Origin of the sequence: Streptomyces sp. NBC_00028 (assembly GCF_045041065.1) — a bacterium.
Classification (GTDB): domain Bacteria; phylum Actinomycetota; class Actinomycetes; order Streptomycetales; family Streptomycetaceae; genus Streptomyces.
On sequence record NZ_CP108293.1, the window covers coordinates 3,615,733 to 3,673,403 of the forward strand.

45 protein-coding genes, 2 tRNA genes and 1 pseudogene (2 of these 48 only partly in view) are annotated in these 57,671 nt (G+C 71.2%); 15 read left to right on the plus strand and 33 right to left on the minus strand.

Annotation, left to right across the window (positions count from 1 at the left end; translation table 11 throughout):
• The 6 genes from hisN to OG885_RS15865 form a co-directional block, all read left to right on the plus strand.
• Positions 1 to 635: the 3' portion of a histidinol-phosphatase gene (gene hisN / locus OG885_RS15840; RefSeq protein WP_405731423.1), read on the plus strand. It extends 166 nt beyond the left edge of the window; 635 of the gene's 801 nt are visible here — the last part of the coding sequence; its start codon lies beyond the left edge, outside the window; its stop codon occupies positions 633 to 635.
• Positions 636 to 807: 172 nt separating this feature from the next.
• On the plus strand, positions 808 to 1,206 hold the full coding sequence (locus tag OG885_RS15845) for a cyclic nucleotide-binding/CBS domain-containing protein (RefSeq protein ID WP_405731425.1): 399 nt from the start codon (positions 808 to 810) through the stop codon (positions 1,204 to 1,206).
• Between the two features lie 127 nt (positions 1,207 to 1,333).
• Positions 1,334 to 1,750, plus strand: a complete 417-nt coding sequence (locus OG885_RS15850; protein ID WP_405731427.1) for a Fur family transcriptional regulator — start codon at positions 1,334 to 1,336, stop codon at positions 1,748 to 1,750.
• A 135-nt stretch (positions 1,751 to 1,885) separates the two neighbouring features.
• Positions 1,886 to 2,653: an ABC transporter ATP-binding protein gene (locus tag OG885_RS15855; RefSeq protein WP_405731429.1), complete on the plus strand. Its 768-nt coding sequence runs from the start codon at positions 1,886 to 1,888 to the stop codon at positions 2,651 to 2,653.
• The gene (locus tag OG885_RS15860) at positions 2,650 to 3,510 is read left to right on the plus strand and encodes an ABC transporter permease (protein ID WP_405731431.1); all 861 of its coding nucleotides are present in this window, start codon (positions 2,650 to 2,652) and stop codon (positions 3,508 to 3,510) included. The genes OG885_RS15855 and OG885_RS15860 overlap by 4 nt, the downstream gene beginning before the upstream one ends.
• Complete coding sequence (locus OG885_RS15865) at positions 3,507 to 4,649, plus strand: ABC transporter substrate-binding protein (protein WP_405731433.1); 1,143 nt, start codon at positions 3,507 to 3,509, stop codon at positions 4,647 to 4,649. Before OG885_RS15860 ends, OG885_RS15865 begins: the two co-directional genes overlap by 4 nt.
• 58 nt (positions 4,650 to 4,707) lie before the next feature.
• Here the strand turns inward: OG885_RS15865 and OG885_RS15870 are convergent.
• The 4 genes from OG885_RS15870 to OG885_RS15885 form a co-directional block, all read right to left on the minus strand.
• Positions 4,708 to 4,781, minus strand: a tRNA-Met gene (locus OG885_RS15870).
• Between the two features lie 218 nt (positions 4,782 to 4,999).
• A complete protein-coding gene (locus OG885_RS15875; protein WP_405731435.1) occupies positions 5,000 to 6,820 on the minus strand; it encodes a sel1 repeat family protein in 1,821 nt (606 codons plus the stop codon).
• 218 nt (positions 6,821 to 7,038) lie between these two features.
• Positions 7,039 to 7,112: transfer RNA gene (locus OG885_RS15880), tRNA-Met, on the minus strand.
• Positions 7,113 to 7,167: 55 nt separating this feature from the next.
• Entirely contained in the window at positions 7,168 to 10,131 is a 2,964-nt protein-coding gene (locus OG885_RS15885; protein WP_405742748.1) for a UPF0182 family protein, read from the minus strand.
• A 163-nt stretch (positions 10,132 to 10,294) separates the two neighbouring features.
• On the opposite strand from OG885_RS15885, the gene OG885_RS15890 reads away from it, so the two are divergent.
• Positions 10,295 to 10,837 (plus strand): PPA1309 family protein, encoded by a 543-nt coding sequence (locus OG885_RS15890; RefSeq protein ID WP_405731437.1) that lies wholly within the window; start codon positions 10,295 to 10,297, stop codon positions 10,835 to 10,837.
• Between the two features lie 75 nt (positions 10,838 to 10,912).
• Here OG885_RS15890 and OG885_RS15895 read toward each other — a convergent pair whose 3' ends face one another.
• The 4 genes from OG885_RS15895 to OG885_RS15910 all read right to left on the minus strand — a co-directional run bounded on the left by OG885_RS15895 (position 10,913) and on the right by OG885_RS15910 (position 14,149).
• Positions 10,913 to 12,010, minus strand: coding sequence for a PDZ domain-containing protein (locus OG885_RS15895; RefSeq protein ID WP_405731439.1), 1,098 nt, complete (start codon positions 12,008 to 12,010; stop codon positions 10,913 to 10,915).
• 53 nt (positions 12,011 to 12,063) lie between these two features.
• On the minus strand, positions 12,064 to 12,273 hold the full coding sequence (locus OG885_RS15900; protein WP_405743202.1) for a hypothetical protein: 210 nt from the start codon (positions 12,271 to 12,273) through the stop codon (positions 12,064 to 12,066).
• Between the two features lie 72 nt (positions 12,274 to 12,345).
• Entirely contained in the window at positions 12,346 to 12,807 is a 462-nt protein-coding gene (locus OG885_RS15905; RefSeq protein ID WP_405731441.1) for a molybdenum cofactor biosynthesis protein MoaE, read from the minus strand.
• A 229-nt stretch (positions 12,808 to 13,036) separates the two neighbouring features.
• A complete protein-coding gene (locus OG885_RS15910) occupies positions 13,037 to 14,149 on the minus strand; it encodes an SDR family oxidoreductase (RefSeq protein ID WP_399948482.1) in 1,113 nt (370 codons plus the stop codon).
• Between the two features lie 190 nt (positions 14,150 to 14,339).
• Here OG885_RS15910 and OG885_RS15915 point away from each other — a divergent pair, with 190 nt between their 5' ends.
• Together OG885_RS15915 and OG885_RS15920 are read left to right on the plus strand one after the other, a co-directional pair.
• Complete coding sequence (locus OG885_RS15915) at positions 14,340 to 15,770, plus strand: zinc-dependent metalloprotease (RefSeq protein WP_405731443.1); 1,431 nt, start codon at positions 14,340 to 14,342, stop codon at positions 15,768 to 15,770.
• Entirely contained in the window at positions 15,767 to 16,282 is a 516-nt protein-coding gene (locus OG885_RS15920) for an NUDIX hydrolase (protein WP_405731445.1), read from the plus strand. The genes OG885_RS15915 and OG885_RS15920 overlap by 4 nt, the downstream gene beginning before the upstream one ends.
• A gap of 52 nt (positions 16,283 to 16,334) precedes the next feature.
• Here the strand turns inward: OG885_RS15920 and OG885_RS15925 are convergent, their stop codons facing one another.
• From OG885_RS15925 to OG885_RS15940, 4 genes are all read right to left on the minus strand, one after another.
• Positions 16,335 to 17,090 (minus strand): AIM24 family protein, encoded by a 756-nt coding sequence (locus tag OG885_RS15925; RefSeq protein ID WP_399948488.1) that lies wholly within the window; start codon positions 17,088 to 17,090, stop codon positions 16,335 to 16,337.
• A gap of 18 nt (positions 17,091 to 17,108) precedes the next feature.
• Positions 17,109 to 17,789 carry an AIM24 family protein gene (locus OG885_RS15930; protein ID WP_274243173.1) on the minus strand — a complete coding sequence of 227 codons (681 nt, stop codon included), beginning with the start codon at positions 17,787 to 17,789 and terminating at the stop codon, positions 17,109 to 17,111.
• An 11-nt stretch (positions 17,790 to 17,800) separates the two neighbouring features.
• Complete coding sequence (locus OG885_RS15935) at positions 17,801 to 19,507, minus strand: TerD family protein (RefSeq protein WP_405731449.1); 1,707 nt, start codon at positions 19,505 to 19,507, stop codon at positions 17,801 to 17,803.
• A 127-nt stretch (positions 19,508 to 19,634) separates the two neighbouring features.
• Positions 19,635 to 20,231: a M48 family metallopeptidase gene (locus OG885_RS15940; RefSeq protein ID WP_405731452.1), complete on the minus strand. Its 597-nt coding sequence runs from the start codon at positions 20,229 to 20,231 to the stop codon at positions 19,635 to 19,637.
• A gap of 337 nt (positions 20,232 to 20,568) precedes the next feature.
• Here OG885_RS15940 and OG885_RS15945 point away from each other — a divergent pair.
• Together OG885_RS15945 and OG885_RS15950 are read left to right on the plus strand one after the other, a co-directional pair.
• Positions 20,569 to 21,781, plus strand: a pseudogene (locus OG885_RS15945) (TOMM precursor leader peptide-binding protein).
• Complete coding sequence (locus tag OG885_RS15950) at positions 21,774 to 23,141, plus strand: ABC1 kinase family protein (protein ID WP_405731455.1); 1,368 nt, start codon at positions 21,774 to 21,776, stop codon at positions 23,139 to 23,141. Before OG885_RS15945 ends, OG885_RS15950 begins: the two are co-directional and overlap by 8 nt.
• Positions 23,142 to 23,186: 45 nt before the next feature.
• Here OG885_RS15950 and OG885_RS15955 read toward each other — a convergent pair whose 3' ends face one another.
• The 5 genes from OG885_RS15955 to OG885_RS15975 all read right to left on the minus strand — a co-directional run bounded on the left by OG885_RS15955 (position 23,187) and on the right by OG885_RS15975 (position 27,081).
• Positions 23,187 to 23,396 carry a hypothetical protein gene (locus OG885_RS15955; protein ID WP_405731458.1) on the minus strand — a complete coding sequence of 70 codons (210 nt, stop codon included), beginning with the start codon at positions 23,394 to 23,396 and terminating at the stop codon, positions 23,187 to 23,189.
• A 134-nt stretch (positions 23,397 to 23,530) separates the two neighbouring features.
• Positions 23,531 to 23,857 carry a hypothetical protein gene (locus OG885_RS15960; protein ID WP_399948500.1) on the minus strand — a complete coding sequence of 109 codons (327 nt, stop codon included), beginning with the start codon at positions 23,855 to 23,857 and terminating at the stop codon, positions 23,531 to 23,533.
• Entirely contained in the window at positions 23,854 to 24,222 is a 369-nt protein-coding gene (locus OG885_RS15965) for a WhiB family transcriptional regulator (protein WP_399948501.1), read from the minus strand. Before OG885_RS15965 ends, OG885_RS15960 begins: the two co-directional genes overlap by 4 nt.
• Before the next feature lie 173 nt (positions 24,223 to 24,395).
• Entirely contained in the window at positions 24,396 to 24,680 is a 285-nt protein-coding gene (locus tag OG885_RS15970) for a hypothetical protein (RefSeq protein ID WP_079311785.1), read from the minus strand.
• A 199-nt stretch (positions 24,681 to 24,879) separates the two neighbouring features.
• A complete protein-coding gene (locus OG885_RS15975) occupies positions 24,880 to 27,081 on the minus strand; it encodes an ATP-dependent DNA helicase UvrD2 (RefSeq protein ID WP_405731461.1) in 2,202 nt (733 codons plus the stop codon).
• A gap of 184 nt (positions 27,082 to 27,265) precedes the next feature.
• Between OG885_RS15975 and OG885_RS15980 the strand changes: the two genes are divergently transcribed.
• Complete coding sequence (locus OG885_RS15980; protein ID WP_307026129.1) at positions 27,266 to 27,508, plus strand: mycoredoxin; 243 nt, start codon at positions 27,266 to 27,268, stop codon at positions 27,506 to 27,508.
• A 57-nt stretch (positions 27,509 to 27,565) separates the two neighbouring features.
• On the opposite strand, the gene nudC is transcribed toward OG885_RS15980, so the two are convergent.
• The 5 genes from nudC to OG885_RS16005 all read right to left on the minus strand — a co-directional run bounded on the left by nudC (position 27,566) and on the right by OG885_RS16005 (position 37,636).
• Positions 27,566 to 28,507: an NAD(+) diphosphatase gene (gene nudC, locus OG885_RS15985; RefSeq protein ID WP_399948505.1), complete on the minus strand. Its 942-nt coding sequence runs from the start codon at positions 28,505 to 28,507 to the stop codon at positions 27,566 to 27,568.
• Between the two features lie 66 nt (positions 28,508 to 28,573).
• On the minus strand, positions 28,574 to 29,977 hold the full coding sequence (locus OG885_RS15990; RefSeq protein WP_405731465.1) for a dipeptidase: 1,404 nt from the start codon (positions 29,975 to 29,977) through the stop codon (positions 28,574 to 28,576).
• Positions 29,978 to 29,987: 10 nt separating this feature from the next.
• On the minus strand, positions 29,988 to 33,524 hold the full coding sequence (locus OG885_RS15995; protein ID WP_405731468.1) for an ATP-dependent DNA helicase: 3,537 nt from the start codon (positions 33,522 to 33,524) through the stop codon (positions 29,988 to 29,990).
• 105 nt (positions 33,525 to 33,629) lie between these two features.
• On the minus strand, positions 33,630 to 36,956 hold the full coding sequence (locus OG885_RS16000; protein WP_405731471.1) for an ATP-dependent helicase: 3,327 nt from the start codon (positions 36,954 to 36,956) through the stop codon (positions 33,630 to 33,632).
• A 302-nt stretch (positions 36,957 to 37,258) separates the two neighbouring features.
• Positions 37,259 to 37,636, minus strand: a complete 378-nt coding sequence (locus OG885_RS16005; protein WP_405731475.1) for an MGMT family protein — start codon at positions 37,634 to 37,636, stop codon at positions 37,259 to 37,261.
• 186 nt (positions 37,637 to 37,822) lie between these two features.
• Here OG885_RS16005 and OG885_RS16010 point away from each other — a divergent pair, with 186 nt between their 5' ends.
• The 3 genes from OG885_RS16010 (at position 37,823) to OG885_RS16020 (ending at position 43,868) form a co-directional block, all read left to right on the plus strand.
• Positions 37,823 to 40,537, plus strand: coding sequence for a lysylphosphatidylglycerol synthase domain-containing protein (locus OG885_RS16010; protein ID WP_405731478.1), 2,715 nt, complete (start codon positions 37,823 to 37,825; stop codon positions 40,535 to 40,537).
• A 93-nt stretch (positions 40,538 to 40,630) separates the two neighbouring features.
• On the plus strand, positions 40,631 to 42,175 hold the full coding sequence (locus tag OG885_RS16015) for an alpha/beta hydrolase (protein WP_405731481.1): 1,545 nt from the start codon (positions 40,631 to 40,633) through the stop codon (positions 42,173 to 42,175).
• Positions 42,176 to 42,305: 130 nt separating this feature from the next.
• Positions 42,306 to 43,868 carry an alpha/beta hydrolase gene (locus OG885_RS16020; RefSeq protein WP_405731484.1) on the plus strand — a complete coding sequence of 521 codons (1,563 nt, stop codon included), beginning with the start codon at positions 42,306 to 42,308 and terminating at the stop codon, positions 43,866 to 43,868.
• A gap of 62 nt (positions 43,869 to 43,930) precedes the next feature.
• On the opposite strand, the gene moeZ is transcribed toward OG885_RS16020, so the two are convergent.
• The 11 genes from moeZ to OG885_RS16075 all read right to left on the minus strand — a co-directional run.
• Positions 43,931 to 45,109 carry an adenylyltransferase/sulfurtransferase MoeZ gene (moeZ, locus tag OG885_RS16025; RefSeq protein WP_399948545.1) on the minus strand — a complete coding sequence of 393 codons (1,179 nt, stop codon included), beginning with the start codon at positions 45,107 to 45,109 and terminating at the stop codon, positions 43,931 to 43,933.
• Positions 45,110 to 45,172: 63 nt separating this feature from the next.
• Positions 45,173 to 45,928 carry a spherulation-specific family 4 protein gene (locus OG885_RS16030; RefSeq protein ID WP_405731487.1) on the minus strand — a complete coding sequence of 252 codons (756 nt, stop codon included), beginning with the start codon at positions 45,926 to 45,928 and terminating at the stop codon, positions 45,173 to 45,175.
• Positions 45,916 to 46,878: an NAD-dependent epimerase/dehydratase family protein gene (locus OG885_RS16035; RefSeq protein ID WP_405731490.1), complete on the minus strand. Its 963-nt coding sequence runs from the start codon at positions 46,876 to 46,878 to the stop codon at positions 45,916 to 45,918. The genes OG885_RS16030 and OG885_RS16035 overlap by 13 nt, the downstream gene beginning before the upstream one ends.
• A 417-nt stretch (positions 46,879 to 47,295) precedes the next feature.
• Entirely contained in the window at positions 47,296 to 48,645 is a 1,350-nt protein-coding gene (locus tag OG885_RS16040) for a hypothetical protein (RefSeq protein WP_405731493.1), read from the minus strand.
• Positions 48,642 to 50,336 (minus strand): DUF3492 domain-containing protein, encoded by a 1,695-nt coding sequence (locus tag OG885_RS16045; RefSeq protein WP_405731496.1) that lies wholly within the window; start codon positions 50,334 to 50,336, stop codon positions 48,642 to 48,644. Before OG885_RS16045 ends, OG885_RS16040 begins: the two co-directional genes overlap by 4 nt.
• Before the next feature lie 190 nt (positions 50,337 to 50,526).
• A complete protein-coding gene (locus OG885_RS16050) occupies positions 50,527 to 52,149 on the minus strand; it encodes a dipeptide ABC transporter ATP-binding protein (RefSeq protein WP_405731499.1) in 1,623 nt (540 codons plus the stop codon).
• On the minus strand, positions 52,146 to 53,135 hold the full coding sequence (locus tag OG885_RS16055; protein ID WP_405731502.1) for an ABC transporter permease: 990 nt from the start codon (positions 53,133 to 53,135) through the stop codon (positions 52,146 to 52,148). Before OG885_RS16055 ends, OG885_RS16050 begins: the two co-directional genes overlap by 4 nt.
• On the minus strand, positions 53,132 to 54,118 hold the full coding sequence (locus tag OG885_RS16060; RefSeq protein WP_399948558.1) for an ABC transporter permease: 987 nt from the start codon (positions 54,116 to 54,118) through the stop codon (positions 53,132 to 53,134). Before OG885_RS16060 ends, OG885_RS16055 begins: the two co-directional genes overlap by 4 nt.
• Positions 54,119 to 54,122: 4 nt before the next feature.
• Positions 54,123 to 55,841 (minus strand): ABC transporter substrate-binding protein, encoded by a 1,719-nt coding sequence (locus OG885_RS16065; RefSeq protein ID WP_405731505.1) that lies wholly within the window; start codon positions 55,839 to 55,841, stop codon positions 54,123 to 54,125.
• 173 nt (positions 55,842 to 56,014) lie between these two features.
• Positions 56,015 to 56,107: an Ms4533A family Cys-rich leader peptide gene (locus tag OG885_RS16070; protein ID WP_329334993.1), complete on the minus strand. Its 93-nt coding sequence runs from the start codon at positions 56,105 to 56,107 to the stop codon at positions 56,015 to 56,017.
• 57 nt (positions 56,108 to 56,164) lie between these two features.
• On the minus strand, positions 56,165 to 57,671 hold the 3' portion of the coding sequence (locus tag OG885_RS16075; RefSeq protein WP_405731510.1) for a DUF3152 domain-containing protein. Its footprint extends 185 nt past the window's final position; only the last 1,507 of its 1,692 coding nucleotides appear in the window; its start codon lies beyond the right edge, outside the window; its stop codon occupies positions 56,165 to 56,167.

A 57,671-nucleotide genomic window follows, 5' to 3' on the forward strand; every position in this document is an offset into this window, starting at 1 on the left:
AGCTCCAGCGCGCCCGCCCGCGCGACGCGGTCCTGGGCGAGGAGTACGGCCTCCAGGGCACCGGCCCCCGCCGCTGGGTCGTCGACCCGATCGACGGCACCAAGAACTACGTCCGCGGCGTCCCCGTCTGGGCCACCCTCATCTCCCTGATGGAGGCGGGCGAAGGCGGCTACCAGCCCGTCGTCGGCGTGGTCTCCGCCCCCGCCCTGGGCCGCCGCTGGTGGGCCGCGAAGGGCCACGGCGCCTTCACGGGCCGCAGCCTCTCCTCGGCCTCCCGACTGCGCGTCTCCCAGGTCTCCAAGCTCTCCGACGCCTCCTTCTCCTACTCCTCCCTCTCCGGCTGGGAGGACCAGGGCCGCCTGGGCGGCTTCCTCGACCTGACCCGCGAGGTGTGGCGCACGCGCGCGTACGGCGACTTCTGGCCCTACATGCTGGTCGCCGAGGGCGCGGTCGACATCTGCGCCGAACCGGAGCTCTCGCTCTGGGACATGGCCGCCAACTCGATCATCGTCACCGAGGCCGGCGGCAGCTTCACCGGCCTCGACGGCCGCCCCGGCCCGCACAGCGGCAACGCGGCCGCCTCGAACGGGCTCCTCCACGACGAGCTGCTGGGGTATCTGAACGAGCGGTACTGATCGTTCCCCACCTCTTCACCGAAAAGCGCAGATGAGCGCGTGCGCCCTCAATTGGCCGCACGCGCCCCCTTGTTGACCCTCGCTTTACCTGCGACTCTGGGGAGACCCTCATTTGTGAACTTGTGAATCGCTGAACTAAGTCAGCGATTCCTCAGGAGGTGACTCCGCACCCATGCTCGTTCGCGACGCCATGAGCACCGTCGTCCTCACCATCGGCCCGACCCACACCCTCCGCCAGGCAGCCGCCCTGATGTCCGCCCGTCACGTCGGCGCGGCCGTGGTCCTCGACCCCGACGGCACCGGCATCGGCATCCTCACCGAACGCGACATCCTCAACGCCGTGGGCCTGGGCCAGAACCCGGACAGCGAACCCAGCCACGCCCACACCACCACCGACGTCGTCTTCGCGGCGCCGTCCTGGACCCTGGAGGAGGCGGCGCGGACGATGGCCCACGGCGGCTTCCGCCACCTCATCGTCCTGGACCGGGGCGAGCCCATCGGGATCGTCTCGGTGCGCGACATCATCCGCTGCTGGGCGCCCGCGCGACAGCAGATGACCCTCTCCCACTGAAACCCACCGAACCCATCGAACCCATCGAACCCGGCGAGCCCATCGCACCCATCGCGCCCGCCAATTTAGACAAAGTCCAAAGTCAAACTCATTCGCGACCTGGTCCCCTTCTGTTAGGCTGGCGCCTATGAGTGACCTTCTGGAACGACTTCGCGGACGTGGATGGCGGATGACCGCGCAGCGGCGCGTCGTGGCCGAGGTCCTCGACGGCGATCACGTCCACCTGACGGCCGACGAGGTCCACTCACGGGCTGTCGCGAAGCTGCCCGAGATCTCCCGCGCCACCGTCTACAACACGCTGGGCGAGCTGGTCTCGCTCGGCGAGGTCCTCGAGGTCGCCACCGACAAGCGCGCCAAGCGGTACGACCCCAACGCGCACCGTCCGCACCACCACCTGGTCTGCGCCCAGTGCGGCGCGATCAAGGACGTCCACCCCGGCGGCAACCCGCTGGCGGACCTCCCCGACTCCGAGCGCTTCGGCTTCAAGGTCTCGGACGTCGAGGTGACGTACCGCGGCATCTGCCCGAACTGCGCGGCGGCGTAAGCGAGCACGCACAAAGCCCCGGCGCCCTCCGCGGTACCGGGGCTTCGTGCTGCCCACAGGCTTCCCGGATCTGACGGACCGTCATATGGTCTACGGCACCCACCAGTCCGTTCCGCACCTCCGCGAGGAGACCCCGTGGGAGAGCCGTATCCGAAACTCCACGCACATGACCTGACCCGAACCTTCGGCCGGGGCCCGGGCGCGGTGGCCGCCCTCGGCCCGCTGGACCTCTCCATGACCGCCGGCGAGTTCGTCTGTGTCGTCGGCCCGTCGGGCTGCGGCAAGTCCACCCTGCTGCGCATCACGGCAGGCCTGCTGCGCCCGAGCACGGGCCGCCTGGAGATCCGCACCACCAGCCGCCACCCTGCCGCCATGATCTTCCAGGACTACGGCATCTACGACTGGAAGACGGTCCGCGCCAACGTCCGCTTCGGCCTCGACATCCAGCGTGTCCCGCGCGGCGAGGCGAACGCCCGCGTCGACTCCTGGCTGGCCCGGCTGGGCCTGGCCGACTTCGCCGACGCCTACCCGGCCGCGCTGTCGGGCGGCATGCGCCAGCGCGTGGCGATCGCCAGGGCGCTCGCGGTGGAGCCCGAACTCCTCCTGATGGACGAGCCGTTCGCCGCGCTGGACGCCCAGCTCCGCGTGATCCTCCAGGACGAGCTGCTGGAGCTGACCCAAGCGCTGCGCACGACCACCCTCTTCATCACGCACAGCCTGGAGGAGGCGATCGTCCTCGGCGACCGGGTGCTGGTGATGTCCGCCCGCCCGGGCCGCGTCATCGCCGAGCACCGCCCGCCGTTCCCCCGCCCCCGCACCGGCGACATCCGCGACACCCCCGAATTCACGTCCCTGAAGAGCGAGTTGTGGGACCTGCTGCGCAAGGAGGCGATACCGGCATGACGACGCTCGCGCCCGACCGGGAGTCGGTGCTGGTCCGCGCCCCGGGCCCGCGGGAACTGCATCCCGTACGAACCCACCGCCGCCGAAGGGCCGTTGAACTGTCCCTCGCGGTCGCCGTCCCCCTGCTCCTGATCCTCCTGTGGCAACTGGCCGCCACCCGGTCCTGGATCGACGCCCGCGTCTACCCGGCACCGTCCACGATCTTCGCGGACGGCTGGGACCGGGCGGCGGTGGGCGACCTGTGGCCGGACGTGTGGGCCACTGTGAAACGCGTCCTCGCCGGCTACGCGCTGGGCACGGCGGCGGGCTGTCTGCTGGGCCTCCTGATGGGTTCCCTCTCCCTGCTCCGAGCAGCCCTGGAACCGCTCCTGGACGCCCTGTACGTGGTCCCGAAACTCGCCCTGCTCCCGATCTTCCTGAACATGTTCGGCCTGGGCGAGGGCCCTCAGGTGGCCCTGGTGGCGACGACCGTCTTCTTCTTCGTCTGGATCTCGACGATGTCCGCGGTCATGGCGATCCCCTCCGGCCACCGCGACGCCGGCCAGGTCTTCGGCGCCTCTCCCTGGCAGATGTTCCGCCATGTCCTGCTCCCCGCCTCCCTCCCCGCCGTCCTGGTCGGGGCGCGGATCGCGGCGGGCGTGGCGGTCCTGGTGATCGTCGCCTCGGAGCAGATCGCCGCGACGAACGGCCTCGGCCATCTGATCTTCGACTCACGTGCCCTGTTCCAGAACGACGTGATGTTCGTCGGCATCGTGTGCGTGGCCGTGCTCGGCGTCGTCTTCTCCGAACTGGTGCGGGTGGTGGGCCGGTTGCTCACGCCGTGGGCACCGCGGGACCGGGGCCGGGGGCAGTCATGAGGAAGCACGTCTGCGCGCTGGCCGCCGCGACGGCCGTACTCCTGACGGCATCGGCCTGTGGCGGATCGCCGTACGACTCGGACACCCGGCCCGGGACCAGGGCGGGCCACCGCACGATCAGCCCGGTGGAGGGCTGCGGCGACACGGCCCTGACGGACCCCGCCGACCTCTCCCCGACCCGGGAACCGGCCCGCTGCCAGCAGGGCGCCCCGCCCGCGCGGCCCCTCACCGAGCGACGCAAGCTGACGATCGCGACGGGCACGCTGAGTGCGGAGTATGTAGCACCCCTCCAAGTAGCCCTGGACAAGGGCGAGTTCAAGAAAGAGGGGCTGGACGTCACCCTGAAGGTCCTCCCCACCCCCGACGCGCTGCCCCTCCTCGCCAAGGGTGACGTCGACGCAGTCTGGGCGGCGCCCGAGGCGGCCGTGATGAACGGCATCCGGGGCGGCTTCGACATCCGGTGGGTCGCCGGGAACTTCTCACCCGACCCGGAGTCGAAGAGCGGCCTGTGGGTGCGGCTGAAGGACGGCGAGACGGCGAACGACGTGTCCATGGCCGGCCGCAAGCTCGGCACCATGATCGGCAAGGGCTCCGTCATCGCGTACCCCATGGAGAAGGCCCTGGAGCGGCACGGTGGCGCCCTCGACAAGATCACCTACCAGCAGCTCGGCTCCGCCGACGTCCTCACCGCCCTTCAGAACGGCGGCGTCGACTCCGCCTGGCTCCTCGACCCGGTGTGGCGCAAGGTCGACGGCGAGCCGGGCTACGCCTTCCTGGGCGGCCAGCCCGCGGGTGAGCCCCTGGGCGGCATGCTGTACGGCCGCAGCCTGCTCCAGGACGACGTGGACGCGGGCGTGGCCTTGCTGCGGGCGTACATCCGCACGGTGAACTCGTACTTCGCCACGGACTATAAACACGACGAGACCTTCGTCACCTATCTGGCGAAGCTCCTGAAGACCGACAAGGCGATCCTGGCCGCCACCCCGCCCCTCCGCATGGACTGGGAGATCCGCAAGGGCACGACGGACCGCCTCCAGGCGGCGTACAAGGCGCAGGGCGTGACGGAAGGGGCGGCCCTGCCCGAGACCAGGACGGTGGACCGCTCCTTCTACGAGGAGGCCGTGGGCCAGGCCCCCTGAACCCACCGGAACACACCGAGGGCCGGAACCCTTTCGGATTCCGGCCCTCGGCCTTCAGTAGCGGGGACAGGATTTGAACCTGCGACCTCTGGGTTATGAGCCCAGCGAGCTACCGAGCTGCTCCACCCCGCGTCGATGAACTGAACACTACGTCAAGGACAAGAGCAGAGGCAAATCAATACCCGCACGCCCCATTCCTACCCGGCTGCGGGCAGTCGTGCCGCTGGGGCGGCACGGGTGGGCGCTGGGGGTCCCCCCTCTGGGGGAGGCACCCCGCCAGCGCGGGCAGCGAAACCCCGACCACCCCAGCCCCCACCCAGCCGCACCCGGCAAACGGCCCCACCCCACCGTCACGCCGACAGCTCCTCCCGCAGCGCGTCCCGCAACCGCGTCGCCCGCTCCGAAACCTCCGCCGGTCCCAGCGACACCGCCCGGTCCGCCCAGCGCTGCCCCTCCGCCAGCTCCCCCCGACGCGCGTAGACCAGGGCCAACCGCAACGCCGCCCGCCCGTGCCCCGCGTCAGCGGCCCGTGTCCACCACACGGCGGCCTCCGGCTCACTCCCCTCGCGCGCCAGCAGCAGCCCCAGGTTGAAGGCGCCGTTCCGCGACCCCGCCTCCGCCGCCTCCCGGTACCACCGAGCCGCCTCCACGACGTCGCCGCGAGCCGCCGCGAGCATGCCCACCCGCACCTGCGCCCGCCGATGCCCCTGAGAGGCAGCGCGCTCGTACCACTCCTCGCACTCGGTCTTGGACAGGTGCACGGACTCGCCGAGCTCGTGCGCGGGCGCGGGCGGCCGTCTGGCGTCCAGCACGGTGGCCAGGCGGTACGCCGCCTCCGCGCTGCCGCCTCCCGCGGCGCATCGCAGATGCCGCTCGGCCTCCGGCTCGTCGCCGTCCCGCAGCCGGGCGATGCCGACCTGGAGCGCGGCCTCGGTGTGCCCGGCGGCGGCGGCCCGCTCGTACCAGCGCAGCGCGACGACGTCGTCCTCGGCGGTGCCCCGTCCGGCGAAGAGGATCCCGAGGTTGAACGCGGCGTCCACGCTCCCGGCCTCGGCCGCCTTGGAGAACCACGGCTCGGCCCCGGTCGCGTCCCCGACCTGGAGCAGCAGGATCGCCAGCGCGTTCGCCGCCTCGCGGTGCCCGGCGTACGCGGCCCGCCGGTACCACTGCTCGGCCTGGGCGGTCCGCCCCTGCTCGGCGCAGAGCAGCCCGAGGTTGTACGCGCCGTTCACGTCACCGGCGTCCATCGCGGCCCGGTACCAGCGCTCCGCGGTCTGGGTCTCGCCCCGCTCGGCGTGCAGCGCGCCCAGCGCGTTGGCGGCGTTGCCGTCACCGTCCTGCGCGGCCCGCAGCCACCACACGGCGGCGCTCTCGGTGTCCCCGGCGTCACGCAGCAGGAACCCGAGCGCACAGGCGGCCCGGGCCTCGCCGTCCTTGGCGGAGGTCAGGTACCAGCGCCCGGCCTCCTTGAGCTCGCCGCGCTTCTCCAGGATCGCGCCGAGGTGCAGCGCGGCCCGCTGGTGTCCGCGCGCGGCGGCCTGCCGGTACCAGTTCTCGGCCTCCGCCGATGAGACACCGTTGTCAGCCCCGTCGTCGTCCGCGCTCGACGCCTGTCGATCAAGGGCGCGCGCGAGGCGGTACGCCGCCTCGCGGTGCCCGCGTTCGGCCGCGGCGCGCATCCACTGGCCGGCCCCGGCGTCCCCGCGGTGCTCCAGCAGGTCGGCGAGGGCGTACGCGCCGAGCGCGTGGCCCTGCTCGGCGGACTGCTGGAGCCAGTACTGGGCGGCGGGCTCGTCGCCCCGCTCGCGGTGATGGCGGCCGAGGGCGTGCGCGGCGGCGGCGGAGCCGGCGACGGCGGCGATCCGCCACCATCCGGCCGCCTCGTCGGCGTAACCACGCTGGTGGAGAAGGACACCCAGGTTGTTGGCCGCGGCCCGGTCGCCCGCGGCCGTGGCGGCACGCAACTGGGGCTCGGCTCCGTCGAGATCACCGCGGCGCAGCAGCATGGCCCCGAGGACGCTCATCGCCTCGACGTCGCCGGCTTCCGCGGCGAGGCGCCGACGCACTTCCTCGGCAGCTTCCTCGGCGCCCTCCACCGCCCCGTCGCGATCGGAGGGCTGCGCAAATCGCCCTGTCTCGTACAGAGTTGCCTTGTCCCCCATAACATCCATCGTCGCACCACCTGCAACCTGGGTACACCTGGTATACCGCAGCCAGTGAGGTCACTTCAGCGTTTTGTCGACATGCCCACAGAGAGACAAGTCAAACACAGTTCCCCCAACTCCCCACGGCGGCACGTCCATCCCTCCTTGCGGCACACGCGTTCGTAGACCGTTCGCACATCACGAAGGCCCGGATCCTTGATCAGGATCCGGGCCTTCGTTTTCAGTAGCGGGGACAGGATTTGAACCTGCGACCTCTGGGTTATGAGCCCAGCGAGCTACCGAGCTGCTCCACCCCGCGCCGTTGTGAAGCAACCGTATCACGGCGCGGGGACGGTCATTCGATCAACAGCTGATCAGCCGCTGGGACTACTGCTCGGGCTGGCGCTCGGTTTGGAACTCGGCTTGGAACTCGGGCTGGCGCTGGGGCTCGCGCCGGGCTTCGGCGTGGTCTTGTCCTGCTTGGACTGCGCCTCCTCGGCCCGCTGGAGCGCGTCCTCCAGGTCCTTCTGCGCCACGCCGTACGCCTCCCAGTCGCCCTTCTTCAGGGCTTCCTGGCCGTCCTCGAAGGCCTTCTGGGCGTCGTCCAGCGCCTGTTGGACCGTCGGGTTGTCGGACGTCGGTGGCTTCGTCGTGGTGTCCCCGCCGTCGTCCTCCGGTGGCGTGGTGGTGTCGCCCTCCGCGCCGAAGACCTTGTTGAGGGCCTCGCCGAGGGTGTCCTCGAAGGCGGTGTTGCCTCCGTAGGTCACCAACACCTTCCGCAACAGCGGGTACTTCAGTCCACCACCGCGTACGTAGACCGGCTCCACGTAGAGCAGTCCCCCGTCGAGCGGCACCGTCAGCAGGTTGCCGTACTCCACCTTGGAATCGCCTCTGTTGAGGAGGCTGATGGTCTCGGCGATCTCCTGTTCGGAGTTGAACTGGCTCTGTACCTGTTTGGGACCTTGAACGGTGGTGTTCGTCGGCAGTTTCAGGATTCTGATCTTGCCGTACCCACCGGTGCCCGCCTCGGCGTCGACCGACATGAACGCGCTGAGGTTGTCCCGGCCGTTGGGCGTGAACGTCGTCGTCAGCGAGAACGCCTGCGACGACTGGTCGGGCATCTTCATGCTCAGGTAGTACGGCGGCACCGCGTCGCCCGAGGTGTTGGTCGGGTCGTCCGGCACCTGCCACACCTCGGAGCCGGACAGGAACGTCGTGGCGTCCTTCACGTGGTAGCGGCTGAGCAGCTCGCGCTGGACCTTGAACAGGTCCTGCGGGTACCGGAGATGGTCCATGAGCGACTGCGAGATCTCGCTCTTGTCCTTCACGGTGCCCGGGAACGCCTTCATCCAGGTCTTGAGGACCGGGTCCTGGGTGTCCCACTGGTAGAGCTTGACCTGACCGGTGTACGCGTCGACGGTCGCCTTCACCGAGTTGCGGATGTAGTTGACCTGGTTCTGCTGGGCCACCACCGCGCGCGAGTTGTTCGTCGCGGTCAGCGAGTCGGCCGTGGTGTCACCGAGGGTCGTACGGGACGAGTACGGGTAGCCGTTCGTCGTCGTGTACGCGTCGACGATCCACTGGATCTTGCCGTCCACGACCGCCGGGTAGGCGTCACCGTCGATGGTCAGCCAGGGCGCCACCGCCTCGACGCGCTCCTTGGGCGTGCGGTTGTACAGAATCCGCGAACCCTCGCCGATCGCACCGGAGTAGAGGATCTGCGGCTCGCTGAACGCCACCGCGTACGCGGCCCGGTTGATCGGGTTGGAGAGGTTGACCCCGCTGTCGCCGGTGTAGCTGAAGGTCTTCTCGCCGTTGTCGTCGGAGTAGTCGATCTCCTTCTGGGGACCGCCGACGATCGAGTACTCGGTGGTCTTCTCGCCGTAGTAGACCCGCTGCTGGTACGTGCCGAGGTCGCCCTGTGAGGGCAGGTCGGACTCGGTGAAGACCGGGCGGCCCTCGGAGTCGGCGGCGGTGCCCTTGGCGGCGACCACGCCGTAGCCATGGGTGTAGCGGAAGTGGTCGTTGATCCAGTTGTTCTTCGGAATGCCGTTGAGGTTCAGCTCACGCAGACCGATGACCGTGTCCTGGTCCTTGCCGTCCTTGCTGTAGCGGTCGACGTCCAGGTTGGTCGGGAACGCGTAGTAGTTCCGCATCTGCTGAAGCTGCTGGAACGTCGGCGAGACGATGTTCGGGTCCATCACGCGGATGCTGGCCGTGCTGTCGACGTCGTCGCGCAGCTTGGTCTTGTCCGAGGTGGTGGACGTGCCGTCGTACTCGGTGACCTGGGCGTCGTCGATGCCGTACGCCTCACGCGTCGCCTTGAGGTTCTTCTCGACGTACGGCGCTTCCTTGGCCTGCTCGTTCGGCTGGACCTGGAACTTCTGGACGATCGCCGGGTACAGACCGCCGATGAGGATCGCGGAGAGCACCATCAGGCCGAACCCGATGACCGGCAGCTGCCAGGTGCGCCGCCACAGGGTGGCGAAGAACAGCAGGGCGCAGATGACGGCGATGCAGAACAGGATCGTCTTGGCCGGCAGATACGCGTTCGCGTCGACGTACCTGAGGCCGGTCCAGTTGTCGGTCGCCTTGAAGTCGCTGGACTTGACCGCGAGGCCGTACCGGTCGAGCCAGTACGCCACCGCCTTCAGGGCGACGAAGATGCCGAGCAGCACCGACAGATGCCCGGTCGCGGCGGCCGTGGCGCGCGCGCCCGGGGAGGTGATCCGCAGACCGCCGTACAGGTAGTGGGTCAGCGCGGCGGCGATCACGGACAGGATCGCGGCGGCGAAGCCGAAGCCGAGCAGGAACCGGTACCAGGGCAGGTCGAAGGTGTAGAAGGAGATGTCGAGCTTGAACTGCGGGTCCTTCTGGTGGAAGGACACGCCGTTGACCCACATCAGCCAGGTCCGCCACTGGCTCGACGCCGAGGCACCCGCGATGAGACCGACCAGCGCGGTGATCCCGAGCAGCAGCCACTTCTTGTACGGCGCGATGCCCATGCGGTAGCGGTCGAGGTTCTGCTGCTCCATCGACATCGCGCTCAGCGGCGGCCGCAGCCGGTGCGCCAGCCAGATGTTGAAGCCGACCGCCAGGGCCATCAGCAGGCCGAAGACGAAGAACAGCCCGATCTTGGTCCACAGGGTGGTCGTGAACACGGACGAGTACTTCACCGACCGATACCAGAGCCAGTCGGTCCAGAACCCGGCGAACATGGTGAACGCCATGCCGAGTACGGCAAGGACGCCCAGCGTCATGAGCAGGGTCCGGACACGCCGGGACGGGCGGCCCACTCTCATCCGCGGCCCCGTGGGGCCTCCGCCGCGGTCCGGCATCTGGAAAGCCAAGGTGCGCACCTCGAAGTTCGCTGTTGGTCCGTCAGGCCCGCGCTTTCACGGGCCGTCCGTGGGCCACGTGATCGTAGGCCCTCACCTATGCAACTTACTCACGCTTTACTCGGTTCCCGATTCCGGCCATGAACGAGGCAGGATTGTGACCATGTCCAACACCCCCATGGCGGCGAGCCCCCTGACCCGGGCCGTACTCGAGATCGACGAGTACGTCTCCGGCCTCGGCTGGGATCAGCCCGCTCGCCTTTTCGCCCTCGTAGACACCGCGCGACTGCGGGTCCAGGAACCCGCCCTCGCGGCCCAGCTCGGCCTGGAGGAGGGCCAGGAGTCCGCCGCGCTCACCCCGATCGAGCAGGAGGAGATCCCGGCGGGCAAGCCGCTGGACGAGTTCCTCGGCACGATCGCCTGGCCCGACGCCGTCGCCGGCTGCGCCCTGACGGTGGAGCGCCTCATGCTGCCCCCGTCCGCCGAGGCCCAGGTCCCGGAGGGCCTGAGCGACAAGAAGCTCGCCCAGTGGGTCGCCAAGCACCCCGACCGCCAGGAGGTCCGCATGACCGTCGCGGTCCTGCGCGACGGCACCCGCGACTCGGCCGTACGCCTGCGCGAGAAGGACTCCCCGACGGAGGTCCTCACGGGCGGCGCCCTGGTACCGGGCCTGGCGGAGGCCCTGGCGGCGACGTTCGAGGACTGATTGCCTCGTGTACGTAAACGGGGGCGCCCTCGGTCTTGAGGGCGCCCCCGTTCATGTACGCGTGTGCCGGTCCGGTCAGCCCTTGGTCGTGCACTTCGGCAGGTCGGATGTCTTGCCGGAGCGGATGTCCTTGAGGGCGCCGAGGGCGTCCTCGATGGTGTGCACCTTGACCAGGGTGAGCCCGCCGGGGGTGTCCTTGGCGGCGGAGGCGCAGTTCTCGGCGGGCGTCAGGAAGTACTGCGCCCCCTTGTCACGAGCGCCGACGGTCTTCATCTCGATGCCGCCGATGGGGCCGACCTTGCCGTCGTCGTCGATGGTGCCGGTGCCGGCGACGAACGAGCCGCCGGTGAGGCTGCCCGGGGTGAGCTTGTCGTAGATGCCGAGGGAGAACATCAGACCGGCGCTCGGGCCACCGACGTCGGCGAGCTTGATGTCGATGGTGAACGGGAAGGTGTGGTCGGTCCCGGCGGTGATGCCGACGATGGCGCGCTTCTCGAGCTCGTCGTCGGACTCCTTGGTCGTGATGGTCACGTCCTCGGTCCCGGTCGCCGTCTTGTTCTCCTTCTCCGCGGCGGCCTGCTCCTTGGCGGGCACAATCGTGAAGGTGACCTTCTCACCGGGCTTGTGCTTGGTGACCAGCTCGGCGACGTCGGTGGGCTCCTTGACGGCGGTTCCGTCGACGGCCTTGATGACGTCACCGGCGTGCAGGACGCCCTCGGACGGGGAGTCCTTGGCGACCGTGGAGACGATCACGAAGGACTTCACCGGGATGTCCAGCTCCTTCAGGGCGGCGACCTTGGCGCTCTCCTGGGACTGGCTGAACTCCTCGGCGTTCTCCTGGGTGGACTGCTCCTCGGTCTTGCCGTCGGGGTAGAGCGTGTCGTGCGGCACGACCTTGTTGTCGTGCGCGAGCCAGCCGTACACCGCCTCGACCAGGTTCATCTTGTAGTCGGCGCTGGTGACCCGGACGGTGGTCATGTTGAGGTGGCCGCTCGTGGCGTACGTCTTGCGGCCCGAGATCTGCAGCACCGGCTCGCCGTCGTGCTCGCCCAGGGTGTTCACCGTCGGCCCCGGGGACATCTCCGAGTACGGGACGGGGATGAAGACTCCCGCGCAGAGAAGCGCGATCAGCATCAGGGTGGAGGCGAGCATCGTCGCGGTGCGGCGTGGCATGGAACGACAGTACGGGACGCGCCTGTCAGCGTCCCGTCAGGGCTGCTTCTCCATCAGGGCTGCTTCTCCATCGCCTTGCGGAACCGGGCGTAACCGTCCAGCTCGGGCCCGTCGCTCCGCGCGCTGCGCGTCCGGTTGGCCCAGCTTCCCCACACACCGGCACCGATCGCAGCCACAAGCGGAATCAGCAACCAGGCGAGCGCCGCCATGCCGACCTCCCAACCGATGAGCAACCGCAACTGACTGATCAGCAGATTAACCATCCGCACTGACAACGCTCATGTGCGGGGTGCGGTTACGCAACTGGAGGGAGGAGCAGGTGGTATGGCCGGGGGTCAGCAGGCGCCGACCCACTCCTCGGTCCCGTCGGAGAACTTCTGGTGCTTCCAGATCGGCACTTCGTGCTTGAGGTCGTCGATCAGCTTCCGGCACGCCTCGAAGGCCTCACCCCGGTGCGGACAGGAGACGGCGACGACGACGGCGAGGTCCCCGACGGCCAGATCCCCGACGCGATGCACGGCGGCCAGCGCCCGCACCGGGTACTCCGCGACGACCTTCTCCGCGATGCGCCGCATCTCGGCCTCGGCACTGGGATGGCACGAGTAGCCGAGTGCGTCGACGTCCGCTCCCCCGTCGTGATTCCGCACGGTCCCCACGAACAGCGCGGTTCCCCCGGCCGCCTCGTCCCCGACGGCCGTGAAGACCTCGTCCAGCGAGAGGGGCGTCTCACGAATGGCGATGAGCTTGATCGGCTCGTCGGCAGTCCGCTCACCGGGATGGTCGTAGGTGGTTCCCATGACCCCATCGTGCCTCACGCACGGGAACACGGGGAATAGCGCTATCGCCCGGCACGCGTGTGTGCGCGTTTGGAGCCTTCTACAGGAGCCGCGACTTGCTCAGCTGGGGGCTGTCGTGCCGCTGGGGCGGCACGGGTGGGCGCTGGGGGTCCCCCCTCTGGGGGAGGCACCCCGCCGGCGCGGGCGAGCGAAACCCACCCCCGCCCAGCCCTCGCCCCGGGCATCTCGCTCAGATCCGCCGACGAGCCTTTCGAGCCCTCCGCACCACCGCAGCCGCGCCCAGCAACGCCACCGTCGCCCCAGCCGCACCCGCGGCCGTCGCGTCCTTGCGCCCCAGCCTCCGCCCGGCCACCGTGTGCCGCCCGGAGACCTCCTCCAGCAGCTCCGCGAGAACCTCCTCGTTGGTCCACTGCGGCCGCCACCCTGCGTCGTGCAGCCGGCTGCCGCTCACCACCCAGGGGTACATCGTGTAGGCGAGGTCCCCGGCGGGAGACGGCGTCAGCCCGATGCGGTGCAGCCGGGCCGCCGCCCCCAGCGCGACCGCCGACGGCAGCTCCATCCGCCGGATCCCGCTGAGCTCCTCGACCTCCTCCTGCTCCAGCCATCCGTCGCAGCCGACGGCGAGCTCGCCCTCGACCTTCTCCAGGACGGCGTACTCCAGAGCGCTGCACAGGTCCTCGACATGGCAGAACTGCCAGGCGGGCCGCGACCCGGCGACGACAAGGAGTCGAGGCGACTCGAAGTACCTGGTCAGCGCGGTGTCGGTGCCACCCACGAGCACGGCCGGCCGCACCACGGTGACATTGAGCCCAGGATGCGCCCGAGGTGCCCGGCGCGCGAGCCGCTCGACCTCCAGCAGGTCCCCGACGCCGGTCGCCTCCGCGGTCGCCCGCAGCTCCGCGTCCTCGGACAGCGGCAGCGCGTTGTCCTCCAGCGCCCCGTAGACCATGGCGGACGTGCACAGCACGACCCGGTGCACCCCGGCCGCGGCGGCGGCGGTCAGCACGGTCTGCGTACCCCGCACGTTGTACGCCGTCCGGGCGGCCGCGTCCGTCTCCAGATCGAGGTCCAGGGCCAGATGCACCACGACGTCCGCGCCGCGCAGCTTCTCCGCGATCGCCGGGTCCCGTACGTCGAGGATGTGCCACTGCGCCGCCGCGCACTCGCCGCGCCGCTCGTCGATGGCGATGACCTGCTTGATCTCCTCCGAGGCGGCGAGCCGCTCGGTGAGCAGCGCGCCGACTCCGGCGGCGGCACCGGTCACGGCGACGACGGGCCCGCGCAGGCCGGGACCGGTTGACTGGTTTCGCGCTGCGCGAACCTGCGGATCAGGGGAACTCACCGGGCGTCTCCAGCGGTTGTCTTCAGTACGAGCGCTAGTGACGCGTACGTACCAGGTGGCATCCATCCTGCCGCAGGCCGCGAGTCGGCGGAGCACCGAGGCCCGAACCGCCCGCGGTGTTTACGCTGGGTGGTGTTATCGGGCAGTCGCGCCGCCGGGACACCGGTGGCCTTACCAGCCGAGGAATCCCGTGAGTGACACCCCATTCGGATTCGGCCTTCCGCCGGAGGAGCCGGACGACGGCGACGAGGGCAAGAAGAAGGACCAGCAGAGCGGTGGTGGTCAGGGCCCGGCCAACCCGTTCGGTTTCGGCGGCCTGCCCGGCGCGGGCGGCTTCGGCTCCCCCGGCGCCGACAATCCGTTCGCGGCCATGTTCGGTTCCCTGAACCCCAACGACCTGGGCGCCGCGTTCCAGCAGCTGGGCCAGATGCTCTCGTACGAGGGCGGTCCGGTGAACTGGGACATGGCCAAGCAGATCGCCCGCCAGACAGTCTCCCAGGGCACTTCTGACGGCACCAAGGACGCGAGCGTCGGTCCCGCCGACCGCACCGCGGTCGAGGAGGCCGTCCGCCTGGCCGACCTCTGGCTGGACGACGCGACGTCCCTGCCGTCCAGCGCGGGCTCCGCCGTGGCCTGGTCCCGCGCGGAGTGGGTCGAGGCGACCCTGCCCGCGTGGAAGGAGCTCGTGGACCCGGTCGCCGAGCGCGTCGGCACCGCCATGGGCGACGTCCTGCCGGAGGAGATGCAGGCCATGGCCGGCCCGCTGATCGGCATGATGCGCTCGATGGGCGGCGCGATGTTCGGCACGCAGATCGGGCAGGCCGTCGGCGTGCTCGCGGGCGAGGTCGTCGGCTCCACCGACATCGGCCTGCCGCTCGGCCCGGCCGGCCGGGCGGCGCTGCTGCCGATCAACATCGAGGCCTTCGGCAAGGACCTCGGCGTGCCCAAGGAGGAGGTGCGGCTGTATCTCGCCCTGCGCGAGGCCGCCCACCAGCGCCTGTTCACGCATGTGCCGTGGCTGCGCTCGCACCTGTTCGGCGCGGTCGACGGCTACGCGCGCGGGATCAAGGTCGACACCGCCAAGCTGGAGGACGTGGTCGGCCAGTTCGACCCGCAGAACCCCGAGCAGCTCCAGGACGCGCTCCAGCAGGGCATGTTCCAGCCGGAGGACACGCCTGAGCAGAAGGCGGCCCTGGCCCGTCTGGAGACGGCTCTGGCGCTCGTCGAGGGCTGGGTCGACGCGGTGGTCCACGCGGCCGCCAAGCCCCGGCTGTCGTCCGCGGACGCGCTGCGCGAGACCCTGCGCCGCCGCCGTGCCTCGGGTGGCCCGGCCGAGCAGACCTTCGCCACGCTGATCGGTCTGGAGCTGCGCCCGCGCCGCCTGCGCGACGCCTCCCGGCTGTGGGCCTCGCTCACGGACGCGCGCGGTGTCGACGGCCGGGACGGCCTGTGGGCCCACCCGGACATGCTGCCGACCGCGTCCGACCTGGACGACCCGGACGGCTTCGTGCACCGCGAGCAGCTGGACTTCTCCGAGCTGGACAAGATGCTCGGCGAGGCGGCGGAGAAGCCCGACCTGCGCAAGAAGGACGAGGACGAAAAGGGCGACGACTCCGAGTGAGCCTGTTCGACGACGCGGTCCTCGTACTGAAGAGCTACGAGGACCAGGAAGAGCTGCGCCAGACCTACCTCGACCATCTGGCGAGCCACCCGGACGGCATGTGGAAGGCCTGCGGCGACGGGCACATCACGGCGAGCGCACTGGTGATCGACCCGTCACGCGGGCGCGTGCTGCTCACCCTTCACAAGAAGTTGCGGATGTGGCTCCAGATGGGCGGCCATTGCGAGCCGGCGGACGCCACGCTGGAGGCGGCGGCGCTGCGCGAGGGCACCGAGGAGTCGGGTATCGACGGCCTGACCCTGCTCCCCGGCGGTCCGGTCCGCCTGGACCGTCACCACACCCCGTGTGCCTGGCATCTCGACGTCCAGTACGCGGCGCTCGCCCCGGTGGGCTCGGTCGAGGCGATCAGCGACGAGTCCCTGGACCTGCGCTGGTTCGCGTACGACGAGGTGGCGGACGTGGCGGACGACTCGGTCGTACGCCTGCTGGAAGCGACGCGCGCGCGGCTGTGAACGTGTAAGGGGCGACCGCCCTTGCGGTCGCCCCTTACCTGCCAGGTGCCGGCTAGCTCCAGACGTTGCCCTGGTTCTGCCCGCGTGCGCCCTGCTGGCCCATCCCGTACTGGGCGGCGATGCCGGAGCCGATCTGTGCGTTCTGCGGCGGCAGCAACTCGCTGGGCTGGACGATGGCGTAACCGCTGCCCATGAAGCTGAGTTCCCAGCCCTCACCGGTGTTGCCACGGCGCCGGAACACCCCGGAGGAATGCGTCTGGGCCTGCATCTGGACGCGCAGCGAGGTCGACCAGGCGACGATCGCGTCGGCGTCGCAGTTGACGTACTTGTCGGGGGTGACCTGCATCATCAGCGGCATGCCGGAGGTCATGAGGGCGACCTTGCCGCGGCCGGTGATGTTGAGCTGGTACTTCCCGGAGCCGGAGATGCCGTAGAGGCTGTCGACGGCGATGACCTCGTGGTGCAGCGAGGAGTCCATGGCGAGGACGTAGGAGCTGTCGACGGTGAGGCCGTCCTGCTCCACGTCCACGAGGTGGACGTGCTGCTTGAGGTTGGCGAGGTAGACCGTGCCCTGCCCGTGGCAGCGCATGAGGTCCAGGCCCTCGCCGGTGCGCGCACGCGCGCGTCCCTGCTGGTTGGACTGGTACTCGGCGTCGAACTCCATCATCCCCTGGTAGGCGACCATCGTGCCCTTGCGGGCGAGGATGTCGTCGTGGCCCTCCAGGGTGACGCGGAGCATCTGCTTGTTCTGCAGACTCCAGCGGTCCTGGGTCTGCTGGTCGTTGTAGGCGAAAATCGGGCTCTGCATGGCGTTTCTGGCTCCCCCTCAGCCCCGGACCCGGAGACGGTCGGTGCTGTCCTCGCTGGGCTGGACGACGACGATGCCCTGGCCGGAGAAGGCCATCTGGTAGGCCTCACCGCTGCCCCGGCCGATGAGCGACTGCGCCTTGAAGCTGCGCTTGCCCTTGACCTTGAGGTTGGGCGACCAGGCGACGAGCGCGTCCGGGTCGACGTACGTCTCGTCCTCGCCACCGCCGCAGTCGACGACGATCGGCTTGCCCCGGGAGGTCAGCGCGACCCAGCCCTGCCCGGAGATCTTGGTGTTCCACAGGCCCTGTCCGGCGAACTTGGCCAGGCCCTTGACCCGCTCCACGCCCCACGTCAGATGCGCGTCGAAGGCGAGCAGGTTGGTGGCGTTGACGGAGATGCCGTCGCCGTTGAGGTTGATGACGACGACGTTGGCGCCGTAGTCGGCGAGGTAGAGCAGTCCGTCGCCGGTGCACTTCATCAGGGGAGCGCCCTCGCCGGTCATCCAGTCCTTGGCGATCTGGCGGACGGCGGGCGGGTTGGGCTCGTACTGGACGAAGCCCTCGTAGGCGACCATCGAGCCCACGCGCGCGAAGAGGTCGTTCCCCGTCTGCATGGCGACCTTCAGCATGTGGTTGCCGTGGTTCTCCATGCGCGCGGAGACGGGCGCGGGAGCGAAGCCCGCGAGCGGCTGGTTCATGACGGGCTCCCTCAGATCTCGTACGGCTGGACGACGATGAAGTTGCCGGGAGCGGCCCGGAACTGGAGGTTGACGCTCTCTCCGGTGTCTCCGGGATAGGCGTTGCGACGCATCCGCACCTGGCTGGAGACGATCACCTGAGCGGCGGACGACCAGGCGACCACGGCGTTGGCGTCGGCGAAGGTGGTCGGCGTGACCGGGAGGACCACGGGCGTGCCGTGGGTCTTCACGACGATCGTGCCGGTGCCGGTGAACTGCATCGTGAACAGCGCGCCGCCGGGGATGCCGTGGCCCTCGACGCGGCGGACCTCGTACTGGAGGCTCTCGTCGAAGGCGAGGACGTTCTCGGCGGAGACGCAGATGCCGTCGCCCTGGAGTTCGATGGGGTGCAGCATCGTGGAGTTCTCGGCGAGGAACACCTGGCCCTGGCCGGTACAGCGCATCAGCTGCATCTCCTGGCCGGTCACGTTGCCCACGATCCGGCCGGCGAAGCCCGCGCCCTTGTAGCTGAAGTCGACCTTGCCCTGGTAGAGCACCATGCTGCCCTGCCGGGCGAGCACGGGCTGGCCGCCGATGCCCAGGTCGACGCGGACCATCTTCTTGTTCTGCTGCGTCCAGCGCTGGCCGGTCGGCGTCTCCTTGAACTGCTGGAGCGCGGCGGCGACTCCGGGCGCCTGGGCCTGGGGCGCACCCTGGGGTGCGCCGTAGGGGGCGGGCTGGCCGGGGACCTGGCCGTACGGGGGCTGCTGACCGTACCCGGGGGGCGGGGTCGGCTGGCCGTAGCCGGGCGGCGGGGCCGGGGCGTGCGGTGCCTGGGGGGCGTGGGGCTGGCCGCCGTAGCCGGGAGGCAGGGGGGCGGTCTGGCCGGGGGCACCCTGGCCGTACGGCTGCTGCTGCGGCGGCTGGCCGTAGGGGGCGGCCGGTGCGGGCGCCGGGGGCGGCACCGGGGCGCCGCCGGGCGGGGTCAGGGGCGCGACGATGGTGGGCGCGGCGTGCACGTTCGGCGCGGGGGCCGGTGCGGGTGCCGGGGGCGGGGTCGCTCCGGGCGGCGGCGCGAAGCCCTGGGCGGGCTGCGGGGCCGGGGCAGGAGCGGGGGCCGGAGCGGCGGGGGCGCCGAACGCGGGCGGGGCGAACCCGGGCGTGGCACCGGCCTGCGGCTGCTGCGGGGCGGGGGCCGCGGGGGCCTCCTCCTCCATGACCTCGCCGCCGAAGTTCTTCAGCAGCGCCTCCAGGCCGCCGTCGAAGCCCTGTCCGACCGCGGCGAAGCGCCAGACGTCCTTCAGATAGAAATCGCCCAGCATCACGGCGCGTTCGGTGGAGAACTCCGAGCCGTTGAAGGAGTAGCGGGCCACCTCCTCGCCGCCCGCCACGATCCGGAGGTAGCCGGGGGCGACCTGCGACATCTGCCCGGCGCCGTCGATCGTCGCGGTGAACGACAGCTTCTGGATCTGCGCCGGGACCCGGTCGAGGGTGATCCGGAAGGACTCCGTGTCACCCGCCTGGGCGCCCAGGAGCTGAATGGACTCCTCGGGGGACTTCGGCTGGTTGAAGAAGACGAAGTACCGGTCGTCCGAGAGCCGCTCGTCGGCGTCGAGGCCGAAGCAGCTGATGTCGAAGCTCAGCCCGGGGCCGGTGATCTGCACGCCTACGTACAGATCGGTGCCCGCGGTGAGGTCACTGACCTTGGCCTTGTGGCCGCGTTGGAATTCCCTGGCCATGCGTAACGACCGTCCCCCATCCAAAAGCGAGTGCGTCGCGCCAGGCTAACGGCAAACTCTGGGAGCGGACGAAGTCGGTACAGAGCCGGTACACAATCCCCTGCCCGGGAGCACTCGGGAACGCGGGTCATTCCCCCCGCGCGCCCGGCACATGCGGCAGCCGCTCGGCGGCGACCACCCCTTCGAGATAGCCCCGGGCCCGCTCGGTCCGCGGATACGCCTCCAGGAGCCGCCAGAAACGCGGCCCGTGTCCCGGCACGAGCAGATGCGCCAGCTCATGGAGCAGGACGTAGTCGACGACGTACTCGGGCATGCCCTGGAGCCGGTGCGAGAGGCGGATGCTGCCCTCGGCGGGGGTGCACGAACCCCAGCGCGTGTTCTGGTTGGTGACCCAGCGCACGGATTTGGGGCGGGCCCGCCCGTCGAAGTACTGCGCCGACAGCCGCTCGGCGCGCTCGGCCAGCTCGGCGTCGCCGAGCACCCGCTTGCTCTCCTGGGCGGCGAGTTTGTCGAGCATGACGCTCACCCAGCGTTGCTCCTCCGCCTCGGACATCCGGGCAGGGATCAGCACGACGGTGCGATCGCCCTCGCGGTACGCGGAGACCGTCCGACGTCGACGAGCGCTCCTGCGCACCTCGATCGCGGTCGCCCCCGAGCCGCTCGGCGGCTGGCTCGTCGTGCTGCGCTGTGGTGTTCCGGCACGGTGCAGTGGGTCGGCGGACACGCCCCGACGTTACCCGCTGTACATGGCGGAAGTCCCGACTCCGGGACGGTTCGGTTCCGATCCCCCGCCATGCGCTGGATTTGTACGACGAATACCCCCCGCCTGTGGACAACTTTCGGCACGGTCCGTCGCGTCCGGGCATGCTGGCACTCGCCGCCGGAGCCACGGCCGACCACCGGGAGCGCTCGGCGCGGCGTACGGGGTTGTTCCACGAGGACTACGGGGGTCTGTCATGCAGTCGAAGACTTCGCCGGTCGCGGCGTCGAGCGTTGCGTCGGTACCGGTGTCGAGCGTTTCGTCGGTACCGGTGTCGAAGAAGGCACCGGTGCGGATCCCGGTGGTGCCGGTGCTGAAGCCCGCGCTGCGCCGCGGCTGGCGTGATCTCAACACCGTGCAGTTCGGGATGACTCCGGCGCACGCGATGACGCTGGGCCCGATGGACACGGCGACGGGCAGCTTCCTCGACCTGCTCAACGGCACCCGCGGTCCGGCGCTGTTGCGTGAGGAGGGGCAGCGGATGGATCTGCCGGAGGGCCATGTCGACGGGCTGTTGGAGGGGCTCGCGCGCGCCGGGCTCCTCGACGACGCGCGGGGCGGCGACCCGGCGGTGGAGGAACTGAGGAGGAGGAAGAAGGTCCTCGACCGTCTGCGGCCCGACCTGGCCTCGCTGTCCCTGACCACGTCCGAAGCCGGCGAGGCGATGGAACTGCTGGCCACCCGTCGCACCCTGCGCGTCCAGGTGCGGGGCGCGGGCCGGGTCGGCGCGGTGCTGGCCTCGTTGCTGTCGGGTGCCGGGATCGGCGAAGTCGACGTGCGCGACGGCGGCCATGTCGAGGCATGGGACGTCGCACCGGGCGGGTTGCCGGCCGAGTCCGTCGGCGTCCGCAGGGACGAGGCCGCCCGGCGCGCCGTACGCCGCTGCGCCCCCGACAACCCGCTGCGCCGCGGTCCGAGAACCCCGCCCGGGGCCGAGGACCCGGGCTACTCCCTGGTGATCCTCGCTCCGAGGGACGATGTCGCGGTCCACGCCCCGGCCCCCGCCGACTCCTTCGTCGACTCCGGTACGCCCCATCTGTACGCCGGAGTGGTGGAGGCGACCGGTGTCGTCGGCCCGCTGGTGCTGCCCGGCGAGACGAGTTGTGCGGGCTGTCTTCACGAGTGGCGCGTCGACCGGGACCCGGCGTGGCCGCGGTTGGTCGCTCAGTGGCGGTCGGGGGGCCGCCGGGGTCGCCAGGTGCCGCCCTGCGATCTCGCGCTGGCCACGACGGTCGCCGGGCTGGCGGCGGCGCACGCCCTCGCCTTCCTCGACGGGCGGATGCCGTCGAGTGCCGGTGCCCGGTGGGAGGTTTCGCTGCCCGCCCTCAACTGGCATGCGCGGCCGGTCTGGGTGCATCCCGCATGCCCCTGCGGGGCCGCGGAGAAAGGTAAGGCAGAACACACCTCCAATGCCGGGGAGTCGCACGAGACAATGTCGGGACTAGGGCCGTCGACGGAGCCACGCCGCTAGGCAGTCGACACGGCCGGCTGGGACTTGGAGGGCGCATGTCTGATCTTCCCCGGAAGGCGGTCACCCGGACCGCCAAGCTCGCCGCGCTCCCGCTCGGCTTCGCCGGCCGGGCGACCTGGGGGCTCGGCAAGAGAATCGTCGGGGAGTCCGCGGAGATCGTCGGCCGTGAGCTTCAGCAACGCACGGCTGAGCAGCTGTTCAAGGTGCTCGGCGAGCTCAAGGGCGGTGCGATGAAGTTCGGCCAGGCCCTGTCCGTCTTCGAGTCGGCGCTGCCCGAGGAGGTCGCCGGTCCCTACCGCGCGGCCCTGACGAAGCTCCAGGAGGCCGCGCCTCCGATGCCGACCCGGACCGTGCACGGCGTGCTGGAGGAGCGGCTCGGCAAGGACTGGCAGGAGCTGTTCCTGGATTTCGAGGACAAGCCGTCCGCGGCGGCCTCGATCGGGCAGGTGCATCGGGCGGTGTGGCACGACGGCCGCGAGGTCGCGGTCAAGGTGCAGTATCCGGGCGCCGGAGAGGCGCTCTTGTCCGACTTGAACCAACTGAGCCGCTTCGCCCGTCTGTTGGGTCCGCTGATCCCCGGCATGGACATCAAGCCGCTGATCGCGGAGCTCCGGGACCGGGTCTCGGAGGAACTGGACTACGGCCTGGAGGCGCAGGCCCAGCAGGTCCACGCCGAGGAGTTCGCCGACGACCCGGACGTGGTGGTGCCGGCGGTGGTCCACCAGTGCGAGCAGGTCCTGGTCACCGAGTGGATCGACGGCGTCCCGCTGTCCGAGATCATCGCGGACGGCACCCCGGAGCAGCGCGACCGCGCCGGCCAGCTCCTGGCCCGCTTCCTGTTCTCCGGCCCGGCCCGCACCGGCCTGCTCCACGCCGACCCGCACCCGGGCAACTTTCGTCTGCTGCCCGGCGGCCCGGAGGGTGAGGACGACTGGCGTCTGGGCGTCCTCGACTTCGGTACTGTCGACCGTCTTCCGGGCGGCCTGCCCACGCCCATCGGCGACTCCCTGCGCATGACCCTGGGCGACGAGGCGGAGGCCGTCTACGAACTGCTCCGTGCGGAAGGCTTCGTCAAGGACTCCATAGACCTCGATCCCGACGCCGTCCTCGACTATCTCCGGCCGATCATCGAACCGGCGCTGGTCGACGAGTTCACCTTCACCCGTGGCTGGATGCGCAGTCAGGCGGCCCGTATCGCCGACATCCGCTCCCCCGCCTACCAGCTGGGCAAGCAGCTCAACCTTCCGCCGGCGTATCTGCTCATCCATCGGGTGACGCTCAGCACGATCGGCGTCCTGTGCCAGCTGGGCGCGACGGTCCGGCTCCGCGAGGAACTGGAGGCATGGCTGCCGGGGTTCGTGCCCGCGGAGGAGGCGTCCGAGGAGCCCGCGGCGGAGGCGTGAGCGGCGAAGGCACGAAGGGCTGAGGCATGGGGGCTGAGCGGGGGCCTACCACCAGGCCGAGTCCAGCCGCCCCTCGATCGCCCTGAGGTTCTCCCTGGAGCAGGTGTCGCAGAAGTACTCGCGGACGCCGTTCTCCACGGAGCAGGTCCAGGTAGGTCGCGGGCCGTCGGCGGTGACACCGCAGCGGGCGCACACGAGTGGCGGGGGCTCCGGGGCGGAGCCGCCCTCGTCACTACCGCCGGGAAGACTCGTCACGCCGCGACGATATCCCCGCGCCCGGCGGAACGGCGCACAACGCACCGCGGGGGCCGGTCCGTTCGGACAGACCGGCCCCCGCGGGGAGCATTCGCCTCCCGGGTCCGGGAGGCCACCGCTTCAGGTGGTGGTGATCACTGCATGACCGCGATGGCGAGCGCACGGCGGGCGCGCATCGAGGCGCGCTCGGCCCTGCGCTGCATCCGGCGCGCGGCCGCCAGGCTCACGGCCCGGCGCTCCTGCTGCGCGGCGTGCAGTCGCTCGTGCATATGCGCACGAGCCAGGGCTTCTGGTTGGAGTTGCATCTCTCGGGTCCTGTTCTGGCGCAAGTCGGTCGCACCGGTGATGGTGAAGTCTGGAATCGCGGAGCCGGCGGGCTCAGTGGTGGACGGCTTCATCGGGGCCTGCTTCTTGGGGTCGTGCGTGAGGGGGCGGTCGATCGTTCCTGCGATGGTGTTCATGCCGTGACCGGGTTCTTGCGCGGGCGACCACGCGGCCGCTTCCGGGCGACGACGACACCCTGGACGAACAGCTCGCCACCCCAGACGCCCCAGGGCTCACGCCGCTCCTTGGCGCCGGCGAGGCAGGCCTCCATCAGCGGGCAGGTGCGGCAGAGCGACTTGGCGTACTCGACGTCGGCCGGCGACTCGGCGAAGAAGACCTCCGGGTCGTAGGAACGGCAGGGGACGGGTACGCCGAGGTTCTCGATGGCGTCGTCGAGCGCGGTGAGCGCGGTGAGCGGGATCAAGGTGGAGTCCTCCGTGAGGCCGGGCTTGGGGATCGCGTCTGAAGGCGGTACGGACGGGGCGTGCGCTTCGAGTTGCACGGTTGGTTTTCCTCGTCTGGTCGGTCCGGTCCTGTTGGACCGGTGGTCGGCTTGGTACCGGGTTCTTTTCTTGTCCCGAGGCTCCTTCGTCCGTTCTCCCGGTGAGGGGAAAACAAAAGGGCCGCGGATCCCGGATGGGGTTCCGCGGCCCTGAAGGCGCCGGCCTGAGTCGATCAGGCTGGATCACTCCAGGGTTCTGGCCCACGGAAGGCCCACATCAGGTGGTGCTGCGTTGCCTGCTTCCGGCTTCCGGCACCGGCTGCCGTAAAGGCATAGGCATGCGCCTGTCCCTCTACTGCTTCCAGTGCCTTGGTCGGTCGCTCATTGCGCTCACGAACGGGGAGACCCGCGAGAGACACGGAGGACGCCGGGCCGGCGACACGAATGCCGGACAGACCGGTGCCCTGGTTCGAGACGGCGAGCATGCACAGGGAGGCGACGACCGAGCGATCGGTCATTTTCGCGGTGAAGCTGGCGTTGATGCTGGTCACTGGACTCGCCTCCTCTCGGCGTCTCGGGGGGACTGGGGTGAGCCAGTCCTACGGGTATGTAAGTACAGCATGGAAGAGGGCCCTCAGAGAAGGCCTCCGTTCCAACGCCTAAGAACCTATGGGGATTGCCGGGGCATGCGCAAACTATTTTTTCGACGAGTTCGCCTCAGTCCCCAACTTCTTCCGCCCCGGGGTCCTGGCCTGCGCAGATGGCCAGAACATCGGCTCCGTAGCGGTCGAGCTTGCGCTTGAGGACGCCGGGGATGCGCGACAGCTCGGCCGGAGTGCTCGGCTCCGTCTCGGCGATGGCGATCAGGGTCCGGTCCGTGAAGACACAGAAGTCCGGCTGACCGCTGAGCCGCGCCTGGGTGCCCCGCCACTCGCGCAACCGCTCGTAGAGACCCTCGTCCATGTCGGAGGGGCAGTCCTCGCAGCGCATCAGCTTCATCTCGCCGGCGTCGGTGAGCGTGCGGCCGCAGACCCGGCAGCGGGCGGGGGTGCGCTGGGTCCGGCGCGGCACCACGTCGGCCGCCGTACTGCTCGTGAAGCCCCGTTCGACGCCCCCGGGGCCTCCGCCGCCGGTCCGCCCCACGGCCGTGGCCGAGCCGGGGCGCAGTCCGTCGAGGAAGCGGCTGGGGCGGCGGTTGGGGCGACCGCCGGGCGAGCGGGAGAGGGCCCAGGAGACATGGAGGTGTTCGCGGGCGCGGGTGACACCGACGTAGAGGAGGCGGCGCTCCTCCTCGATCTGCTCGTCGGTCTTTGCGTAGGTGATCGGCATCATGCCCTCGGCGACGCCGACCAGGAAGACGACGTCCCACTCCAGGCCCTTGGCCGAGTGCAGGGAGGCGAGGGTGACGCCCTGGACGGTCGGGGCGTGCTGGGCGTTCGCCCGCTCGTCGAGCTCGGCGACCAGGTCGGCGAGGGTGGCGTCGGCTCTGGCGGCGGTGAAGTCCTGGGCGAGGTTCACCAGTGCGGCGAGCGACTCCCAGCGTTCCCTGACCGCGCCGGAGCCCGCCGGGGGCTGCGCGGTCCAGCCCTCGCCGGAGAGGACGGCCCGTACCTGGGAGGGCAGGTCGGGGGCGTCGTCCAGCCGTGAGTCGTTGCCGCCGAAGCGGGCCGCGCCGCGCAGGTTGACGATGGCTCTGCGCACTTCGGGGCGGTCGAAGAAGCGCTCGGCACCCCGCAGCTGGTAGGGAATGCCGGCGTCGGCGAGCGCCTGCTCGTAGGTCTCGGACTGGGCGTTCGTACGGAACAGCACGGCGATCTCGGCGGCCTGGACGCCGGCGGCCAGCAGTTCGCGGATGCGGCGGGCGGCGCCCTCGGCCTCGGCGGGCTCGTCGGTGTGCTCGCTGTAGACGGGTTCGGGGCCCGGGGCGCGCTGCGAGACCAGCTCCAGACGGTGGTCGGCGGCGCGACCGCTGGCTTGGGAGAGCAGACCGTTGGCGAGATGGACGACCTGGGGGGTGGAGCGGTAGTCGCGGACCAGCTTGACGACGGTGGCGCCGGGGTGGCGGGTGCGGAAGTCGAGAAGATGGTCGGGAGTTGCTCCTGTGAACGAATAGATCGTCTGGCTGGCGTCGCCGACCACGCAGAGGCTGTCGCGGTCGCCGAGCCAGAGCTCCAGCAGCCGCTGCTGGAGGGGGCTGACGTCCTGGTACTCGTCGACGACGAAGTGCTGGTACTGGGCGCGGACCTGGTCGGCGATGTCGTGCCGGTCCTGGAGGACGGCCACCGTCAGCAGCAGGACGTCCTCGAAGTCGATGACCGCGCGGTCCCGCTTGAGGGCCTCGTAGGCGGCGTAGAGCTGGGCGATCTCGGCCGGGTTGCGGGGGGACTCACGGCCGGCCTTGGCGGCGGCGAGGGCGTAGTCGCCGGGGACGGTCTGGGTGACCTTGGACCACTCGATCTCGGCGGTGACGTCCCGCAGCTCGCCGCGGTCGAGGCGGATGCGGCAGGCGGCGGCCGCGTCGACGACGAGCTGGATCTTGCGGTCGACGAGCCGGGGCATGGAGCCACCGACGGCTTTCGGCCAGAAGTACTGGAGCTGACGCAGGGCGGCCGAGTGGAACGTACGGGCCTGGACCCCGGCCGCGCCGAGCTGGCGCAGCCGGCCGCGCATCTCGCCGGCGGCGCGGTTGGTGAAGGTGACGGCCAGCACGCTGGAGGGCTGGAGGATGCCGGCGCGCACGCCGTAGGCGATGCGGTGGGTGATCGCCCGGGTCTTGCCGGTCCCGGCTCCGGCCAGCACGCACACCGGGCCGTGCAGGGCGGTGGCCACCTCGCGCTGCTCGGGGTCGAGCCCTTCGAGCACCGCGTCGGCCGAGTCCGGTACCTGCGGGAAGAGGGGGGAGTGCGTTGCTGCTGTCACACCGCCATGCTGCCAGGTCGGCGGAGACGGCTGTGCCGGTTGTCCACAGGCAGGGGCTCGCAGTCGTACTAATGCGGCAGGCGTCACGTGCGGGGATACCCCGGGTGGGAATGGTGACCCGCTCGCGTACGTTTCCCCCACTGGACGACCTCTTCCCCCGAGCCACCAGAGGAGCGCGCGAGACATGCAGGGCACTGTGACGATGTACAGCACCACGTGGTGCGGTTACTGCCAGCGGCTGAAGAAGCAGATGGACCGCGAAGGCATCGCGTACACCGAGATCAACATCGAGCAGGACCCGGCGTCCGCCGCGTTCGTGGAGAAGGCGAATGGCGGAAACCAGACGGTTCCGACCGTGCTGTTCGCCGATGGTTCGACGCTCACGAACCCGTCGCTGGCCCAGGTGAAGCAGAAGATCGCCGCCTGAGCGGACGTACGGCGCTTCGGGGCCGCTCCCTTTGCTGGGAGCGGCCCCTTCGCATGCTCAGACGCTGCGCGTCGGCAGTGGCTTGCCGTACCAGAGCTCGATCAGCCGGGCCGCGATCGAGATGCCGTACGGCGGCAGGACCTCGCCGGAGTCGAAGGCGGCGCCCAGCTCGTCGCGGGAGAACCAGCGGGCCTCGCTGATCTCGTCGCCGTCGACGTTGATCTCGGTGGAGGTGGCGCGGGCCAGGAAGCCGAGCATGAGGCTGGACGGGAACGGCCAGGGCTGGCTGGCGACGTACTCGACCTGACCGACGGAGACGCCGGCCTCCTCGAAGACCTCCCGGCGCACCGCCTGCTCGATGGACTCGCCGGGCTCGACGAAGCCGGCGAGCGTCGAGAAGCGGCCCTCGGGCCAGTGGACCTGGCGGCCGAGCAGGATGCGGTCGTCCTCGTCGGTGACCGCCATGATCACGGCGGGGTCGGTGCGCGGGTAGTGCTCGGCGCCGCAGGCCTGGCAGCGGCGGATGTGCCCGGCGGCGGCGATGACGGTGCGCTCGCCGCAGCGGGAGCAGAAGCGGTGGGTGCGCTGCCAGTTCTCCAGACCGACGGCGTGGACCATGAGGCCCGCCTCGCGCGGCGACAGCAGCAGGCCCGCCTCCCGCAGGCCCGCCGGACGGGCCGACTGGTCGATACGGCCGGGCAGGGTGTCCTTCTGGAGGGCGAAGTAGCTGACGCCGTCCTCGTCGATGCCGAGGAAGTAGCGGTGGGCCTCGGTGAGCGGAGCCTCGAAGGCGGGCGTCATGACGAGTTCGGTGCGGCCCTCGGCCGTCTCGTCGATGAGGACCTGACCGCCGGAGACCACGAAACAACGGGTCGTGGGGTGGCTCCAGGCCGCCGCGAGCCAGGCCTCGTCGAGCCGGTGGTGGGCGGCCCGGTCGATGCCGCTGGGGGCGGTGAGCGAGATGGGTCGGTCGGCGGTGTGGTCGGTCCAGGTGGTCACGGGTGCTTCCAACTCCCCCGGTGGAACGGATTGTTTCGGCGGGCGGTTCGGCGGGACGGTCGAGGTTCAGGGCTCATGGCGCCAGTGCTCCGCCAGGTCGCCCCACAGGTACGCGGTGGTCTCGACGCCCTTGAGGAGGAGATCCAGTTCGACCTTCTCGTTGGGCGCGTGCCAGCCGTCGGACGGGACGGAGATGCCGAGGAAGAGCACGGGGGCGCCCAGGACCTCCTGGAGGTCGGCCGCCGGCCCCGACCCTCCCTCGCGGGTGAAGCGGACGGGCTTCTCGAAGGCGCGGCCCATCGCGCGGACGACGGACTCGAGGGCCGGGTGGTCCAGCGGGGTCAGACACGGGCGCGTGCCGCCGCTGAACGTGATCTCGCAGCGGATCCCGGCGGGTACCTGGGTGGCGGCCCACGCGCGGACGACCTTCTCGACGTGGTCGGGTTCCTGTCCGGCGACGAGCCGGAAGGACAGCTTCACCATGGCGGAGGACGGGATGACGGTCTTGCTGCCGGCTCCCTGGTAGCCGCCGCCGATGCCGTTGACCTCGGCGGTGGGGCGGGCCCAGATGCGCTCCAGGGTGGTGTGCCCGGCCTCGCCCTGGGTGGCGTACGACTTGGCGGTGCGCAGCCACTGCTCCTCGTCGAAGGGCAGCTCGGCGAGGAGGGCGCGCTCACGGTCGGTCAGTTCGACGATGCCGTCGTAGAAGCCGGGGACGGCCACGCGTGCGTGCTCGTCGTGCAGCGCGGCGACCAGGCGGGCCACGGCGGTCGCCGGGTTGGGCACGGCACCGCCGAAGGATCCGGAGTGGATGTCCTGGTCGGGGCCGTACAGCTGGATCTCGCACTCGGCGAGGCCCCGCATGCCGGTGCAGACGGTGGGGGTGTCCTCGGCCCACATGCCGGTGTCGGAGACGATGACGGCGTCGGCGGCGAGGCGCTCCGCGTGCTCCTCGACGAGGGCACGGAAGTGCGGCGAACCGGACTCCTCCTCGCCCTCGATGAGCAGTTTGAGGTTGACGGCGGGGGCCGTGCGGCCGGTGGCGGCGAGGTGGGCGCGGACGCCGAGTGTGTGGAAGAACACCTGGCCCTTGTCGTCGGCCGCCCCGCGCGCGTAGAGGCGGTTGTCGCGGACGACGGGTTCGAAGGGCTCGCTGTCCCAGCCGTCCGCCAGGGCGGCGGGCTGTACGTCGTGGTGACCGTAGACCAGGACCGTGGGTGCGCCGGGGACGTCGGAGGGCCACTCCGCGAAGACGGCGGGGGCGCCCGGGGTCGGCCAGACCTCGGTGGTCGGGAAGCCGGTCTCGGTGAGTTTGGCGGCGAGCCAGTCGGCGCTGCGGCGTACGTCGGGCGCGTGGTCGGGCTGGGCCGACACGGAGGGGATGCGCAGCCACTCGGCGAGGTCGTCGAGGAAGGCGGTGCGGTGCTGCTCGATGTACGTACGGACGGCGCTGTCCGGGGTCAGGCTCATGGTCACGAGCCTATCGGCCCGCACCGACATCCTCGGTGGGCGGTTCCTCACAGTTTGCTTGCGCGGAGGAGCCCTCCAGAAGCAATCGCTCCAACGTTCTGCGCCCGGGCAGACCGTCCGGCCGTACGACCTCGCCGGTGCGCACGAACACGAACGCGGCCGTGACCGACTCCGGCGGCACTCCCTGCTGCTCGGCCCAGCCGAGCCGGTAGAGGGCGAGTTGCAGGGGGTCGGACGTACCGTCGCGGCTGGTCTTCCAGTCGACGATCTCGTACGACGTCGTCCCGCCGTCGTCCTGCCGGTAGACGGCGTCGATGCGCCCCCGGACCACCCGGCCCGCGATGGCGAGCTGGAACGGTGCCTCCACGCGGTACGGCGTGCGGTGGGCGTACTCGGTGCGTTCGAAGGCCTCCTTGAGGGCCTCAAGGTCGCGTTCGTCGGCGATGTCGGCCTCGCTGCCGGGCAGCTCCTCCGGGTCGAGCATGGGCAGCGTCAGCTCTTCGAAGCGGGCTTCCACCCAGGCGTGGAACCGGGTGCCCCGGCGCGCGGACGGTTGCGGGGGGCGCGGCATGGGGCGCGCGAGTTCCTGCGCGAATCCGTCCGGGTCCTCGGCCAGGCGCATCAGCTGGGAGACGGTGAGCGAGGCGGGCAGGGGTACGTCGGTGACGGCCTCCCGCGCGCGCAGGAGCTCGCCGGTGAGGGCGTCGAGGTCGCGGTCCCAGGAGGCGAGCGTCCGGGCTTCCTCCGGGGTGAAGGGGGCGGGCTCCGGGGCGACGGGGCCGGGTTCCGGGGTGAAGGGTTCCCGGTCTGTGGGGTGCGGGAGCGCGTGTGGGGCCTGCGCCTGGGGTTCCGGCGCGGTCGCCTGGTGCGGGACCGAGGGACGGTCCGTGGTCCAGGAGTCCCAGTCGTCCGGATCGTTCAGGTCGTCCTCGGAGGAGGGCTCCTCCTCGTAGGGGGCTTCATCGTAGGAGCCTTCGTCGTCCTCGGGCGGGGGCGGCCAGTCGGGGTCCTCGTAGTCGTCCGGGTCGTGGGCGTCCGCGCGGGAGGCGAGGCGCTCCAGGTGGGCCAGGACCGTCTCGGCGGCGGTGCGGCGGCGGGCCAGGGACGCGTCGTCCAGGGGCAGCGGCCACACCTGGTCCTCGGTGGCCCGGTGCAGGGCCGGGTTCTCCTCGTCCTCGGCGGGCTCCTCGGCCCAGGCCTCGATCTCGCCGTGTCCGGCCGCGCAGTGGTCGTGGAGGGCCTGGAGGAAGTCGGAGGGGCCCCGGGGCTTCTTCTGGGCGGGCCCCCACCAGTGGCCCGAGCCGAGGAGCAGCGAGCGGGGGCGGGTGAAGGTGACGTAGCCGAGGCGGAGTTCCTCGGTGTGCTGGTGGTCCTTCATGGCCTCCTGGAAGGCCTTCAGGGCGCGCGAGTCCCAGGCGTCGACGTCGGGCAGGGTGGCGGCGTCGCCGCGCAGTTCGTGCGGCAGCACCTTGCCCTGGGCGGTCCACTTCTCGCGGCCCTGGGTGCTGGGGAAGGTACCGGTGACCAGGCCGGGGACGGCGACGACGTCCCATTCCAGGCCCTTGGACTTGTGGGCGGTGAGCACCTTGACGGTGTTCTCGCCGCCGGGCAGCGCGTTGTCGAGGCCCTTCTCGTATTGGGCGGCGGTGCGCAGGAAGCCGAGGAAGGCCAGCAGGGTGGCCTCTCCGTCGCCTGCGGCGAAGGAGGCGGCGACGTCCAGGAAGTTGGACAGGGTCTCGCGCCGGCGGGCGGCCAGGGCGTTCGGGGACGCCGACAGCTCCACTTCCAGGCCCGTGACCGCTAGGACGCGGTGCAGGACGTCCATCAGCGGATCCGAGAGGGAGCGGCGCAGGTCGCGCAGTTCGGTGGCCAGCCGCGCGAACCGCACGCGCGCGTCCGGCGAGAACGGCAGACCGTCCTCCTCGCGCTCGGTGGCGAACGGCAGCTCCACGAACGTGTCCAGCGCGTCCGCGAGCGATATCACCTCGGAGGGGTCGACCCCCTCGACGGCCTCCGCGAGTCGGCGGTCCCGGTCGTCGCCCGCGTCCACGCGCGCGTGGGACACCAGCAGACGGGCGCGGCGCCCTAGGAGGGCGAGGTCGCGCGGGCCGATGCGCCAGCGCGGGCCGCTCAGCAGACGGACGAGGGAGGCGTTGGCGCCGGGGTCCTGGAGGACTTCGCAGACGGCGACGAGGTCGGCGACCTCGGGCAGGTGCAGCAGCCCGGAGAGCCCGACGACCTCGACGGGGACGTCCCTGGCGACCAGCGCGCCCTGGATCTCGGCGAAGTCGGTCGCCGTACGGCACAGGACGGCGATCTCGCCGGGCGCCTTGCCCGTGTTCACCAGGTGGGCGACCGAGTCGGCGATCCAGTCGATCTCCTCGGCGTGGGTGCGCAGCAGGGCGCAGCGCACCACGCCGTCGCGTTCGGCACCGGGCGCCGGGCGGAGGGCCTCCACGCCCGCGTGCATGGCCCGCAGCGGCTCGGCGAGGCCGTTGGCGAGGTCGAGGAGGCGGCCGCCGCTGCGGCGGTTCTCGCTGAGCGCCTGGCGGGTGGCCTGGCTGCCGTCGGCGTGGGCGAAGTGCTCGGGGAAGTCGTCGAGGTTGGCGACGGAGGCGCCGCGCCAGCCGTAGATCGCCTGGCAGGGGTCACCGACCGCGGTCACGGGGTGGCCGGTCCCGCCCCCGAAGAGGCCCGCCAGGAGGATGCGCTGGGCGACCGACGTGTCCTGGTACTCGTCGAGCAGGACGACCCGGAACTCGTCGCGCAGGACGCGGCCCACCTCGGGGATCTGGGCGAGCTCGGCGGACAGGGCGATCTGGTCGCCGAAGTCGAGCAGGTCGCGCTCACGCTTCGCGGCCCGGTAGCGGCCCACCAGCTCGGCCAGTTCACGCCGGGCGGCGGCCGCTTCGGGGACCTTGCGCAGGTCCGCGTTGGTGAGCTTGGCGCCCTGGAGAGCGAGCAGCAGCTCGGCGTCGTACGCCCGCAGGGTCTCCGGTCGTACGAGGTGTTCGGCGAGCTCGGCGTCGAGGGTGAGGAGGTCGCCGACGAGGTCCGGGAAGGAGCGGGTGAGCGCCGGGTAGGGGCCGGGGGCTTCGCGCAGCACGCGCGCGGCGAGCTGGTAGCGGGTGGCGTCGGCCAGGAGGCGGGACGTCGGTTCGAGGCCGATGCGCAGGCCGTGGTCGGTGAGCAGGCGGCCCGCGAACGCGTGGTACGTCGAGATGACCGGCTCGCCCGGCGGGTTGTCCGGGTCGATGATGTCGGGGTCGGTGACGCCCGCCTTGATCAGCGCCTTGCGGACGCGCTCGGCGAGTTCACCGGCGGCCTTGTTGGTGAACGTCAGGCCGAGGACCTGCTCGGGGGCGACCTGGCCGGTGCCGACCAGCCAGACCACGCGGGCCGCCATCACCGTCGTCTTGCCGGAGCCCGCGCCGGCCACGATCACCTGGGGCGCGGGCGGCGCGACGATGCAGGCCGTCTGCTCCGGGGTGAACGGGATACCGAGGAGCTCCTTGAGCTGATCGGGATCGGTGATACGGGCGGGCATGTCGCAGAGGCTAGCGGCGGCCACTGACAGTCGAGGACGAATCGACCGCCGATTCGAGAGAAGCGCAGGTCAGTACGTGTGGTGCGACGCGTCACAGCCGTCCGGTCACTCCACTACCTGGCGTCCCTCGGGTCGGGCACTGCACGACGCCTGGAAGGCGCAGTGGGTGCAGTGCTGGCCGGTGGTCGGGGTGAACCGCTCGTCGAGGACCTTGCCGGCGGCCGTCGCGAGCAGGTCGCCGACCCACTCCCCCGCCGCGCCTTCGATGGGGTCCTGTGCCTGCACCTTGGGCAGGGTCTCGCCGCCGTCGCGCTTGGCGGCGCCCTGGCGCAGCTGGACGAGTTCGGCGCCGCCCGGCTCGGGGCGTACGCCGTCGAAGGCCTCGTCGACGGCGCCCTCGCGGACGGCGAGCTGGTAGACGGCGAGCTGCGGGTGGTGCTCCACCTCGCGCGCGGTCGGCGCCTGTTTGCCGGTCTTGAAGTCGACGACATAGGCGCGGCCGTCGCCGTCCGCCTCGACGCGGTCCATCTGGCCGCGGATGCGCACCTCGTAGTCGCCGGCTTCGAGGGTGACGTCGAAGTCGTGTTCGCTGGCGACCGGGGTGCGGCCGGTGCGGTCCATGACATGCCACTTCAGGAAGCGTTCGAGCGCCACGCGCGCGTTCTCCTTCTCCTGCGCCGACTTCCACGGCGCGTCGAAGGCGAGGGCGTTCCACACGGAGTCGAGGCGCTCCATGAGGACGGCGAGGTCGGCCGGGGTGTGTCCGGAGGCGACCTCGTCGGCGAGGACGTGCACGACGTTGCCGAAGCCCTGGGCGACCGTCGCGGGCGCGTCGGCCTTCACCTCGCGGCCCAGGAACCATTGCAGGGCGCAGGTGTTGGCGAGCTGGTCGAGGGCGCTGCCGGAGAGCACGACGGGCTGGTCGCGGTCGCGCAGCGGCACCTTGGACTCGGTCGGCTCGAACATGCCCCACCAGCGGTAGGGGTGGGCGGAGGGGACGAGGGGGCGCCCGTCCTCGTCGGTGAGGGCGGCGAGCCGGGCCAGCCGGCGGGCGGCGGCCTCCCTCAGGCCGTCCGACACGCGTGGGTCGACGGTCGTGGCGCGGAGTTCGGCGACGAGCGCGGCGACGGACAGGGGGCGGCGCGGGCGGCCGGTGACGTCCTTGGGTTCGACGCCGAGCTCGGTCAGGAAGCGGGAGGGCTGGTCGCCGTCGTCGGCCGGGGCCTTCACGGCCGTGACGACGAGGCGCTCACGCGCGCGTGTGGCGGCGACGTAGAACAGGCGGCGTTCCTCGGCCAGCAGCGCCCCCGGGGTGAGCGGTTCGGCGAGGCCGTCGCGGCCGATGCGGTCGGCCTCCAGGAGGGAGCCGCGGCGGCGCAGATCGGGCCACAGACCCTCCTGGACGCCGGCGACGACGACCAGACGCCACTCCAGGCCCTTGGAGCGGTGCGCGGTCATCAGACGGACGGCGTCGGGGCGTACGGCACGCCGCGTGAGGGTGTCGGCGGCGATGTCCTCGGCGTCGATCTCCTCCAGGAAGTTGAGGGCGCCCCGGCCGCCGCTGCGCTCCTCCGCGCGGGCGGCGGTGGCGAACAGCGCGCACACGGCGTCCAGGTCACGGTCGGCGTTGCGGCCGGCCGCGCCGCCGCGCCGGGCGGCCCGCTCCAGGCGGGCGGGCCACGGTGTGCCGTTCCACAGGTCCCACAGCGCCTCCTCGGCGCTGCCGCCGCCAGCGAGGCGCTCACGGGCCTTGCGCAGCAGTGCGCCCAGGCGTTGGGCGCCTCGCGCGTACGCGGGGTCGTGCACGGCCAGCCGCTCGGGCTCCGCGAGCGCCCGCGCGAGCAACTCGTCCGAGGGTGGCGGCAGGGCGTTGCCCGCGGCCCGCTCCTCGTCGCGCAGGGCGCGGCCGAGACGGCGCAGGTCCGCGGCGTCCATGCCGGCGAGGGAGGAGGTGAGGAGGGTGAGGGCGGTCTCGGTGTCGAGCCAGCAGGTCTCGGGTTCCTGGGGCTGGGGTTCAGCTTCCTCGGACCGCGCCCCGGCCTCCGCCGTCGCCACCGCCCGCAGTGCGGTCAGCAGGGGGGCCACCGCCGGTTCGTGCCGCAGCGGCAGGTCGTCGCCGTCGATGTCCAGGGGTACGCCCGCAGCCGTGAGCGCCCGGCGCACCGTCGGGATGGTGCGCGACCCGGCGCGCACCAGGACGGCCATCTCGCCCCAGGGCACGCCGTCCTCCAGGTGGGCCCGGCGCAGGATGTCGGCGACGTTGTCCAGTTCCGTACCGGGCGTGGGATACGTGAAGACGTCGACGCGCCCGCCCTCCCTGACCGGTGTGAGCTCGCGGTGGGCGCGGACCTTCTCGGCGGGCAGCCGGGTGAGCGGCATGCGCTGGGTCAGCAGCCGGGTCGCGGTCAGCAGTCCGGCGCCGGAGCGGCGGGAGGTGCGCAGGACCTCGACGGGCGCCGGGCGGCCGTCCACGCGCGGGAAGGCGTCGGGGAAGTCCAGGATGCCGTTCACGTCGGCGCCGCGGAAGGCGTAGATCGACTGGTCGGGGTCGCCGAACGCGACGAGGGTGCGTCCGCCGCCTGCGAGGGCGTGCAGGAGCCTCACCTGGGCCGGGTCGGTGTCCTGGTACTCGTCGACGTAGACGGCGTCGTACTGCGCGGCGAGCCGCCCGGCGGTCTCCGGGCTGTGGGCGAGGAGTACCGCGCGGTGGACGAGTTCGGCGTAGTCGAGGACGCCCTGGAGGTCGAGGACGTCGAGGTACTCGGCGAGGAAGGCCGCGGCGGCACGCCAGTCGGGGCGGCCGATACGGCGGGCGAAGGCGTCCAGGGCGGCCGGGTCCAGGCCCAGTTCGCGGCTGCGGGCGAGCACCGCGCGGACCTCGTCGGCGAAGCCCCGGGTGGTCAGACAGGCCCGCAGTTCGTCCGGCCAGCGCACATGCGCGAGGCCGAGCCGCTCCAGGTCGGGCTGGCCGGCCAGGAGTTCGCGGACGGTGACGTCCTGCTCGGGGCCGGAGAGCAGCCGTAGCGGTTCCACGAACAGGTCGCTGTCCTGGTGGGCGCGGACCAGGGCGTAGCAGAACGAGTGGAACGTGGTCGCCTGCGGCGCCCGGCCTGCTCCTATGCGCAGCGCCATGCGGTCACGCAGTTCGACGGCGGCCTTGCGACTGAACGTCAGCACGAGCACGCGTGCGGGGTCACCGCCGCGGGCGATGCGCGCGGCCACGGACTCGACGAGGGTGGTGGTCTTGCCCGTGCCCGGACCTGCGAGGACGAGCAACGGGCCGCCCTTGTGCTCAACCACGGAGCGCTGCGCGGCGTCCAGAGGAGGGGGATCCACGCGGGCCGGCGGGGTACGCACCAGTCGGTAAGCGCCACGGTTCCCCTGGCGCACCTGGGGGTGCGCCAGGCGCCTGGTGGAGGAAGAGGAGCTCACGTGGTTCGCCGGTCCTGGTGGGTGTGCTGGTTGGCTGTCCGCCGTGCGTGCAGGGCGGTGATCGCGGGGTGAGGGGGGCCTGTGCAGCCGACGCTACGCCGACCAACGGATCGGAAGCAGGGCTTCCGCTTCTTCCCTCGGAGCACGCGCGGCACTCTCGACCCGTACGTCCCCCGGAGCATTCGCGACCCTCGCGGCACGTACGTCCCTCGCCCCTCGAACGTACGCCATGCCACGGACGTGCCCCTGTTCCCCCGTACGGATCACAGGCTCCCCCAGGGCCCGTCCGATGGCGGAAGCTGTCAGGTGTGACCCTCCGCGCGTTCACCGCCGTCCCACCGCGCCCGTTTCATGTCCAGGCGCGGCATGTGGCCCTCGGCGGCCCTGCTCGCCGTCTTCAGGGGCGTGCCCTCGGCCCGGTAGTGATCGAGCGCCCGCAGCTCGTGGCCCGGCAGCAGCACGCCGTCCGAGCGGACCACACGCCACCACGGGACGGCGCCTCCGTAGAGCGCCATCACCCGGCCGACCTGACGCGGGCCGCCCTCCTCCAACCACTCGGCCACGTCGCCGTAGGTCATGACGCGCCCGGGCGGGATGAGATCGGCCACCTCGAGGACGCGCTCGGCGTACTCCGGGAGGGCGTCCGGCGGGACGTCCCGCGCAAGGCTCTCGTCGCTCATCCGCCCCATCCTGCCCCACCCCACCGACAATGTGACGCGCTGGCGACCGCGGGGATCCCTCGCCCTGGAGCGGCGCTTCCGGCAGACTGTGCGCCCCCGCATGTGCACCCTGACGCCCCGGTGTGTCAGCGGAGCATGCCACCATCGTGCGGGCGGTGACCGGTGATACGAGATCAAGAAGAGACGATGAAGCAACAGGGCGTGCCCCCGGAGGACGCGGAGAGCACCTCTGACGCTTCGTCGCGCCCCGGCGCCGACGACGCGGCCGACACCTCCGCGACCAGCGCCGACTTGGACGAGGAGACCCACGCCGAAGAGGTCGAGGGCGACGAACCCCTCCTCCCCGCGCGCGTGCACCGCCCCTCGGACCTGATGCGGCTCCTGGTGGGCGTTCTCGCGGTCGCCGTGCTGCTGGCGATCGCCGCGTTCGCGCACGGCACGACCTCGGGCCTCGAACAGGACATCAACAAGGGCACCGGACAGGCGCCCGACCTGCTCATCAAGATCGCCGGCCTGGCCTCCAGCATCGCGATCCTGCTGGTGCCGGTCGCCTTCGCGATCGAGCGGCTGATCAAACGCGACGGGCTGCGCATCGCCGACGGCGTGCTCGCGGCGGTCCTCGCCCACGGTGTGACCCTGGCCACCGACCTCTGGGTCGCCAAGGCCGCTCCGGACTCGATCCAGGAGGCGCTGACCCAGCCCTCCCCGGGCGACATCCACGCCCTGACCGACCCGGTGCACGGTTATCTCGCGCCGGTCATCGCGTACATGACGGCGGTCGGCATGTCCCGGCGGCCGCGCTGGCGCGCGGTGCTCTGGATCGTGCTGATGCTCGACGCCTTCTCGATGCTCGTCACGGGCTACACGACCCCGTTCTCGATCATCCTGACGGTGCTCATCGGCTGGACCGTGGCCTACGGGACGCTGTACGCGGTCGGCTCGCCCAACGTCCGGCCCACCGGGCGCACGCTGATGGCGGGCCTGCGGCACGTCGGCTTCCACCCGGTCAGCGCGGCCCGCGAGGAGGCCGTGGAGACCCCGGAGACCGGTGACCGCGGCCGACGCTACTTCGTCACCCTGGAGGACGGCCCGCCGCTCGACGTGACGGTCGTCGACCGGGAGCAGCAGGCGCAGGGCTTCTTCTACCGCGCGTGGAGGAATCTGACCCTGCGCGGCTTCGCCACCCGCAGCAGCCTGCCCTCCCTGCGCCAGGCCCTGGAGCAGGAGGCCCTGCTGGCCTATGCCGCCATCGCGGCCGGCGCCAACGCGCCCAAGCTGATCGCGACCTCCGAGCTCGGCCCCGACGCCGTGATGCTCGTCTACGAGCACACCGGCGGGCGCACCCTCGACTCACTGGCGGACGAGGAGATCACCGACGACCTGCTGCGTGACACCTGGCACCAGGTGCGGGCCCTGCAGTCCCGGCGCATCGCGCACCGGCGCCTCGTGGGCGACGCGATTCTGGTGGATCGTTCCGGCACCGTGATCCTCACCGACCTGCGCGTCGGCGAGATCGCGGCCGGCGACCTGCTGCTGCGCATGGACATCTCCCAGCTGCTGGTGACACTCGGGCTGCGCGTGGGCGCCGAACGCGCGGTGGCGGCCGCGGTGAACGTGCTCGGCCCGGACGCCGTCGCCGACTGTCTGCCGATGCTCCAGCCCATCGCCCTGAGCCGCTCCACGCGCGCGACCCTGCGCACCCTGGCCCGGGAACGCGCCCAGCGCGAGCGCGACGCGATCCTTGAGGCCTCCCGACAGGCCAAGCAGGCCAGGCTCGAAGAGGCCCACGAGGACGCCAAGCCGGTCCTCGACAAGCCCGACAAGAAGGCCGTACGCGCGGAGGCGCGGGCCGAGAAGCGGGCCATCGACGAGGCACTGGACGAGGCGCGCGAGGACGATCTGCTCACACTCATCCGCCATGAGGTGCTGCTGATCAGGCCCCAGGCGCCCGTCGAGCCGGCCCGTCTGGAGCGGGTGCGGCCACGCACGCTCATCAGCGTCATCGCCGGTGCCATCGGCGCGTACTTCCTGCTGACGCAGCTCACCCACATCGAGTTCGGCCCCCTCATCCAGAACGCCGAGTGGGGCTGGGTCGCGGCGGCCGTGCTGTTCTCGGCGGCGAGCTACTTCGCGGCGGCGATGTCGCTGCTGGGGTTCGTGCCCGAGCGGGTGCCCTTCATGCGGACCGTGGGGGCGCAGGTCGCCGGGTCCTTCGTGAAGATCGTCGCGCCGGCCGCGGTGGGCGGCGTCGCCCTCAACACGCGCTTCCTGCAACGCCAAGGAGTGCGGCCCGGGCTCGCGGTGGCCAGTGTCGGCGCCTCGCAGCTGTTCGGACTCGGCTGCCACATCCTGATGCTGCTCTCCTTCGGCTACCTGACCGGCACCGAGAAGACGCCGTCGCTGTCGCCCTCCCGGACGGTCATCGCGGGTCTGCTGACGGTGGCGGTGCTCGTGCTGGTGGTCACCTCCGTGCCGTTCCTGCGGAAGTTCGTGGTCACGCGCGTGCGTTCGCTCTTCGCCGGCGTCATCCCGCGCATGCTCGACGTGCTGCAGCGGCCGCAGAAGCTCTTCACCGGCATCGGCGGCATGCTGCTGCTGACCGCCTGCTTCGTGATGTGTCTGGACGCCTCGATCCGGGCCTTCGGCACCGAGGGTTCCTCGCTCAGCATCGCCAGCGTCGCGGTCGTCTTCCTCGCCGGCAACGCGCTCGGTTCGGCGGCTCCGACACCGGGCGGTGTGGGCGCCGTGGAGGCGACCCTGACGGTCGGTCTGATCGCCGTGGGCCTGCCCAGCGAGGTCGCCGCACCCGCCGTCCTCCTGTACCGGTTGCTGACCCTGTGGCTGCCGGTGCTGCCGGGCTGGCTGGCCTTCAACCACCTGTCCCGCAAGGGAGCGCTGTAGGCACGACCCCGGGTCCCGTACCAGGGCACGCGCGCGTACCTCGTACGGCCCGTGCCCCGAGCGGGCCGTCCTGCCCGCCCGCAGGATGGGACCATGCCGAACCCTCCCCGTCTGCGGGCCGCTGCCCTGACCGCCTCCGCCGTCCTGCTGTCCAGCGTGCTGGCGGGCTGCGGCGACGACTCCAAGGACCAGGATCTGACGGCCCAGAAGCTGAGCTGGGAGGACTGCCCGGCCCCGTCCACGGCGGAGGGCGGCGGTGATGCCCCGTCGCCTCTGCCCGACGGCGACGAGTGGCAGTGCGCCACCCTCAAGGCGCCCCGCGACTGGGCCGATCCCAAAGGCGACACGATCGGACTGGCGCTGATCCGAGCGAGGACGAGCGGCGACGAGAGCAAGCGGATCGGCTCCCTGATCTTCAACTTCGGCGGCCCCGGCGGCTCGGGCGTCACCACCCTGCCCGCCTTCGGCGAGGACTACGCGAAACTGCGCACCCGGTACGACCTGGTGAGCTTCGACCCGCGCGGAGTGGGACGCAGCGCCCCCGTGGAATGCCTCGACGACCTCCAGCTCGACGCGTACTTCCAGCAGGACGCCACCCCCGACGACACGGCCGAGCGCACCAAGCTCCTGGCCAACACCAAGGAGTTCAACGCGGCCTGCGAGGACAACTCCAAGAAGGTGCTCCCCCATGTGCGCACCACCGACGCGGCCCGCGACATGGACCTGATGCGCCAGGTCCTCGGCGACGACCGGCTGCACTACTTCGGCATCTCGTACGGCACCGAACTCGGCGGCGTGTACGCCCACTTGTTCCCCAAGCGGGTGGGCCGGGCCGTCTTCGACGCCGTGGTCGACCCGACCGAGGACTCCGAGCAGGGCTCGCTCGGCCAGACCAAGGGCTTCCAGCTCGCCCTCGACAACTTCGCCGAGGACTGTGTGTCGAAGACCGAGGACTGCCCGATCGGCGACACCGCACAGGACGTCAAGGACCGCATCGCCAAACTCCTGAAGGACCTCGACACAACGCCGATCCCCGGGGTCGGACTGCGTGAGCTGACCCAGACCGCGGCGACCAGCGGCATCGCCCAGTCGCTGTACTCGCAGGACTTCTGGGAGTACCTGACGGAGGGCCTGGACCAGGCGTACGCCGGGGACGGCAGGGTCCTGATGCTGCTGGCCGACTCCATGAACGGGCGCAACGAGGACGGCACGTACAGCAATCTCACCGCGGCCAACATCGCCATCAACTGCGCGGACGACAAGGCCCGGTACACCGAGGACTACGTCGAGCAGAAGCTCCCCGAGTTCCGGTCCGCCTCCCCGGTCTTCGGCGACTATCTGGCCTGGGGAATGGTCAGCTGCACCGACTGGGCCGTGAAGGGCGCCGCCGAGCACCCCGACGTGAGCGCGGCCGGCTCGGCGCCGATCCTCGTCGTCGGCAACACCGGCGATCCGGCCACGCCGTACGAGGGGGCGCGAAGGATGGTGGACGCCCTGGGCGAGGGCGTCGGCGTCGAGTTGACGTACAAGGGCCAGGGACACGGCGCCTACGACAGCAAGAACAAGTGCGTGCAGAGCGCGGTGAACGGCTATCTGCTGGACGGCAGGGTGCCGACGGCCGGGACCGTGTGTTCCTGACCCTCCCGCATCAAGAAAAGTGCAGGTCAGAACGTTATCCACAGGCCTCGGCGGTCGTCGTGTGATCCGCCTACCATGGCATGACCGCCATCCGCGGCACGATGCGGACGGCCCGCGAGGGGGGACTGCGATGACGCGTTTCGTACGGTGGACGGCTCTGGCCGCCGCCGCGGCACTACTGGTGGGGGCCTGTAGCGGCGGCTCGTCCGACGACGGAAAGGGCGACGGGGGCGACGGGGAGACCCACGCGTCCGGCCCGTCGTCGAGCCCCTCCGACACCGAGGCCGCGGCAGCGCTGCCCGCCTCGCTGACCTCGCAGAAGCTCGACTGGGAAGACTGCAAGGGCACCGCCGACTCCCCCGCCCCGAGCAGCGAATGGCGGTGCGCGACGCTCAAGGTGCCGCTGGACTGGGCCAAGCCGTCGGGGAAGACCATCGGCCTCGCACTGATCCGCGCCGAGGCGCGCGGCGACGACAAGATCGGCTCGCTGCTGTTCAACTTCGGCGGCCCGGGCGGCTCCGGTGTGTCGATGATGCCGCTGTACGGCGCTACGGTCTCGCCCCTGCGCGAGCGGTACGACCTGGTGAGCTGGGACCCGCGCGGGGTCGGCGGAAGCGAAGGCGTCCGCTGCCGCGGCGACAGGGCGATCGAGTCCGCCGAGTCGATCGACGCCACGCCGGACACCGCGGCCGAGGAGGCCGCCTACTTCCAGGACGCCACCGACTTCGGCAAGGGCTGTCAGAAGGCGGCCGGCGAGCTGTTGGCGCATGTCTCGACCACCGACACCGCCCGCGACATGGACCTGATGCGCCAGGTGCTGGGCGACGAGAAGATGCACTACTTCGGCATCTCGTACGGCACCGAACTCGGCGGCGTCTACGCCCATCTGTTCCCGAAGAACGTGGGGCGGCTGATCCTCGACGCGGTCGTCGACCCGAGCGCCGACACCGTGGGGCACGCCGAGAACCAGACCCGGGGCTTCCAGCGCGCGCTGGACGACTACCTGAAGTCGACCGGCCAGGACCCCGAACAGGGCACGCGGAAGATCGCCACGCTGCTGAAGGACCTCGACGCGAACCCACTGCCGACGGGGACCTCACGGAAGCTGACCCAGACCCTCGCGGTCACCGGCATCGTGCTGCCGCTCTACAGCAAGGCCAGTTGGCCGACGCTGACCAGTGCGCTGAAGGCCGCGGAGGAGGGGGACGGCTCGGAGCTGCTGACACTCGCCGACGGCTACAACGAACGGGACACCTCGGGCCACTACGGCACGACGACCCACTCCCAGCGGGTCATATCGTGCCTGGACGACAAGCAGCGGCCGACCGCGGCGGAGACGAAGAAGCTCCTGCCGACGTTCGAGAAGCTCTCGCCCGTCTTCGGGGCCTTCCTGGGCTGGGACACGGCCGGCTGGTGCCACGACTGGCCGGTGGCCGGGCAGTGGGACACCCCGGAGGTGAGCGCGCCCGGCGCGGCGCCGGTCCTCGTGGTCGGCAACACCGGCGACCCGGCGACCCCCTACGAGGGCGCCCGGAAGATGGCGGACGAGCTGGGCAAGGGCGTCGGTGTGGAGCTCACCTGGAAGGGCGAGGGACACGGCGCGTACGGCAGCGGGAGCGACTGTGTCGACTCGACGGTGAACGCGTACCTGCTCAAGGGCACGGTGCCGAAGGACGGCAAGGTCTGCTCATGACGACGGCGGGGGCCGCGCGCACCCGTGGTGCACGCGGCCCCCGCCGTACGGCAGACCTTCGGTCAGTAGACCGGCTTGTGCGGCTCGATCTGGTTGACCCAGCCGATCACACCGCCGCCGACGTGCACCGCGTCCGCGAAGCCGGCGGACTTGAGCACGGCGAGGACCTCCGCGCTGCGGACGCCCGTCTTGCAGTGCAGGACGATCTTCTTGTCCTGCGGGAGGCCCTCCAGGGCGGTACCCATGAGGAACTCGTTCTTCGGGATCAGCTTGGCGCCGGGGATCGAGACGATCTCGTACTCGTTGATCTCACGGACGTCGATGATCTCGATGTTCTCGCCGTCGTCGATCCACTCCTTGAGCTGCTTGGGAGTGATCGTCGCGCCGGCGGCCGCCTCCTGGGCCTCCTCGGAGACGACGCCGCAGAAGGCCTCGTAGTCGATGAGCTCGGTGACGGTCGGGTTCTCGCCGCAGACCGCGCAGTTGGGGTCCTTGCGGACCTTGACCTGGCGGTACTGCATCTCCAGGGCGTCGTAGATCATCAGGCGGCCGACCAGGGGCTCGCCGATGCCCGCGAGGAGCTTGATGGCCTCGTTGACCTGGATGGAGCCGATGGACGCGCACAGCACGCCAAGGACGCCGCCCTCGGCGCAGGAGGGGACCATGCCCGGCGGCGGGGGCTCCGGGTAGAGGCAGCGGTAGCAGGGCCCGTGCTCGGACCAGAAGACGGAGGCCTGGCCGTCGAAGCGGTAGATCGAGCCCCACACGTACGGCTTGTTGAGCAGCACGCAGGCGTCGTTGACCAGGTAGCGGGTCGCGAAGTTGTCCGTGCCGTCGACGATCAGGTCGTACTGGCTGAAGATGTCCATCACGTTGTCGGCCTCGAGCCGCTCCTCGTGAAGGACCACGTTCACGTACGGGTTGATGCCGAGGACGGAGTCGCGCGCGGACTCGGCCTTGGAGCGGCCGATGTCGGCCTGGCTGTGGATGATCTGGCGCTGCAGGTTCGACTCGTCGACCTCGTCGAACTCCACGATGCCCAGCGTGCCGACGCCCGCCGCGGCCAGGTACATCAGCGCCGGCGAGCCCAGGCCGCCGGCGCCGACGGCCAGCACCTTGGCGTTCTTCAGCCGCTTCTGCCCGTCCATCCCGACGTCGGGGATGATCAGGTGGCGGGAGTACCTGCGGACCTCGTCTACGGTGAGCTCGGCAGCGGGCTCGACCAGGGGTGGCAGCGACACGGGGACTCCGTTGGTCGGTCAATCATTACGGTTGTTCTCCCCGTAACACTGCCATGGCCTTTTTCATTCCGAGACACCCGTCCCGATCCGCGAGACGATGTCGTCCCAGTAGCCGGGCATCGTCTCCCAGGGGTCGCTCCGGCCGTCGCGGTCCGTGCGGTCGGTGAAGTAGAGAGTGGCGGCTCCCTGCCAGCGGGCGATGCGCAGAGCCTCGTCGAGATGCGGCGCCGGCACGCCGTGGACGAAGTGACAGAAGCGGTCGGGCGGATAGTCGGCGGTCCACTCGGCCACCTGCGACCAGCGGTAGTCGCTCCATGGGCCGGAAAAGGTGACCAACTGGTCCGCGCTCTCGGCATAGCCGGGATAGGGATGGGTGCCGTGACCGAGGACGACATGGGCGTCCTTGTCGGCTATCGCGCGCAGCGTGGTGACCGTGCGCCGGATCTCGGGGAGCGCGGTGCGTTCGGTCGGGCAGCGGTCGAGGAGGAAGCCGTCGACCTTGTACCAGTCGATGTAACGGTGCGCGTCGGAGACCATCTCCCCGAACGACCGTGCCCCGTACGTGGCGTCGACGTGTCCGAGGACACGGATACCCGCGTTGCGCAGGCGCCCCGCCGCCGCCAGACAGTGCGGGTCGGGGCGGCTGCCCGGGCCGTCGGCGACATTGAGGACGACCCAGTGCAGGGGCGCGGAGCGGGGGCGGGTGAGTTCGGCCCACTCGGCGGGGGCGACGAGGGGGTGGGCGAAACCCGGGATGCCTAGACCGGTGTGCAGACCGGTGCCCTGTTTCGTTCGGTTGGTACTGGTCAGATGCGGCATGCCGCCTCCATCCAGATGTCCGCCAGGGACTCTTCGAGGTTGATACGGGGACGCCAGCCGAGGCGGTCGCGGGCGGTGCGTACGTCGGCCTGCTGCCAGCTGCCGCAGCCGTCCGGGTACGGGTAGGCGACCGGGGCCGCGTGGTCCGGCTCGGGACGGGGGTGGCCGATGGTGGGACGCAGCGACGGGCCGGGCGGACCGTCGAGCTCGTGGAGGGCGCCGCCGTAGCCGGCCACGCGCGCGAGGACCGCGGCGGCGTCCCGGAGGCGGACGGCGCGGCCGGAGCCGATGTTGATGACGCCCTGCGCGGCGGACAGGCTCGCCGCGTGCACGGCGCGGGCGACGTCCCGTACGTCGATGAAGTCCCGCTGGACGCCGAGGCCGCCGAGCTTCAGCTCGCCGTCGCCGGACTGCATGGCGCGGCGCATCGCCTCGGCGAGCCTGCCGAGCGGGGAGCCGGCGGGGGTGCCCGGGCCCGCGGGTGAGAAGACCCGCAGGACCACGGCGTCCAGACCGGAGCCGAGGACGAGTTCGGTGGCGGCGAGTTTGCTGACGCCGTACGGGCCGCCGGGGCGCGGGACCGCGTCCTCTGCGGTGGAGCTGCCGGGTTGGCTGGGGCCGTACTCGGCGCCGCAGCCGATCTGGACGAGCCGTGCGCCGCAGCCGCTGCGGCGCAGCGCCTCGCAGACGGTGGCCACGGCGACCGTGTTGTGGCGGGTGAGTTCGCGGGCGCCGCCCCTTGTCGCGCCGGCGCAGTTGACCACGACGCCGGGGTGGACCGCGTCGAGGAAGCGGGTGAGCGCGCCGGGGCTGCCGGACGCGAGGTCGAAGCGGACGTCGGCGTCGTCGCCGCGGCCCAGCGCGGTGAGCTGGACGGCCGGGTCGGCGAGGAGGCGGTCGGCCACGAAGCGGCCGAGGTAGCCGTTGGCTCCGATCAGCAGGACCCTCATCGTGCTGCTCCCGGGGCCTCGTGGTCGGGTCGGGAGGTGATCATCTGGTGCTCTCCTTCAGCAGGGTGTGCCTCCGGGCTCCGGCGGTGGGCGGGGATGCCTGCGGCGGCCTGTGCGGGGTGGGGGCGGGGGTGAGGGTGGGGGCGGGGGTGAGGGTGGGGGTGGGGGATGGCGGGGTGGGTAGCGCGGGGTGCGTCCGTGCGGGTTCGTGTCGGGCGCTCGGGGTTCGTTGTTGGGCGGGGCCGCGCCGGGGGGTGTCCGTCCTCGGAACGGCGCGGAATCGGTCACCTATAAAGGGCGCCCGTGTTGACGCGCCAACCGCTGCGGGCGGACACCCCCCGACACGGCCCCTCACCGCCGTTGCGCTGTGCGGCTCCGCTGGGGTGCTTCCGGCCGCTTTCCGCCGTCGCGGCCGGCTCAGCACTGTGCGTCCGTGGTCGCGTGGGCCGAGGCTCGGGTCAGCCGGCGGGTTCCGTGGAGGAGGAGGGCTGCCGCTGCGATGCCGCAGACGAGAGTGGGGATCGCGCCGGGGCCCCAGTTCTCCGCGAGGGTGGTCACCGGGGTCCCCAGGGCGTCGCAGCCGGGGAGGCGGGACGCGAAGGCCGTGGCCAGGGCTGTTGCCTCTGTGGCGGCCGTGGCCGTGAGGATCAGGACGGGCGCGTGGGTGAAGCCGTGGGTGGTGAGCAGGCGGGAGAGGAAGAGGAGTGCGCCGAGGGTGAGCGTCTGGGCGTACGGGGCCGGCTCGTCCAGGGCTGCTGCCGTTACGGCAAGAAGGGCCGTCAGCGTGGACAGGTAGAGGGCGAACGCGCCCAGGAGGAGGGGGCGTACGGCTGCCGCGAAGTCCTCCAGGCCTCGGCTGGCCGTCACTTTGCGGCGAGCCCGGGTGGTGAGGAGGTGGGCGCTCCAGGCGGCGGGGGCCAGGGAAAGGGCCAGGGCGAGCGCGGGGGCGCCTGACATGGGCCAGGGGGCGTTCGCGGCGCCGGTGGGGAGGGTGTCGGGGCCGCCGGTGAGGGCGGAGTGGAGCAGGCCGTCGCCGAGCAGGGCGTAGGCGATCAGCCAGCAGGTGAGGGTGCGGGTTCGGGGGTGGGTGGGGTGGGTGGTGCGCAGGGGGCCTCTGGCCAGTGCCGCGCGGAGGGCCAGGGTCACGGTGAGGGTGCCCACGGCCGCTGTGATGAGGCGCGACTGGCCGTGCGTCAGGTGAATGCCGGTGAGGGTCGCCGCGCTCAGGGCGCCCGGCAGCAAGGTCAGCAGCGCCCAGTCAGCGCGGGCCCGGGGGATCTCGGGGGGCGCGGCCGCTGCGGCGGGTTCGCTTTCTCGGGACGCGCGCGCGTACATCTCCTCGGCGAGTGAGAAGACGTCCCGGTGGCGGAAGCGGGTCGCGGTGCGGTCGGTGACGCCGTGTGCCTCCAGGCCCGCCGCGATCTCCAAGGGGTCGACGGCTCGTTCGCACAGCTCTCGATGGCGGTGCATCAGGGCCTTGACCGGGTCCCCGGCGGTTCGGCGTGGGGTGGAAGCGGCCTTGGGGGTGGGTGTGGGGGCCGGGGTGGGGGTGCGTGTGGTGCGGTGGGCGGGCGCGGGGTGGTCTTCGTGCGCCTGGAGCGCTTTGGAGATGGGCGCCACGTGGGTGCGTGCCTCCGCGCGGGAGGCGTCGGCGGTGTCCGGCGTCGTGCGCCCCGTCTCCCCCGTCGTCCACTCCTGCGACCGCGCGTCCCACGCGCCGGGGCTGTCCGGGGTGCCTGGTCGGTCCAGTTCGCCCAGGTCGCTCATCGCGCTCCCTCCGTCGCGGGCAGCGGGGTGTTGGCGCGCACCGGAGGGCCTGCCGCCCAGCCGGGGCCGCCGCGGGCCACTACGCGGGCGGCGGGGCCGGTCCAGCGGCCGGGCATGTGGGCCTCGGCGGGGACGGCGAACGGGCGGGGTTCGCCCGTGGTGTCGTCCAGGACGACCCGGCGGACCGGGTGGCGCGAGACGATCTCCAGGTAAATGCTGTGAAATGCCGTGATGTTCTGTTCGACGGTGAACAGCTCGAGCGCCCGGGCGCGCGCGGCAGCGCCGAGGCGTGCGCGGCGCTCGGGGTCGCGCAGCAGCGCCACGCACGCCTCCGCGAGCGCCCGCGGATTGCGCGGGGGTACGACGAGTCCGGTACCGCCGATCACCTCGACCACGGCGCCGACGTCGGTGGACACCGTCGCGCGGCCGCAGAACATGGCCTCCACCAGGCTGATCGGAAAGCCCTCGACGACGCTGGACAGCACGGTCACCGCGCCGGACGCGTACGCCTCGGCGGGGCTCGGGATGTCCGGGCCGCCGATCTCCTCGAAGGACACCGGGTTGTCGCCGACGGAGTGGAGACCGTCCGCCTCGTCGGGGAAGAGCTGGGCGGCGAGCGCCTTGCAGTGGCCGAGGTAGGCCGCGCCCTCGCTGCCCGCCGGGACGCCGATGATCCGCAGGCGGGTCTTCGGCTCCTCCTTGCGGACCTCAGCGAAGGCGTGGAGGAGGGAGATCAGGTCCTTCGTCGGTTCCACGCGGCCGACCCATGCGAGCGTGTCCGGGTCCGCGCACTCCGGGGACTCGCCGACCTCCGCGAAGCGGCCGGCGTCCATGCCGGGGTAGACGGTGCGGATCTTGTCGCGGTCGGCGCCGCAGCGTTCCTGCCAGCGGCGGGCGTGTGCGTTGCCGGGGGTGACGAGGGCGGCCCGGGCGTAGACCTCCGCGGCGAGCCTGCCGTGGAAGGCGGCGAGCAGGGCGCGTACCGACGGGGAGGCCTCGGTGGCGGAGAGGTAGTGCGCGCGCAGCTGGACGCCGTACTCGGTCACCAGCAGCGGTACGCCGGAGAAGTGCCGGGCGAGCAGGCCGGGGAGCGCCGCGGGGCCGCCGGAGGCGGCGTGGCAGAGGTCGACCGAGCCGAGGCCCGCGTCCTCGTACCAGTCGAGGGACAGGGGGCGCAGGGCGCGCTCCAGGTGTGCGGCGACGGCGAGCAGATCGGGGACGCGTGCCTCACGGGCCGCGCGGTGGGCGCCCGGCGTACGACAGGCGCGCTCCAGGGCGCGTACGGCGATCTCGGACCGGAGTGCGCCGGTCAGCCCGCCCTCGTCGCGGGCGAGTTCGGCGAGGCCGTACAGCGCGCTGCCGAAACGGTCCGCCTCAGCGGCCGAAGGGCTCTCGGAGCGGCCCGCGCACAGGACGGCCGCCAACTCGCCGTAGTGCTCGGCGAACCGTCGGCGCGCGCGGCGCCCGAGCACGGTCCCGTCGTCCTCGGCGGTCCACAGCGGTGCCGTGCGCACGCGGCTGACCTGCGGCGGAAGCGTGACCCAGCCCTCGTCCTCCTGCCGCCGGCTGCGGCTGAGCGCGTAGATGTCGAACTCATGTTGATCGAGCCCGCGCACGAGCCGGTCGCACCACAGCCTGGCGTCACCGCTCACATACGGATAGCCACCCTCCGTAAGCAGTCCGATGCGCACGAGTGCACCCCCGATCTCCCGTATGGGGAGCCGCCGTTGACCCGGCGGCTCGCAGCGGGACGAACGTATGCGGACAAGGCGGTGGCGCGATGGACGGTTGTCCATCGCGCCACCAAAAGGGGTGAACGGCCGTAACTTTCCCGTGCGGGTCGCGTTCGATCGCGCTAAGAGATCAAGCAGTTACGTTACGTCAGGCAACGGCCAGTTCCCGACGAGCCGCTCTGCGCCGCGTGGCCTCGTCGGGGTCGAGTGCCGGTACGGCGGCCAGGAGCTGCTGGGTGTACGGGTCCTGGGGGTTGTCGTACACCTCGTCGGCCGGTCCGGACTCGACGATCCGGCCGCGCCGCATCACGGCCACGCGGTCGCTGACCTGTCGTACGACGGCCAGGTCGTGCGCGACGAAGACGAGCGCCAGTCCGAGTTCGCGCTGCAATTCGCCCAGCAGGGCCACCACTTGGGCCTGCGTGGTGACGTCCAGCGCGGAGACGGGTTCGTCGCAGACGATGACGCGCGGGTCGGCGGCGAGCGCCCGGGCTATGCCCACGCGCTGGCGCTGTCCGCCGCTGAACTCGTGCGGGTAGCGGTCGTAGTGCGCCCCTTCGAGCCCCACGCGCTCCAGCAGTTCTGTCACGCGCCCCCTGATGCGCTGCTCGTCGCGCTCGCCCCGCGCGCGGAGCGGGTCGGCTATGGACTCGCCCACGCTGCGGCGGGGGTTGAGGGAGGAGACGGGGTCCTGGAAGACCATCTGGATGTCGGGGCGCACTCCGCCACCGGGCTTGATCTCCCCGGCCGTCGGCTCCAGCAGGCCGACCAGCATCCGGCCGAGTGTCGTCTTGCCGCTGCCGCTCTCCCCGACCACGCCGAGCGTCTCGCCCCGGCGGACGGTCAGCGAGACGTCGTCGACGGCCGTGAACGCCTTCTTGCCGCGCCCGAACTCGCGCCGCAGGCCCGTCGCCTCCAGGACGACCTCGCCGGGCTTCCCGACAGCCGTCCGGGGCGCGTCCACGCGCGGGACCGCGGCGAGCAGGTCGCGCGTGTACGTCTCCCCCGGCTGCCCGAGCACCGTGCCGACCGGCCCATGCTCGACGGCCCGTCCGTGCCGCATGACCAGTACCTCGTCGACGCTCTCCGCGGCGACACCCACGTCGTGGGTGACGAGCAGCAGCCCCATGCCGGTCTCCTCGCGCAGGGTGTGCAGCAGGTCGAGGATCTGGGCCTGGACCGTGACGTCGAGGGCGGTGGTCGGTTCGTCGGCGATCAGCAGGGCCGGTTCGCAGGCGAGCGCCATGGCGATCAGTGCGCGCTGGCGCATTCCTCCGCTGAACTCGTGCGGGCGGGACCGGGACCGGTGTGCCGCGTCCGGGATTCCCACGCGGTCCAGTACCTCGATGGCACGCGCGCGTGCGGCTCGTCGCGACACGCGCGTGTGCACGCGGTACACCTCGGCGATCTGGTCGCCGATCGCGTAGTACGGGTCGAGGGACGACAGGGGGTCCTGGAAGACCATCGCGGCCTTGCCGCCGCGCAGTCGTCGCAGCTCCTCGTCCGACGCCTTCTCCACGTCGACGCCGGCGACCTCGATCGAGCCGCCGACCCGCGCGCCCGTGCCGCGGTGCAGCCCCAGCAGGGCGGCGGCGACGGTGGACTTGCCGGAGCCGGACTCGCCGACCAGGGCGAGGGCGCCCCCCTGTGCCAGCCGGAAGGAGAGCCCGTCGACGGCTCGCAGCGAGCCGAACTCGACGGTCAGGTCGGTGACATTGACCAGGCTGTCACCCATGTTGACCAGGTCGTCGGTGATATTGACCGTACTCATGCAAGCACCACCCGTCGGTCGGCCACCGCGTACAACACGTCCGCGACGGCGTTGGCCAGGACCACGAAGAAGCCGATGACCAGGACCATGCCGACCACGACGGGAAGGTCGATCACATTGACCGCGTGGACCAGTTCCTGTCCGATGCCGGGCAGGCCGAACAGTGTCTCGGTGAGGACCGCGCCGCCGACCGCGCTGCCGAAGTTGTTGGCGTTGAGCGCGATGACGGGCGCGAACGCCCCGCGCAGCGCGTGCCGTCCGATGACGGACCGCTCGCCGAGGCCGTACGCGCGGAAGGTGCGGATGTGGTCCTCGGCGAGCGTCTCCAGCATCGACGCGCGCGTGAGGCGGGCGAACGCGGCGGCCTCGATGAGGGCGAGGGACAGCCAGGGCAGCAGCAGGTTCCAGGCCCACTGTTCCGGGTCGTCGGTGAAGTTCACGTACTGCGGGAACGGCAGCAGTTGGAGCTGTCCGCAGACGACGATCATCAGGACCAGGCCGATGACGAAGACCGGCGTGGCCACGCCGGCGAGCGTGACGCCGGTCAGCAGCCGTTCGCTGAGCCGGCCGCGCCGCCAGGCGGACAGGACGCCCGTGCCGACGCCGAGGATCAGCCACAGCACCATCGCGCCGAACACCAGCGACAGGCTGACCGGCAGCTTGTTCAGGATCAGCTGGGTGACCTGCTGGTCGCTCTGGTACGACAGCCCGAGGCAGGGCGCCGAGCAGTGCTCCACGGAGGTGCCGGTGGAGTAGTCCTGGCCGGCCACGAGGCCCTCCAGGAAGTGCCAGTAGCGCACGTACAGGGGGTCGTCGAGCCGGAGCTGCTGGGCGACCTGGTGCACCTGTTCCGGCGAGCAGCGCGGACCGCAGGTGATCTGGGCGACGTTGCCGGGGGTGACGTAGAAGACGACGTAGACGATCACCGAGATGGCGAACAGGGTGACGACGGCGCCGAGGACGCGCCGCAGGAGAAAGCCGGTCATGCCTTGGCCTCCCTCTTGCGGCCGGTGCCGACGCGCAGCCGGGACGCCGCGCGCGGGTCCAGGGCGGTGCGTACGCCGTCGCCGAGGACGGTCAGGGCGAGGACGGTGACGAAGAGCGCGCCCGCGGGCAGCAGCAGGTACTGCGGGGCGGCCTGGTACCAGACGTCGGCGGCGGTGAGCATCTGTCCCCAGGACGGCGTCGGCGGCTTCACACCGACGCCGAGGAAGGACAGGGCCGCCTCGGCGGAGATGTTGGACGGCACCAGCAGCGCCGCGTAGGTGATGATCGGCGCGGCGATCCCGGGCAGCAGCTCACGGCGGGCGATGCGCCAGGTGCCCCAGCCGCTGAGCCGGGCCGCGGCGACATGGTCGAGCTGTTTGAGCGTGAGCGTCTGGGCGCGCACGATCTTGGCGATGCTGCCCCACCCGATCAACCCGATGACTCCCGCGACCAGTACAGGCCGCGGGAAGCTCGCCGGGACGATCGCGAGCAGCGCCAACGACATGATCATGAGGGGCATGGCGACGATGACATCCGTGAACCTGCTCAACAGTTGATCAACCCATCGACTGCCCAGCGCGGCCGATACACCCACGACGACACCGATCAACACCTGGACGACGGTCGCGGCCAGCGCGACCCCCAGCGAGACCCGGGCGCCGTACACGAGCCGTGCGAACAGGTCGCGCCCCGTCTGTGGTTCGACGCCCAGCCAGTGGTCCCCGCCGATGCCGCCGAGCGACCCGACGGGCACACCGCCGCGCGCGGAGTCGACCAGGGAGGGGTGGTAGGTGGTGGGGTCCTGGCCCTCCAGCGCGGTGAGCAGGGGCGCCGCGAGGGCGACCAGGACGAGCAGCGCGACGACGCCCGCCGCGACCACGGCGGCCCGCTGCGTCCGCAGCCGCCGCCAGAACTGACGAGCCCCCGAAACCCCCGGGACGGCTGCCCCGGGGGTCTCGACGGCGACAAGTGCCTCGCTCATCGGGTTACTTGACCGCGACCTGCGAGATGTCCAGCACACCGGTCCAGTCGCTGATCACGACGTTCTTGATGTCCTTGCCGACCAACCGCTTGTAGACCGGGTGGAACAGCGGCACGGTCAACGCCTGCTCGCCGATCTTCTTGTCCAGCGCACCCCACCTCTTGGCGGCGGCGTCAAGATCGGTCAACTTGTTGATCGCGTCGATCTCGGCATTGACCGACTTGTCATTGAGCAGGCCCGAGTTGAAGTTCGCGCCGTCCTTGACGATCTGACGGCCGTCGAAGATCGGGGCGAGGAAGGGGCCGCCGGAAGGCCAGTCGGCACCCCACGCGGTGAGGAAGAAGCCCGGCTCGGTCTTCACGCTGTGGATGGTGTCCGAGTAGTTGTTGTCCTCCAGGCCCTGGAGCTTGACCGTGATGCCGGCCTTCTTGAGCGCGTCCTGGAGCGCGGTCGCGATCTCGGGGCTGGTCTTGAAGTTCTGGGCGTTGTTGTGGGTCAGCGTGACGGTGAGCCCGTTCGGGTAACCGGCCTCCTTCAGCAGCTCCTTGGCCTTGGCCGCGTTGCCGGAGTCACCCGCGGGGAACAGGTCGTACGGCTCGTAGCCGAAGGACTTCTGGTTGGGCAGGAAGGTGGTGGCGGCCTCGGCGAGCGACGACCCGCCGGCGGCGTTCACGACCGACGAGCGGTCAATGGCGTACGAGATCGCCTGCCGCACCTTGACGTTGTTGAACGGCTTGACGGTCGGGTTGAACGCTATGTAGTTCGTGTAGCCGAAGTGCCCGGTGCCGACCCGCGCGGCGAGCTCCTTGTCGCCGGTCACCTTGGCGAGCTCGGCGGGGCCGAGGTTGGTGTCCGTGGTGACCGCCGCCGAGTCCGCACCCTGGGACGCCGACAGTCGCTGGTTGATCACCGCGGAGTCGAGCCCGGACTTGACGTCGATCTTGTCCGGGTAGGCCTTGCGCTCGGCGTCCGTCGCGGCGGACCAGTACGTGTTGCGCTCCAGGAGGACGGTCTCACCGTCGTTCTCGTTCTTGACCACCTTGTAGGGGCCGGACGAGACCGGGTGCTCCTCGTACTTCGTGCCGGTGTCCTTGGCCTTCGGCACGGGCGCGAACTGCGTCTGCGTGGCCAGGAAGGGGAACTCGCCCTCGGGCTTGTTCAGATGGAAGACGATGGTCCGGTCGTCCGGCGTCTCGATCGCGCCGAGCCCGCCCTTGTCCTTGTACGGCCCCTGGTAGTCGGCCGCGCCGACCAGCCAGTCCCGCAGATAGGGCGCGCCGCCGGACAGCTCGGGCGCGAAGGAGCGCTCGATGCCGTACTTGATGTCGGCCGAGGTGATCGCGGTGCCGTCCTCGTACTTGAGCCCCTTCTTCAGGGTGTACGTCCACTCGGTCGCGTCCTTGTTGGGGCGCCCGGTGTCGGTGGCGAGGTCGGGGATGACCTTCGCGCCGGCGGCGCCGCTCTCGCGGTTGCGGGTGGTGAGGGTGCGGAAGACGAGGGAGGGCACGTTGCCGCCGCCCGAGGTGTACAGCCGGGCCGGGTCGAAGTCGGTCTGCGGCTCGGAGTTCAGGACCGTGAGGGTGCCGCCCTTGTGGGGCGCGGAGTCGCCACCGGAGCTCTTGGCATCGTTGTCCTCGGGGCCGCAGGCGGCGGCGCCCGCGGCCAGAACCAGGCTTACGGATGCCGCGGCCACGCGGCGCGCGATGACGGACGGTTGACGCATCGGAGACGACCTCTCGAAGGATGAATCTGCCCATCTCGGATAACGAGACAGATTGACGAAGGGTGAGACGGAGGTGAACAGACGTCTGCCCGGGCGTCAGGTCGTCGAAAAACCGCGAGCGACGGCTCACGGGAGAAAGAAAAGATCGCGACGCGAACGCCAGAGGGCGGACGTCAGCGACAGTGAATGTCGGCCACGCACAACGCGGTCACGCCGATGAGCGCCAGCTCGATGGCGGCGCGGACGGAGGCGTGACGGGACGACATGCGCAGAAAATTAGTACGACTTTTCTGCGCATGTCAACGTGACCTGTGAGGCGTCCGTCAACTCCCGGGATACGGCCAGGGGTTGGGCAGACAGTGGATTCCGTTGTGGTCCAGGAACTTGGTCTGCTGCTGCATGACCGGGGCGAGTTCGCCGTCCTTGTCGCAGGTCACGTGGTGGTTGCCGAGCCGGTGGCCGACCTCGTGATTGATCAGCATCTGCCGATAGGCGTGGATCTGGTCGCCGTAGGTCTTGGACCCCTGCGCCCATCTGAACGCGTTGATCATCACGCGCTCGGTGGCGGCCGAATCGCAGGACACGTTGTCCACGGTCGTGTCCAGACCGGACTTGGCGCACCACTCCGCCGTGGTGCCCGGGCTGGCGAGGGTGATCACGAAATCGGGCTTGCCGGAGTAGATCCGCTCGAAGGTGCGGGCGCCGTTGTGGGCCCAGCTCCGGTCGTCGTTGAGCGTCTTCTGCACCGCGTCGGCGAACAGTTCCGCGTCGAGCCCGATCCCCTGCTCGACATCCACTCGGTAGGTGTACTTCTGCCCTCTGCCGGGCGCCTTGGCGACGCTCTTCACCGCGTCGAACTTCCCCGACCCCTTCAGCCCGGCGGCCAGCGCGTACTTCTTGTCCATCTTCTGCGCGTACGTCAGCGTCGCCACGCCGGGCGACGACGGCGTCGGCCGCCCGTCCCCGCGCGAGGCGGAGTCGCGGGCGTCCCGCGCCTGGTCGTTGGCCGACTGCGACTGTACGGGCGAGTCGTCCTGCCGCTCGGCGACCTGACCGGCGACGACGACGGCCAGCACGGTGGTGACGGCGGCCGCCGCGATCCCGGTGAACGTCCGCCCCTTGCCGCCCTTACCGCGCACGGGCTCACCGGCGGGCGGCCCGTCCTCGCCGTCGCCGTCGCCCTCGGCACCGGTACGCGGTTCCGGGACGGTCCGCCAGTCGCTGACGGAGGCGTACGGGTCGGTGGCCACGGCGGCGTGCGCGGTACGGCGGGAGAACTCGGCGCCCTGACCGGTCCGCGACGCGAACAGGTCGACGTCCTGGTCCCCGAAGGCATCGAGATAGTCCTGCCGAGGCCCTACCCCCCGCCCGCGCCGGGGATCACTGGGAGCCGCCCGCCCCTGCCGGGGATCACCGGGAGGCGCCTGCCGCTGCCGGGGCAGCGCGACACCGGGTTGCCCGGAGGCCGCCCCGTGCGCCCCCAACTCACCCCAACCGCCCCCGCCTTCACGCTGCTCGGGGTGACCACCCCGCACGCGAGGGCTGCCGTGCGCAGGAGTGCCGTCAGCGAACCGGGGCACACCGCGAGCAGGGGTGCCATCGGGAAGCCTCGGCACACCACGAGCAGGCGTCCCGTCACCGAAGCGCGGTACACCACGAGCTGGCGTCCCATCCTGAAGCCTGGGGACACCTTGGGCCGGCGTCCCGTCGGCAAACCTCGGCACACCGCGCGCGGGCGTCCCATCCGGGAGTCGAGCCCCCTGCGGGATCCGATAAACCGGATCCCCGTAGACCGAAGGCCCGCCTACCGAAGGCCCAGCCCCCTGCGGC

Excerpts from the sequence above, each read along its gene's own strand:
- OG885_RS16065 (WP_405731505.1), bottom strand. The coding sequence starts at position 55,841 with ATGCGTCAACCGTCCGTCATCGCGCGCCGCGTGGCCGCGGCATCCGTA.
- OG885_RS15865 (WP_405731433.1), top strand. The coding sequence starts at position 3,507 with ATGAGGAAGCACGTCTGCGCGCTGGCCGCCGCGACGGCCGTACTCCTG.
- OG885_RS15845 (WP_405731425.1), top strand. The coding sequence starts at position 808 with ATGCTCGTTCGCGACGCCATGAGCACCGTCGTCCTCACCATCGGCCCG.
- OG885_RS16010 (WP_405731478.1), top strand. The coding sequence starts at position 37,823 with ATGAAGCAACAGGGCGTGCCCCCGGAGGACGCGGAGAGCACCTCTGAC.
- OG885_RS15930 (WP_274243173.1), bottom strand. The coding sequence starts at position 17,789 with ATGAACCAGCCGCTCGCGGGCTTCGCTCCCGCGCCCGTCTCCGCGCGC.
- OG885_RS16020 (WP_405731484.1), top strand. The coding sequence starts at position 42,306 with ATGACGCGTTTCGTACGGTGGACGGCTCTGGCCGCCGCCGCGGCACTA.
- OG885_RS15905 (WP_405731441.1), bottom strand. The coding sequence starts at position 12,807 with ATGGGAACCACCTACGACCATCCCGGTGAGCGGACTGCCGACGAGCCG.
- OG885_RS15890 (WP_405731437.1), top strand. The coding sequence starts at position 10,295 with ATGTCCAACACCCCCATGGCGGCGAGCCCCCTGACCCGGGCCGTACTC.
- OG885_RS16035 (WP_405731490.1), bottom strand. The coding sequence starts at position 46,878 with ATGAGGGTCCTGCTGATCGGAGCCAACGGCTACCTCGGCCGCTTCGTG.
- OG885_RS15935 (WP_405731449.1), bottom strand. The coding sequence starts at position 19,507 with ATGGCCAGGGAATTCCAACGCGGCCACAAGGCCAAGGTCAGTGACCTC.
- OG885_RS15895 (WP_405731439.1), bottom strand. The coding sequence starts at position 12,010 with ATGCCACGCCGCACCGCGACGATGCTCGCCTCCACCCTGATGCTGATC.
- OG885_RS16005 (WP_405731475.1), bottom strand. The coding sequence starts at position 37,636 with ATGAGCGACGAGAGCCTTGCGCGGGACGTCCCGCCGGACGCCCTCCCG.
- OG885_RS15995 (WP_405731468.1), bottom strand. The coding sequence starts at position 33,524 with ATGCCCGCCCGTATCACCGATCCCGATCAGCTCAAGGAGCTCCTCGGT.
- OG885_RS16060 (WP_399948558.1), bottom strand. The coding sequence starts at position 54,118 with ATGAGCGAGGCACTTGTCGCCGTCGAGACCCCCGGGGCAGCCGTCCCG.
- OG885_RS15950 (WP_405731455.1), top strand. The coding sequence starts at position 21,774 with ATGTCTGATCTTCCCCGGAAGGCGGTCACCCGGACCGCCAAGCTCGCC.
- OG885_RS15850 (WP_405731427.1), top strand. The coding sequence starts at position 1,334 with ATGAGTGACCTTCTGGAACGACTTCGCGGACGTGGATGGCGGATGACC.
- OG885_RS15970 (WP_079311785.1), bottom strand. The coding sequence starts at position 24,680 with ATGACCGATCGCTCGGTCGTCGCCTCCCTGTGCATGCTCGCCGTCTCG.
- OG885_RS16070 (WP_329334993.1), bottom strand. The coding sequence starts at position 56,107 with ATGTCGTCCCGTCACGCCTCCGTCCGCGCCGCCATCGAGCTGGCGCTC.
- OG885_RS15990 (WP_405731465.1), bottom strand. The coding sequence starts at position 29,977 with ATGAGCCTGACCCCGGACAGCGCCGTCCGTACGTACATCGAGCAGCAC.
- OG885_RS15860 (WP_405731431.1), top strand. The coding sequence starts at position 2,650 with ATGACGACGCTCGCGCCCGACCGGGAGTCGGTGCTGGTCCGCGCCCCG.
- OG885_RS15900 (WP_405743202.1), bottom strand. The coding sequence starts at position 12,273 with ATGGTTAATCTGCTGATCAGTCAGTTGCGGTTGCTCATCGGTTGGGAG.
- OG885_RS15875 (WP_405731435.1), bottom strand. The coding sequence starts at position 6,820 with ATGGATGTTATGGGGGACAAGGCAACTCTGTACGAGACAGGGCGATTT.
- OG885_RS15885 (WP_405742748.1), bottom strand. The coding sequence starts at position 10,131 with ATGCCGGACCGCGGCGGAGGCCCCACGGGGCCGCGGATGAGAGTGGGC.
- OG885_RS16055 (WP_405731502.1), bottom strand. The coding sequence starts at position 53,135 with ATGACCGGCTTTCTCCTGCGGCGCGTCCTCGGCGCCGTCGTCACCCTG.
- OG885_RS15925 (WP_399948488.1), bottom strand. The coding sequence starts at position 17,090 with ATGCAGAGCCCGATTTTCGCCTACAACGACCAGCAGACCCAGGACCGC.
- OG885_RS16030 (WP_405731487.1), bottom strand. The coding sequence starts at position 45,928 with ATGCCGCATCTGACCAGTACCAACCGAACGAAACAGGGCACCGGTCTG.
- OG885_RS16050 (WP_405731499.1), bottom strand. The coding sequence starts at position 52,149 with ATGAGTACGGTCAATATCACCGACGACCTGGTCAACATGGGTGACAGC.
- OG885_RS15960 (WP_399948500.1), bottom strand. The coding sequence starts at position 23,857 with ATGAACACCATCGCAGGAACGATCGACCGCCCCCTCACGCACGACCCC.
- OG885_RS15980 (WP_307026129.1), top strand. The coding sequence starts at position 27,266 with ATGCAGGGCACTGTGACGATGTACAGCACCACGTGGTGCGGTTACTGC.
- OG885_RS16015 (WP_405731481.1), top strand. The coding sequence starts at position 40,631 with ATGCCGAACCCTCCCCGTCTGCGGGCCGCTGCCCTGACCGCCTCCGCC.
- OG885_RS16040 (WP_405731493.1), bottom strand. The coding sequence starts at position 48,645 with ATGAGCGACCTGGGCGAACTGGACCGACCAGGCACCCCGGACAGCCCC.